The 54,264-nt window shown below is 64.8% G+C and carries 63 protein-coding genes, 2 tRNA genes and 1 riboswitch (2 of these 66 running past the window's edge); of the genes, 36 read left to right on the plus strand and 29 right to left on the minus strand.

Annotated features, from left to right (window positions below; genetic code table 11):
• The 3 genes in view from treZ to glgX are tightly spaced (each overlapping or abutting the next) and all read right to left on the minus strand, a layout consistent with a single transcriptional unit that may run on beyond the window.
• Positions 1–23: the 5' end (the start) of a malto-oligosyltrehalose trehalohydrolase gene (gene treZ / locus ABIB56_RS06940; RefSeq protein WP_354568363.1), read on the minus strand. Its footprint begins 1,705 nt before the window's first position; the window shows 23 of its 1,728 coding nt (coding positions 1–23); its start codon is at positions 21–23; the stop codon falls past the left edge of the window.
• Positions 20–2,356, minus strand: coding sequence for a malto-oligosyltrehalose synthase (gene treY, locus ABIB56_RS06945; RefSeq protein ID WP_354568365.1), 2,337 nt, complete (start codon positions 2,354–2,356; stop codon positions 20–22). The genes treZ and treY overlap by 4 nt, the downstream gene beginning before the upstream one ends.
• A complete protein-coding gene (gene glgX, locus ABIB56_RS06950) occupies positions 2,356–4,554 on the minus strand; it encodes a glycogen debranching protein GlgX (RefSeq protein ID WP_354568366.1) in 2,199 nt (732 codons plus the stop codon). Before glgX ends, treY begins: the two co-directional genes overlap by 1 nt.
• A 110-nt stretch (positions 4,555–4,664) precedes the next feature.
• Between glgX and ABIB56_RS06955 the strand changes: the two genes are divergently transcribed.
• The 3 genes from ABIB56_RS06955 to ABIB56_RS06965 all read left to right on the plus strand — a co-directional run bounded on the left by ABIB56_RS06955 (position 4,665) and on the right by ABIB56_RS06965 (position 7,663).
• Positions 4,665–5,120, plus strand: a complete 456-nt coding sequence (locus ABIB56_RS06955) for a nitroreductase family deazaflavin-dependent oxidoreductase (protein WP_354568367.1) — start codon at positions 4,665–4,667, stop codon at positions 5,118–5,120.
• A 345-nt stretch (positions 5,121–5,465) separates the two neighbouring features.
• On the plus strand, positions 5,466–7,202 hold the full coding sequence (locus ABIB56_RS06960; protein WP_354568368.1) for an MDR family MFS transporter: 1,737 nt from the start codon (positions 5,466–5,468) through the stop codon (positions 7,200–7,202).
• Positions 7,203–7,210: 8 nt separating this feature from the next.
• Positions 7,211–7,663 (plus strand): MarR family winged helix-turn-helix transcriptional regulator, encoded by a 453-nt coding sequence (locus tag ABIB56_RS06965; RefSeq protein WP_354568369.1) that lies wholly within the window; start codon positions 7,211–7,213, stop codon positions 7,661–7,663.
• Between the two features lie 103 nt (positions 7,664–7,766).
• Here the strand turns inward: ABIB56_RS06965 and ABIB56_RS06970 are convergent, their stop codons facing one another.
• Complete coding sequence (locus ABIB56_RS06970; protein ID WP_354568371.1) at positions 7,767–8,690, minus strand: LLM class F420-dependent oxidoreductase; 924 nt, start codon at positions 8,688–8,690, stop codon at positions 7,767–7,769.
• Positions 8,691–8,706: 16 nt separating this feature from the next.
• Positions 8,707–8,818, plus strand: a riboswitch (TPP riboswitch).
• 58 nt (positions 8,819–8,876) lie between these two features.
• Here ABIB56_RS06970 and ABIB56_RS06975 point away from each other — a divergent pair.
• The 8 genes from ABIB56_RS06975 to ABIB56_RS07010 all read left to right on the plus strand — a co-directional run bounded on the left by ABIB56_RS06975 (position 8,877) and on the right by ABIB56_RS07010 (position 14,357).
• Positions 8,877–9,500: an ECF transporter S component gene (locus ABIB56_RS06975; RefSeq protein WP_354568372.1), complete on the plus strand. Its 624-nt coding sequence runs from the start codon at positions 8,877–8,879 to the stop codon at positions 9,498–9,500.
• Between the two features lie 74 nt (positions 9,501–9,574).
• On the plus strand, positions 9,575–10,987 hold the full coding sequence (locus ABIB56_RS06980; RefSeq protein ID WP_354568373.1) for an ABC transporter ATP-binding protein: 1,413 nt from the start codon (positions 9,575–9,577) through the stop codon (positions 10,985–10,987).
• On the plus strand, positions 10,984–11,766 hold the full coding sequence (locus ABIB56_RS06985; RefSeq protein WP_354568374.1) for an energy-coupling factor transporter transmembrane component T family protein: 783 nt from the start codon (positions 10,984–10,986) through the stop codon (positions 11,764–11,766). The genes ABIB56_RS06980 and ABIB56_RS06985 overlap by 4 nt, the downstream gene beginning before the upstream one ends.
• On the plus strand, positions 11,676–12,284 hold the full coding sequence (locus ABIB56_RS06990; protein ID WP_354568375.1) for a nucleoside/nucleotide kinase family protein: 609 nt from the start codon (positions 11,676–11,678) through the stop codon (positions 12,282–12,284). Before ABIB56_RS06985 ends, ABIB56_RS06990 begins: the two co-directional genes overlap by 91 nt.
• 35 nt (positions 12,285–12,319) lie before the next feature.
• Positions 12,320–13,183 carry a sulfurtransferase gene (locus ABIB56_RS06995; protein WP_354568376.1) on the plus strand — a complete coding sequence of 288 codons (864 nt, stop codon included), beginning with the start codon at positions 12,320–12,322 and terminating at the stop codon, positions 13,181–13,183.
• Positions 13,180–13,407 (plus strand): hypothetical protein, encoded by a 228-nt coding sequence (locus tag ABIB56_RS07000; protein ID WP_354568377.1) that lies wholly within the window; start codon positions 13,180–13,182, stop codon positions 13,405–13,407. Before ABIB56_RS06995 ends, ABIB56_RS07000 begins: the two co-directional genes overlap by 4 nt.
• A gap of 44 nt (positions 13,408–13,451) precedes the next feature.
• Complete coding sequence (locus ABIB56_RS07005) at positions 13,452–13,829, plus strand: VOC family protein (RefSeq protein WP_354568378.1); 378 nt, start codon at positions 13,452–13,454, stop codon at positions 13,827–13,829.
• A 99-nt stretch (positions 13,830–13,928) separates the two neighbouring features.
• Positions 13,929–14,357, plus strand: coding sequence for a hypothetical protein (locus ABIB56_RS07010; RefSeq protein ID WP_354568379.1), 429 nt, complete (start codon positions 13,929–13,931; stop codon positions 14,355–14,357).
• A 190-nt stretch (positions 14,358–14,547) separates the two neighbouring features.
• Here the strand turns inward: ABIB56_RS07010 and ABIB56_RS07015 are convergent, their stop codons facing one another.
• The 6 genes from ABIB56_RS07015 to ABIB56_RS07040 all read right to left on the minus strand — a co-directional run bounded on the left by ABIB56_RS07015 (position 14,548) and on the right by ABIB56_RS07040 (position 17,257).
• Positions 14,548–14,898 carry a metallopeptidase family protein gene (locus ABIB56_RS07015; RefSeq protein ID WP_354568381.1) on the minus strand — a complete coding sequence of 117 codons (351 nt, stop codon included), beginning with the start codon at positions 14,896–14,898 and terminating at the stop codon, positions 14,548–14,550.
• Complete coding sequence (locus tag ABIB56_RS07020) at positions 14,898–15,374, minus strand: DUF2017 domain-containing protein (protein ID WP_354568382.1); 477 nt, start codon at positions 15,372–15,374, stop codon at positions 14,898–14,900. The genes ABIB56_RS07015 and ABIB56_RS07020 overlap by 1 nt, the downstream gene beginning before the upstream one ends.
• A complete protein-coding gene (gene clpS, locus ABIB56_RS07025) occupies positions 15,371–15,673 on the minus strand; it encodes an ATP-dependent Clp protease adapter ClpS (RefSeq protein WP_502917577.1) in 303 nt (100 codons plus the stop codon). The genes ABIB56_RS07020 and clpS overlap by 4 nt, the downstream gene beginning before the upstream one ends.
• A gap of 39 nt (positions 15,674–15,712) precedes the next feature.
• Positions 15,713–15,788: transfer RNA gene (locus ABIB56_RS07030), tRNA-His, on the minus strand.
• 71 nt (positions 15,789–15,859) lie between these two features.
• A complete protein-coding gene (orn, locus tag ABIB56_RS07035; RefSeq protein WP_354568384.1) occupies positions 15,860–16,483 on the minus strand; it encodes an oligoribonuclease in 624 nt (207 codons plus the stop codon).
• A gap of 9 nt (positions 16,484–16,492) precedes the next feature.
• Positions 16,493–17,257, minus strand: a complete 765-nt coding sequence (locus ABIB56_RS07040; RefSeq protein WP_354568385.1) for an SGNH/GDSL hydrolase family protein — start codon at positions 17,255–17,257, stop codon at positions 16,493–16,495.
• A 125-nt stretch (positions 17,258–17,382) separates the two neighbouring features.
• Between ABIB56_RS07040 and ABIB56_RS07045 the strand changes: the two genes are divergently transcribed.
• The 5 genes from ABIB56_RS07045 to ABIB56_RS07065 all read left to right on the plus strand — a co-directional run bounded on the left by ABIB56_RS07045 (position 17,383) and on the right by ABIB56_RS07065 (position 19,330).
• Positions 17,383–17,604 carry an SCO4848 family membrane protein gene (locus ABIB56_RS07045; RefSeq protein ID WP_354568386.1) on the plus strand — a complete coding sequence of 74 codons (222 nt, stop codon included), beginning with the start codon at positions 17,383–17,385 and terminating at the stop codon, positions 17,602–17,604.
• Positions 17,605–17,613: 9 nt separating this feature from the next.
• Positions 17,614–17,892 (plus strand): oligoribonuclease, encoded by a 279-nt coding sequence (locus tag ABIB56_RS07050; RefSeq protein WP_354568387.1) that lies wholly within the window; start codon positions 17,614–17,616, stop codon positions 17,890–17,892.
• 35 nt (positions 17,893–17,927) lie between these two features.
• Positions 17,928–18,188 (plus strand): thioredoxin family protein, encoded by a 261-nt coding sequence (locus ABIB56_RS07055; protein WP_354568389.1) that lies wholly within the window; start codon positions 17,928–17,930, stop codon positions 18,186–18,188.
• Positions 18,189–18,217: 29 nt separating this feature from the next.
• Positions 18,218–18,290 (plus strand) — tRNA-Arg (locus ABIB56_RS07060).
• A 263-nt stretch (positions 18,291–18,553) separates the two neighbouring features.
• Positions 18,554–19,330, plus strand: a complete 777-nt coding sequence (locus tag ABIB56_RS07065) for an alpha/beta fold hydrolase (RefSeq protein ID WP_354568390.1) — start codon at positions 18,554–18,556, stop codon at positions 19,328–19,330.
• A 13-nt stretch (positions 19,331–19,343) separates the two neighbouring features.
• On the opposite strand, the gene ABIB56_RS07070 is transcribed toward ABIB56_RS07065, so the two are convergent.
• The 3 genes from ABIB56_RS07070 to mgrA all read right to left on the minus strand — a co-directional run bounded on the left by ABIB56_RS07070 (position 19,344) and on the right by mgrA (position 21,866).
• Positions 19,344–20,366, minus strand: a complete 1,023-nt coding sequence (locus tag ABIB56_RS07070) for a hypothetical protein (protein ID WP_354568391.1) — start codon at positions 20,364–20,366, stop codon at positions 19,344–19,346.
• Between the two features lie 74 nt (positions 20,367–20,440).
• Positions 20,441–20,719 (minus strand): hypothetical protein, encoded by a 279-nt coding sequence (locus ABIB56_RS07075; RefSeq protein ID WP_354568392.1) that lies wholly within the window; start codon positions 20,717–20,719, stop codon positions 20,441–20,443.
• Positions 20,720–20,858: 139 nt separating this feature from the next.
• Complete coding sequence (mgrA, locus tag ABIB56_RS07080) at positions 20,859–21,866, minus strand: L-glyceraldehyde 3-phosphate reductase (protein ID WP_354568393.1); 1,008 nt, start codon at positions 21,864–21,866, stop codon at positions 20,859–20,861.
• A 118-nt stretch (positions 21,867–21,984) separates the two neighbouring features.
• Between mgrA and msrA the strand changes: the two genes are divergently transcribed.
• The 6 genes from msrA to ABIB56_RS07110 all read left to right on the plus strand — a co-directional run bounded on the left by msrA (position 21,985) and on the right by ABIB56_RS07110 (position 26,281).
• Positions 21,985–22,512 carry a peptide-methionine (S)-S-oxide reductase MsrA gene (msrA, locus tag ABIB56_RS07085; RefSeq protein WP_354568394.1) on the plus strand — a complete coding sequence of 176 codons (528 nt, stop codon included), beginning with the start codon at positions 21,985–21,987 and terminating at the stop codon, positions 22,510–22,512.
• A gap of 144 nt (positions 22,513–22,656) precedes the next feature.
• On the plus strand, positions 22,657–22,878 hold the full coding sequence (locus ABIB56_RS07090) for a methyltransferase (RefSeq protein ID WP_354568396.1): 222 nt from the start codon (positions 22,657–22,659) through the stop codon (positions 22,876–22,878).
• Between the two features lie 88 nt (positions 22,879–22,966).
• Positions 22,967–23,491 carry a single-stranded DNA-binding protein gene (locus ABIB56_RS07095; RefSeq protein WP_354568397.1) on the plus strand — a complete coding sequence of 175 codons (525 nt, stop codon included), beginning with the start codon at positions 22,967–22,969 and terminating at the stop codon, positions 23,489–23,491.
• Positions 23,492–23,574: 83 nt separating this feature from the next.
• On the plus strand, positions 23,575–24,066 hold the full coding sequence (locus ABIB56_RS07100; protein ID WP_354568398.1) for a DUF6993 domain-containing protein: 492 nt from the start codon (positions 23,575–23,577) through the stop codon (positions 24,064–24,066).
• A 58-nt stretch (positions 24,067–24,124) separates the two neighbouring features.
• Complete coding sequence (gene ettA / locus ABIB56_RS07105; RefSeq protein WP_354568400.1) at positions 24,125–25,807, plus strand: energy-dependent translational throttle protein EttA; 1,683 nt, start codon at positions 24,125–24,127, stop codon at positions 25,805–25,807.
• A gap of 3 nt (positions 25,808–25,810) precedes the next feature.
• Positions 25,811–26,281 carry an acyl-CoA thioesterase gene (locus ABIB56_RS07110; RefSeq protein WP_354568401.1) on the plus strand — a complete coding sequence of 157 codons (471 nt, stop codon included), beginning with the start codon at positions 25,811–25,813 and terminating at the stop codon, positions 26,279–26,281.
• A gap of 87 nt (positions 26,282–26,368) precedes the next feature.
• On the opposite strand, the gene ABIB56_RS07115 is transcribed toward ABIB56_RS07110, so the two are convergent.
• The 4 genes from ABIB56_RS07115 to ABIB56_RS07130 form a co-directional block, all read right to left on the minus strand.
• Complete coding sequence (locus ABIB56_RS07115; protein WP_354568403.1) at positions 26,369–26,635, minus strand: hypothetical protein; 267 nt, start codon at positions 26,633–26,635, stop codon at positions 26,369–26,371.
• 1 nt (position 26,636) lies between these two features.
• Positions 26,637–26,858, minus strand: a complete 222-nt coding sequence (locus ABIB56_RS07120) for a hypothetical protein (protein ID WP_354568404.1) — start codon at positions 26,856–26,858, stop codon at positions 26,637–26,639.
• Positions 26,858–27,319, minus strand: coding sequence for a QcrA and Rieske domain-containing protein (locus ABIB56_RS07125; protein ID WP_354568405.1), 462 nt, complete (start codon positions 27,317–27,319; stop codon positions 26,858–26,860). Before ABIB56_RS07125 ends, ABIB56_RS07120 begins: the two co-directional genes overlap by 1 nt.
• 168 nt (positions 27,320–27,487) lie before the next feature.
• Positions 27,488–28,357, minus strand: a complete 870-nt coding sequence (locus ABIB56_RS07130) for an acyl-CoA thioesterase (RefSeq protein WP_354568407.1) — start codon at positions 28,355–28,357, stop codon at positions 27,488–27,490.
• 67 nt (positions 28,358–28,424) lie between these two features.
• Between ABIB56_RS07130 and ABIB56_RS07135 the strand changes: the two genes are divergently transcribed.
• Positions 28,425–29,102: a DUF8185 domain-containing protein gene (locus ABIB56_RS07135; RefSeq protein WP_354568408.1), complete on the plus strand. Its 678-nt coding sequence runs from the start codon at positions 28,425–28,427 to the stop codon at positions 29,100–29,102.
• 19 nt (positions 29,103–29,121) lie between these two features.
• On the opposite strand, the gene ABIB56_RS07140 is transcribed toward ABIB56_RS07135, so the two are convergent.
• Positions 29,122–29,538 carry a nitroreductase family deazaflavin-dependent oxidoreductase gene (locus tag ABIB56_RS07140; RefSeq protein WP_354568410.1) on the minus strand — a complete coding sequence of 139 codons (417 nt, stop codon included), beginning with the start codon at positions 29,536–29,538 and terminating at the stop codon, positions 29,122–29,124.
• 214 nt (positions 29,539–29,752) lie between these two features.
• On the minus strand, positions 29,753–31,405 hold the full coding sequence (locus ABIB56_RS07145; protein WP_354568412.1) for an FAD-binding dehydrogenase: 1,653 nt from the start codon (positions 31,403–31,405) through the stop codon (positions 29,753–29,755).
• 297 nt (positions 31,406–31,702) lie between these two features.
• Between ABIB56_RS07145 and ABIB56_RS07150 the strand changes: the two genes are divergently transcribed.
• The 8 genes from ABIB56_RS07150 (at position 31,703) to ABIB56_RS07185 (ending at position 40,410) form a co-directional block, all read left to right on the plus strand.
• Positions 31,703–32,929: a branched-chain amino acid ABC transporter substrate-binding protein gene (locus ABIB56_RS07150; protein ID WP_354568413.1), complete on the plus strand. Its 1,227-nt coding sequence runs from the start codon at positions 31,703–31,705 to the stop codon at positions 32,927–32,929.
• A gap of 124 nt (positions 32,930–33,053) precedes the next feature.
• Complete coding sequence (locus ABIB56_RS07155; protein WP_354568415.1) at positions 33,054–34,052, plus strand: branched-chain amino acid ABC transporter permease; 999 nt, start codon at positions 33,054–33,056, stop codon at positions 34,050–34,052.
• The gene (locus ABIB56_RS07160; RefSeq protein ID WP_354568416.1) at positions 34,049–35,233 is read left to right on the plus strand and encodes a branched-chain amino acid ABC transporter permease; all 1,185 of its coding nucleotides are present in this window, start codon (positions 34,049–34,051) and stop codon (positions 35,231–35,233) included. The genes ABIB56_RS07155 and ABIB56_RS07160 overlap by 4 nt, the downstream gene beginning before the upstream one ends.
• A gap of 125 nt (positions 35,234–35,358) precedes the next feature.
• Positions 35,359–36,123, plus strand: coding sequence for an ABC transporter ATP-binding protein (locus tag ABIB56_RS07165; protein WP_354568505.1), 765 nt, complete (start codon positions 35,359–35,361; stop codon positions 36,121–36,123).
• Positions 36,110–36,823, plus strand: coding sequence for an ABC transporter ATP-binding protein (locus ABIB56_RS07170; RefSeq protein ID WP_502917578.1), 714 nt, complete (start codon positions 36,110–36,112; stop codon positions 36,821–36,823). The genes ABIB56_RS07165 and ABIB56_RS07170 overlap by 14 nt, the downstream gene beginning before the upstream one ends.
• Before the next feature lie 217 nt (positions 36,824–37,040).
• Positions 37,041–38,174, plus strand: coding sequence for a pyruvate dehydrogenase (acetyl-transferring) E1 component subunit alpha (gene pdhA / locus ABIB56_RS07175; protein ID WP_354568508.1), 1,134 nt, complete (start codon positions 37,041–37,043; stop codon positions 38,172–38,174).
• Positions 38,171–39,178, plus strand: a complete 1,008-nt coding sequence (locus ABIB56_RS07180) for an alpha-ketoacid dehydrogenase subunit beta (RefSeq protein WP_354568418.1) — start codon at positions 38,171–38,173, stop codon at positions 39,176–39,178. Before pdhA ends, ABIB56_RS07180 begins: the two co-directional genes overlap by 4 nt.
• Positions 39,179–39,180: 2 nt before the next feature.
• Positions 39,181–40,410: a dihydrolipoamide acetyltransferase family protein gene (locus ABIB56_RS07185; protein ID WP_354568420.1), complete on the plus strand. Its 1,230-nt coding sequence runs from the start codon at positions 39,181–39,183 to the stop codon at positions 40,408–40,410.
• 137 nt (positions 40,411–40,547) lie between these two features.
• Here the strand turns inward: ABIB56_RS07185 and ABIB56_RS07190 are convergent, their stop codons facing one another.
• A complete protein-coding gene (locus ABIB56_RS07190) occupies positions 40,548–41,117 on the minus strand; it encodes a TetR/AcrR family transcriptional regulator (RefSeq protein ID WP_354568422.1) in 570 nt (189 codons plus the stop codon).
• Between the two features lie 98 nt (positions 41,118–41,215).
• On the opposite strand from ABIB56_RS07190, the gene ABIB56_RS07195 reads away from it, so the two are divergent.
• From ABIB56_RS07195 to ABIB56_RS07215, 5 genes are all read left to right on the plus strand, one after another.
• The gene (locus ABIB56_RS07195; RefSeq protein ID WP_354568424.1) at positions 41,216–42,814 is read left to right on the plus strand and encodes a carboxyl transferase domain-containing protein; all 1,599 of its coding nucleotides are present in this window, start codon (positions 41,216–41,218) and stop codon (positions 42,812–42,814) included.
• Positions 42,811–44,784, plus strand: a complete 1,974-nt coding sequence (locus ABIB56_RS07200; RefSeq protein ID WP_354568425.1) for an acetyl/propionyl/methylcrotonyl-CoA carboxylase subunit alpha — start codon at positions 42,811–42,813, stop codon at positions 44,782–44,784. The genes ABIB56_RS07195 and ABIB56_RS07200 overlap by 4 nt, the downstream gene beginning before the upstream one ends.
• Before the next feature lie 2 nt (positions 44,785–44,786).
• A complete protein-coding gene (locus ABIB56_RS07205) occupies positions 44,787–45,947 on the plus strand; it encodes an acyl-CoA dehydrogenase family protein (RefSeq protein ID WP_502917579.1) in 1,161 nt (386 codons plus the stop codon).
• Between the two features lie 84 nt (positions 45,948–46,031).
• Complete coding sequence (locus ABIB56_RS07210) at positions 46,032–46,511, plus strand: MaoC family dehydratase (RefSeq protein ID WP_354568426.1); 480 nt, start codon at positions 46,032–46,034, stop codon at positions 46,509–46,511.
• Positions 46,508–47,317 carry an HpcH/HpaI aldolase/citrate lyase family protein gene (locus tag ABIB56_RS07215; protein WP_354568427.1) on the plus strand — a complete coding sequence of 270 codons (810 nt, stop codon included), beginning with the start codon at positions 46,508–46,510 and terminating at the stop codon, positions 47,315–47,317. The genes ABIB56_RS07210 and ABIB56_RS07215 overlap by 4 nt, the downstream gene beginning before the upstream one ends.
• A 46-nt stretch (positions 47,318–47,363) precedes the next feature.
• Here ABIB56_RS07215 and ABIB56_RS07220 read toward each other — a convergent pair whose 3' ends face one another.
• The 9 genes from ABIB56_RS07220 to pepN form a co-directional block, all read right to left on the minus strand.
• The gene (locus ABIB56_RS07220) at positions 47,364–47,597 is read right to left on the minus strand and encodes a hypothetical protein (RefSeq protein ID WP_354568429.1); all 234 of its coding nucleotides are present in this window, start codon (positions 47,595–47,597) and stop codon (positions 47,364–47,366) included.
• A gap of 171 nt (positions 47,598–47,768) precedes the next feature.
• Positions 47,769–48,329 (minus strand): RNA polymerase sigma factor, encoded by a 561-nt coding sequence (locus tag ABIB56_RS07225; RefSeq protein WP_354568431.1) that lies wholly within the window; start codon positions 48,327–48,329, stop codon positions 47,769–47,771.
• Entirely contained in the window at positions 48,329–48,586 is a 258-nt protein-coding gene (locus tag ABIB56_RS07230; protein WP_354568432.1) for a sigma factor, read from the minus strand. Before ABIB56_RS07230 ends, ABIB56_RS07225 begins: the two co-directional genes overlap by 1 nt.
• A complete protein-coding gene (locus tag ABIB56_RS07235) occupies positions 48,583–48,945 on the minus strand; it encodes a YciI family protein (protein ID WP_354568434.1) in 363 nt (120 codons plus the stop codon). The genes ABIB56_RS07230 and ABIB56_RS07235 overlap by 4 nt, the downstream gene beginning before the upstream one ends.
• A gap of 123 nt (positions 48,946–49,068) precedes the next feature.
• Positions 49,069–49,560, minus strand: a complete 492-nt coding sequence (locus tag ABIB56_RS07240; RefSeq protein ID WP_354568436.1) for a globin — start codon at positions 49,558–49,560, stop codon at positions 49,069–49,071.
• Positions 49,557–50,552: a mechanosensitive ion channel family protein gene (locus ABIB56_RS07245; RefSeq protein WP_354568438.1), complete on the minus strand. Its 996-nt coding sequence runs from the start codon at positions 50,550–50,552 to the stop codon at positions 49,557–49,559. The genes ABIB56_RS07240 and ABIB56_RS07245 overlap by 4 nt, the downstream gene beginning before the upstream one ends.
• Before the next feature lie 81 nt (positions 50,553–50,633).
• On the minus strand, positions 50,634–51,485 hold the full coding sequence (locus ABIB56_RS07250) for an ABC transporter permease subunit (protein WP_354568439.1): 852 nt from the start codon (positions 51,483–51,485) through the stop codon (positions 50,634–50,636).
• A complete protein-coding gene (locus ABIB56_RS07255; protein ID WP_354568440.1) occupies positions 51,482–52,411 on the minus strand; it encodes an ABC transporter ATP-binding protein in 930 nt (309 codons plus the stop codon). The genes ABIB56_RS07250 and ABIB56_RS07255 overlap by 4 nt, the downstream gene beginning before the upstream one ends.
• A 102-nt stretch (positions 52,412–52,513) precedes the next feature.
• Positions 52,514–54,264, minus strand: the 3' portion of a protein-coding gene (pepN, locus tag ABIB56_RS07260) for an aminopeptidase N (protein WP_354568442.1). Its footprint extends 796 nt past the window's final position; 1,751 of the gene's 2,547 nt are visible here — the last part of the coding sequence; its start codon lies off the right edge, out of view — the gene reads right to left on this strand; its stop codon occupies positions 52,514–52,516.

Consider the following 54,264-nt stretch of genomic DNA (forward strand, 5'->3'; position numbering starts at 1 on the left):
GGCGCCCACAGTTCGAAACTCACGAGTCGAGCCCTTCGGTCGGAACGAGCAGCGCGACGGGATACTTCTTCAGCAGGTCACCGATCTGCAACTCTCCACCCTCGAACCGGCGATCGCTGATCAGGTCGGTGACCGGCCGGCCGGCGAGCGCGATCGAGGTGTCGCCCCAGCCGCCTGCCCGCTCAAGGCCGAGAGGCAGTCGTGTGGCGACGGTCATCGCCTGGCCGCGGTCGAAGGCGACCACGTGCTTCGCGCCCGACCCGAAGGCCGTGATCGGGGCGTAGCGACTGAAGAACTCCGGATGATCCCGCCGCAGCCGCAGCGCGCGCGTGGTCACGAGCAGCTTCGCCGCACCCGTCTCATCGATCGGCGGGTGGGCGCCGGCATCCACGGCGGCCAGGTACAGCCGACGGATGTCGAAGTCGACAGCGCGCCGGTTGTCCGGGTCGACGAGTGAGGTCTCCCAGAGCTCGCTGCCCTGATAGACGTCGGGCACGCCGGGGGCGGTGAGCTGGATGAGTTTCGCCGAGAGCGAGTTGCTCCAGCCGGCGTCGCGAATGTCGTCGAGCACCTCGCCGAGAACCGCCATCACGGCGTCGTCATCGAAGGCGGAATCGATGAGGGCGTGCATCCGCTGCTCGAATTCTTCGCGCGGTGCTGCCCAGCCGGTGGAATTGCCCGCTTCACGCGCGGCCTTCTCCGCGTAGGCGTGCAGGCGCTCACGGCTGGCAGGCCACGAGCCGACGACAGCCTCCCAGAGCAGGGCCTCGAGCGGTCCGTCGCCGAGTGGTGCGGCCTCACGTAAACGGCCGAAGGCGGTCTCCCACTCCTCCGGCATCTCTGACAGCACGCTGATGCGGGCGCGCACGTCTTCTCCGCGCTTGGTGTCGTGGGTGGAGAGCGTGGTGAGTGAGGCAGGGAAACTGGCCTGCCGCAGCTGCTGGCGGCGGTGGAACTCCCTGACCCCGATGGAGAACTCTGACGGATCGGCACCCACTTCGGTGAGCGACCCGAGGCGGGTATAGCGATAGAAAGCGGTGTCCTCGACGCCCTTGGCCATCACCATGCCCGAGGTCTGCTGGAAGCGGATGGCCGCGGGATGAGTGGGATCGCTGAGCGTCGGAATCAGTCCGTCGATCGTCTCACCGAGCTCTGGCCGGTGCACCTTCGCGAGGCTGGCAGCCTCGTGCAGGTGTTCGAGCCCGAGTGGCAGGTAGGAGCGGTAGACGGGGAAGCAGGCGAGTAGCTCAGCGAGGGCATCAGCGGTCCGCGAGATCTCCGCACCCTCGTCGGCGACGACCTGTTCGACGGAACTGCCGAGGTCCCTCTCCAGGCGAAGCACCTCCGCGCGCAGGATACCGTCCGCGATCGCGCGCTTCGTGTCGTGGATGAGATGGGTCCAGGAGACCGCCACATCGCTGTTCCTCAGCGAGGAGTCGAGCCGGTCGAGGGCCTCCTTGCCCGCTGGGTCGACGAACACCCTGTCGACGTCGGCGAGGGCGTCGTAGCCGGTGGTTCCGGCCGATGCCCAGGAGGTCGGCAACTGCTCGTCGCCCTCGAGGATCTTCTCCACGAGCACGTAGGTCTCGCCGGTCGCCGCGGCGAGGGCGTCGAGGTAGCCTGCCGGGTCGGCGAGGCCGTCCGGATGGTCGACGCGCAGTCCGTCGGCGAGCCCAGTGGTGATCCAGCGCACGATCTCGGCGTGCGACTCGTCGAAGACCCATGGGGTCTCGACTCGGATGCCGGCCAGGCTGTTCACCGCGAAGAACCTGCGGTAGTTGAGCTCAGCATCCGCTCGTCGCCAGTTCATCAACTCGTAGTTCTGGCGGGCGTGCACCTCCTGTGGTGACGCTCCATCGTCGGCCGTACCCGGGGCGATCGGATAGCGGTTATCGAAATAGTGCAGCTCGTCGCCGACGATGACCAGGTCGTCGAGCGAGTCGGAGCCGAGCACGGGAATCCGCACCTTCCCACCCCCGAACTCCCAGTCCACGTCGAAAGCCTTCGCGTACCGCGAGTCGCGGCCGTTCAGGAGCAGGTCCCACCACCACGGGTTCTGCTTCGGGGTCGCGACGCCGACATGGTTCGGCACGATGTCGATGAGCACGCCGAGGCCGAGCCTGCGGGCTTCGGCGGAGGCGGCATCCAGTCCAGCCGATCCGCCACGGGCCGGGTCGATGAGCGAGTGGTCGGTCACGTCGTAGCCGTGGTCGGAGCCCTCCTCGGCCTTCAGGATCGGCGACAGGTAGAGCCAGTCGGCGCCAAGGCCATGCAGATAGTCGGCGATGTTCGCCGCCGAGAACAGGTCGAACTCCGGGGTGACCTGCAATCGGTAGGTGGAGCGGGGGACGCGCATCAGCCCACCTCTGGTCGCACCGACGGCGTCGCTGCCTGTCCGGCCAGTGAGCTCAGCGACGCGGCGACGGAATGGTCGACGTCCGCCTCTGGAGCGTTCCAGGCGCGAAGCACGACGAGAGACTTCGCCTCGACAGGCACCACCTCGCCGGCCTTGCGCGGTGCGGAATCCGCCTCGGCTCCCGCAGTGTCGACGACGATCTCCCAGGCGCTGGAATACTCGGCACTCGGCAGCGTGAAGTCGACGCTGTCGTCGTGGGCGTTGAAGAAAATCGCGAAGTTGACATCGGTGATGCTCTGCCCTCGACTGTCGCGACCCTGGATGCCGTTGCCGTTGAGGAAGACGCCGATCGAGCGGCCGAAGCTCGAATCCCAGTTCTCCGGTTCCATCTCCACGCCGGTCGGCGTCAGCCAGACGATATCGGGGAGCGGCTCACCCTCGCCGCGCCTGACCGGTCGACCGTCGAAGAAACGCTTGCGGCGAAACGTTGGGTGCTCCTTGCGCAGGCGGGTGATGGCCGCGACGAAGTCGCTCAGCGGCACGTCTGCGCTGTCCCAGTGCACCCAGGAGATCTCGGAGTCCTGCGCGTAGGTGTTGTTGTTGCCCTGTTGGGTGCGGCCGAGTTCGTCGCCGTGCAGGATCATCGGCACACCCTGCGACAGCAGCAGCGTCGCGAGGAAGTTGCGCTGCTGGCGCGCTCGCAGCGTGAGGATCGCCGGGTCCTTCGTCGGGCCCTCTGCACCGCTGTTCCACGAGCGGTTGCTCGACTCGCCGTCGTTGCCGTTCTCACCGTTCGCGTCGTTGTGCTTCTCGTTGTAGGAGACGAGGTCGGCGATGGTGAAGCCGTCGTGCGCGGTCACGAAATTGATGGATGCCACGGGGCGACGTCCATCGTCTTCGTACAGGTCAGCCGATCCGGTGATCCGTGAGGCGAATTCGCCGAGGGTCGAGGGCTCTCCGCGCCAGAAGTCGCGGACGGTGTCGCGGTACTTCCCGTTCCACTCCGTCCATTGCGGCGGAAAGTTGCCCACCTGGTAGCCGCCGGGGCCGACGTCCCACGGCTCGGCGATGAGTTTCACCTGGGAGACGATCGGGTCCTGCTGCACGAGTTCGAAGAAGGTGGAGAGCTTGTCGACGTCGTAGAACTCGCGGGCGAGCGTCGAAGCCAGGTCGAAGCGGAAGCCGTCGATATGCATCTCGGTGACCCAGTAACGCAGGCTGTCCATGATGAGTTGCAGCGAATGCGGGTGGCGCACGTTGAATGAGTTTCCCGTGCCGGTGTAGTCCATGTAGAACTGTTTGTCGTCTTCGACCAGGCGATAGTAGGCCTGGTTGTCGATCCCCTTGAAGGAGATCGTCGGGCCGAGATGGTTGCCCTCCGCCGTGTGGTTGTAGACCACGTCGAGGATGACTTCGATGCCCGCATCGTGCATCGAGCGCACCATACCTTTGAACTCCTGCACCTGCTGGCCGCGGTCACCGGCCGAGGAGTAGCTGTTCTGCGGCGCGAAGAAGCCGATGGTGTTGTAGCCCCAGTAATTGCGGAGGCCCTTCTCGAGCAGGGTGTTGTCCTGCACGAACTGGTGCACCGGCATGAGCTCGATCGCGGTGATGCCGAGCTTCTTGAGGTGCTCGATGATGGCGGGGTGTGCCACGCCGGCGAAGGTTCCGCGCTGCTCTTCTGAAACATCCGGGTGCAGCTCGGTGAGGCCCTTGACATGCGCCTCGTAGATCACCGTGTCGTTGTAGGAGATGCGCGGATGCCGGTCTCCGGCCCAGTCGAAGAAGGGGTTGATGACGATGCCCATCATCATGTGCTTCGCCGAGTCGGCGTCGTTGCGCGAGAGCGGATCGCCGAAGTTGTACGAGAACAGCGCGGGATCCCAGTCGATGTCACCGCAGGTCGCCTTGGCGTAGGGATCGAGCAGCAGCTTGTGGGGATTAGAGCGCTTGCCGCTCTTCGGGTCGTACTCTCCGTAGACGCGATAGCCGTAACGCTGACCGGGCTGCACTGATGGCAGGTAGGCGTGCCAGACGTAGGCGTCGACCTCCACCAGTTCGACCCTGGTCTCGGTTCCATCGTCGTCGAACAGGCAGAGTTCGATCTTCTCTGCGATCTCGCTGAACAGTGCGAAGTTCGTGCCGCTTCCATCGAAGGTCGCCCCGAGCGGGTACGCGGACCCTGGCCAGGTTTCCATTTTTCTCCCTGCGTGATTGGTGTCTCACCGTAACCCGAACAGTGGTCGGTCGACGACTTCGGGGTGTGCGGCGAGGCCGTGTGTGTCCGCGCGCGGAGTAGCCTCGACTGGTGAGTGTAGAAGCAGGAACCGACCCCCTCAACCCCATTGACAACGAAACGCCGTGGGTTGCTCGGCAGATCGCCGAATATGTCGCCACGGATGGCGAGAAACCGACCTTCCGCGGTGGCGCACCACTGCTCCTGCTCACCACCAAAGGGCGCAAGTCCGGCGTCTGGCGTCGTACCTGCCTCATCTACGCGGAGGATGCTGGCCGCGTGCTGCTTGTCGCCTCGCTTGGCGGCGCTCCGAAGCATCCGGTCTGGTATCTCAACCTTCAGGCGAATCCCGAGGTATACCTCCAGGTGGGCGCCCGCAGGTTCCGTGCCATCGCGCGCACGGCGACCGCTGACGAGAAGCCGCCGCTCTGGGACAGAGTCGTCGGCGTCTATTCCGACTACGCCGACTACCAGCTCAAGACGGATCGACAGATTCCCGTGGTGATTCTCGACCCGGTCGACGACTGAGCCTGCCACAACCGCGCAGGAACCCCGGTAAATGACATCGGCGTGCGCGGCGGGCATCCGTCGTTGACCCCGCGACTTGGCGGCAACTGTGGTCTGGTGGCATCCAGACCACAGTTGGTGCCAAGTCAGCCTCCTCCTGGCGGTCCTGCAGACGGGGTATCCCCAGCGAGGCGTCGCCGCCCGGCTGTGGCGGCATCCGCTGGCATAGGTCGAAGCTTCTGAATATTTCTGCACAGACTGCAAGAAATTAGTTGACTCCGGTCCAGCATCCGAATATAGTTGACGTAAATCAACGATCTACGTGGCTCATAGCCCTCCATCGTTATGTCACCAGGAGTCTCCTTCATGTCACAGACCATCGACGCTGCTCAGACAGCGTCACCCGTTATAAAAATGACGCCTCGCCAGGTGCTCGAGGCCCTCTCCGGCCTGCTCCTCGGTATGTTCGTGGCGATTCTCGCAAGCACCGTCGTCTCGACCTCGCTTCCGCGGATCATCTCCGACCTCAAGGGCGACCAGACCGCCTACACCTGGGTGGTCACGGCGACCCTGCTCGCCACCGCGGTCACGACGCCGATGTGGGGCAAGCTGGCTGACCTCTTCAACCGCAAGCTGCTCATCCAGCTGGCCCTCGGGATCTTCGTGGTCGGTTCTGCCCTCGCCGGGTTCTCGCAGGACACCAACACGCTCATCGCGTTCCGTGTCGTGCAGGGCATCGGCGCCGGTGGGCTCACCGCGCTCAGCCAGGTCATCATGGCCGACATCATCAGCCCTCGTGAGCGTGGCCGTTACATGGGCCTCTTCGGCGGCATCATGGCCGTCGGCACCGTCGGCGGACCGCTCATCGGTGGCTTGCTCACCGACTCACTCGGATGGCGCTGGAACTTCTACGTCGGCGTTCCGTTCGCGATCGTCGCGATCCTGCTGCTGCAGCGCACGCTGCACCTGCCAAAGAAGCCGCACCGCAAGGTCTCCATCGACTACCTCGGTGCGATCTTCCTCGCCGCAGGCGTCTCTCTGCTGCTCGTCTGGGTTTCGCTCGCCGGCCAGAAGGGCCAGTTCGCCTGGGATTCCGCGACGAGCTTCTGGATGGTCGGTGGGGCTGCCGCGCTCCTGATCGCCACGGTGATCACGGAGATGAAGGCCAAGGAGCCGATCATCCCGCTCCAGCTGTTCACGAACCGCACCTTCACCTTCGCGGTCATCGCGTCGATCGCTGTCGGTGTCGCGATGTTCGGCACCTCGGTCTTCCTCAGCCAGTACATGCAGCTCGCTCGTGGGGCCAGCCCGACGCAGTCCGGTCTGCTCACCCTGCCGATGATCATCGGCCTGATGGGTTCCTCGGTGATCGTCGGACAGCTGATCAGCCGGTCTGGCAAGTGGAAGACCTACATGGTCACCGGGTCGATCCTGCTGACCGCGGGCCTGTTCCTGATGTCGACCATCAGCTACGACACCAACTACGTGCTGCTCTCGGTATACATGCTCGTTCTCGGCGCCGGCGTCGGAATGGTCATGCAGAACCTGGTACTCGTCGTGCAGAACGTGGTCGCGCCGCAGCAGCTCGGTGTAGCCAGTTCCTCGGTCACCTTTTTCCGCAGCATTGGTGGAACCATCGGCGTCTCCGTCATGGGATCGGCGCTCGGCTCGAAGGTCGTCGAACTGCTTGGCGATCGTTCCGGCGACCTCCAGGCTGCGATTGTCAAGCTGGGTGCGGGTGGCGCGAAGGTGGCCGAAGCGCTGCAGAGCGGCACCATCCCCAAGGTCTCCGCACTTCCGACCGGTGTTCGCACGATCATCGAATCGGTTTACGGCGACGCGGTCGCGCACGTCTTCCTCATCGCTGCCCCGCTCGCCATCCTCACGATCATCGCGATAGCGCTCATCCCGAACAACAGGCTCGGCACCCAGACCGCTCTCGAGCGGATGGTGGAGCCGGAACCGGGCGAGTCGGCGGCGGTCCTCGAGGCGGAGAGCACCCTCGCCGAGGTCTCGGAGGCCATGGTGGCAGGCGCACCGGCCGCTTCGGCCGCGGATGAACTGCGTGACTCGAAGGAAACCGGTCGGTCATCCCGACTATGATCACCGCCATGAGCACCAGCGATCGTCACGTTGCAGACGAGGCGATCGCTGGTGTCGAGCAGCAGTTCGCGGTGATGTTCACCAGGGTAAAGTCGAGCATGAAGGAACGCGCCGTCAGGGTGCATCCCGAGATGCAGCCGCTCGCCTACAACATGCTCAGCAGTCTCGTTCGATCAGGGCCGACGCACGCGAGTGAACTCGCGGAGTTGCTCGGCCTCGACAAGAGCATCGTCAGCAGGCAGGCCAACTTTCTGGAGGAACTCGGCTTTCTCGAGCGGCAGCCGGATCCTGAGGATCGCAGGGCGACATACTTCGCTGCCACACCTGCCGCGATCGAGCGCATCGCCGAAGTGCGCCTGGCTGACCAGGCGACGCTCTACGAAAGCCTGCGTGACTGGCAGGTGCCCGACCTCAAGAAGCTCGGCGAGTTGCTCGCGCGGATCAACGAGCTCGGCCGCTGAACGTCTTCTGCCATTTGTCGCCAAGCGTGGTGTGACGGCGTTCAGCCCACAGTTGGTGACAAATGGCTGATGCGAGTCGCGCGCTCGCGCTGCCGCGCGGTGCTCAGTCGAGTTGCGGCAGAACCTCGCGGGCGATGAAGTCGAGGTGGTCGAGGTCGTGGAAGTCCATGATCTGCAGGTACACGCGCGACGCGCCTGCTTCCCTCAGCATGCTGAGCCTGTCGACGAGTTCTGCTGTGGTTCCGGCGATGCCGTGCTCGCGAAGGTCAGTTGCGTCGCGACCGATCGCCTCCGCGCGGCGGATGACTTCGGCATCCGTGGCCCCGGCGACCGTCGTGTAGGCGACAGAGTAGACGAGCTCGTCTGGATCGCGACCGATGTCGACGCAGGCCGCACGCACGCGGTCGAACCCGCTCGAGACGCTGTCGAAAGCCTTGAACCCGTAGTTGAACTCGCTGGCATAACGGGCGGCTAGCGCCGGCGTGCGCTTTGGGCCACCACCGCCCACGATGATCGGCACGGTTGTGGACACGGGCTTGGGCAGCGCGGGCGAATTCTGCAGCGAGTAGTGCTCGCCGGAGAAGGAGAAGCGTTCGCCCGTCGGCGTGTTCCACAGCCCGGTCACGATCACCAGTTGCTCCTCAAGCAGGTCGAAGCGCTTCTCCGGGAATGGGATGCCGTAGGCGCGATGCTCCGCCTCGAACCAACCGGTGCCGAGCCCGAGCTCCGCACGTCCGTTAGACATCTGGTCCACCTGCGCCACCTGGATAGCGAGGATGCCAGGGTACCGGTAGGTGACTGAGGAGACGAGGGTTCCGAGCTTGATCCTCTCGGTCTCTCTGGCGAGGCCGGCAAGGGTGGTCCAGGCATCCGTCGGACCGGGCAGGCCATCGCCGTCACCCATCGCCAGGTAGTGGTCACTGCGGAAGAACGCATCGAAGCCGAGCTTCTCCGACGCCCGTGCCATGGCGAGCTGGTCGTGGTAGGTGGCGCCCTGCTGGGGTTCGACGAAGATGCGGAAGTCCATCAAACAAGCCTATAGTTGGATCTGAACACGGGAGTCCGGTGAGCCGGGCTGAGAGGAAGCTTCTCCAAGCTTCGACCGTCGAACCTGATCTGGATCATGCCAGCGCAGGGAGGCAGATTTACTCTCCGGGTCGTGGCTTCCGCCGCTATCCCAACCCGTGCCCTCTTTCACCGAAAGGGCACGACAGTGCATTCAACAGTTTCCGCACAGGCAGTAACCACACCCCGCCGCGTCTTCCGCTGGCGGGTGGTCGATATCGTCGTCGCCAGCGTGATTGGCGTGGCCAGCGGCGTCATCTTCTGGGCCTGGGGCCTCGCCTGGACGCCGATCAGCGCCGCGCTCGCCTTCGCCCCCGGGCTCTCCGGCCTGCTCGCCGGTGGATGGTTGTTCGCCGGTGTGCTCGGCGGCATCGTCATCCGCAAGCCGGGCGCTGCCCTGTACACCGAGGTCATCGCCGCGGTCGTCTCAATGCTCGTTGGCACGCAGTGGGGTTTCTCTACCCTCATCTGGGGAATCGTCGAAGGGCTGGGTGCAGAGATCGTGCTCGCGCTCTTCCTCTACTCGAGCTGGCGGCTCGGGGTCGTCCTGCTCTCCGGAGCCGGAGCCGGTGTGGCCGTCGGCCTGCTCGACACGAGTTTCACCGACTACGCGGCCCTCGACTTCGGATTCAAAGCCGTCTACTTCATCTGCGCCGTCATCTCCGGCGTGGTCATTGCAGGGTTGCTCTCCTGGCTTGCAGCCCGCGGCCTCGCCCGGTCCGGCGCGCTCAGCCGCTTCGCCTCCGGTCGTGAGGCTCTGCCACGAGCGTGAACGGGTCGGCGCTCGGCGCTCGGGTGACAGCACGCGGCTGGGGATGGCGTCATGCCTCTCGCAGACAGCCCGCCGTGCGAGACGTGGACTTCGACATCTCGCCCGGCGAGCGTGTGCTGCTGCTCGGTCGCTCCGGGGCGGGGAAGTCGACCCTCATCCACGCGCTCGCAGGGGTGCTCGGCGGCGACGACGAAGGAGACGGCACCGGCGAGCTGCTGATCGACGGGCATCGTCCGGAGTCCGCGCGCGGCGAGGTCGGCCTGGTACTGCAGGATCCCGATTCCCAGGTGGTTCTCGCCAGGGTCGGCGACGATGTCGCTTTCGCCTGTGAAAACCTCGGTGTCGCGCGTGACGAGATCTGGCGGCGGGTGCCGGCAGCGCTCGCCGAGGTCGGCCTCGACCTGCCGCTCAACCACCCGACCTCGAACCTCTCCGGCGGCCAGAAGCAGCGGCTGGCACTCGCGGGTGTCGTGGCCATGCGGCCACGCCTGTTACTGCTCGACGAGCCGACGGCCAACCTCGACCCGGAGGGTGTCACCGAGGTGCGGGATGCCGTGGCGAGAACGCTCCAGGCGTCGGGTGCCACGCTCGTCGTCATCGAGCATCGGGTGTCCGTGTGGCTCGACGTGGTCGACAGGGTCATCGTGCTCGACCCGGATGGCGGTCTGCTGGCCGACGGCTCGCCCGCGGAGGTTCTGCAGCGTAACGGGCGCGAGCTTGCCGCCGCGGGTGTGTGGGTCCCCGGCTTCCCTCCGGCGCTGCCGCGACGTGAGCCGATCGACCCGGGGGATCGGATGCCTCTGCTCGCGGCATCCGATCTGTCCGTCGGTCGCGTGGAATTCGGGCGCCGCACGCCCAGCGTCGTCAATTTGCAGATCGATCTGGACGTGGCTGTGGGGGACTCGATAGCTATCACCGGGGAGAATGGCGCGGGCAAATCCACCCTTGCCCTCACTCTCGCCGGACTGCTCCCACCGGCGGGAGGTGAGCTTTCAGCCCGACCGGCGCTCGCCGACGGCCTCGGGACTGCGCCGCACCGCTGGCGTTCGAGACAGCTGCTCACCAGGGTCGGAATGGTCTTCCAGGATCCGGAGCACCAGTTTCTCGTTGCTGACGTACGTGCGGAACTCGCTGTCGGGCCGAGGGCCCTGAAGCTTTCGGAGACTCAGGTGACGCAGCGCGTCGATGAGCTGCTCGACCGCTTGCATCTGGATGCGCTCGCCACCGCGAATCCCTTTACTCTTTCGGGAGGTGAGAAGCGTCGGCTGTCCGTGGCTACGGTGCTCGCCACGCGCCCACGGCTGCTCGTGCTCGACGAACCGACTTTCGGGCAGGATTCACGCACCTGGGAAGAACTCGTCGCCCTCCTCGCCGAGCTGCTGCGCTCCGGCACCGCCATGCTCGCTGTCACCCACGACACTGATTTTGTCGAGGCCCTTGCCGAGCGCACGCTCAGGCTCGAGACTCCGATCGGTGCTCTCGCATGACGCTCGTCGTGCCCGACATTCGCGCGAGCACGATCGCGCGCATCAACCCGGTGGCGAAACTGATCGCCGCACTTGTGATCGCCGTGGCGCTGCTGCTCTCCATCGACTGGGTGTCGGCGCTCGTCGCACTCGTCCTCGAGGCGCTGCTTCTGCCGTTTGCAGGTTTGGCGGCGAGGCAGTTCTGGCTGCGCACGGCAACCCTCTGGGTGGCGGCCCCGCTCGCCTGCCTCACGACGGTGCTCTACGGCAAGGACTCCGGCGCGACGCTGTGGGACACCGGCCTGGTGTCGATTACCGACGGCTCGCTCTCGCTGGGGTTGGCGATCGGTCTTCGTATCCTCGCCATCGGTCTTCCTGGCATCGTGCTGTTCGCCACCACGGATCCCACCGACCTCGCCGACGGTCTCGGGCAGGTACTTCGACTTCCCGCGCGATTCGTGCTCGGCGGCCTCGCCGGCCTGCGTCTCGTCGGGCTGTTCATCGAAGACTGGCGTTATCTCGCCCTCGCCAGGCGTGCGCGTGGTGTGGGGGACAGCAACGTGATCGCGAGAATCGCCAGGCAGGGTTTCTCGCTGCTGGTCCTGTCGGTACGCCGTGGCAGCAAGCTGGCCACGGCGATGGAGGCGAAGGGCTTCGGATCCGATCGGCCTCGCACCTGGGCCCGGCCCTCGTCGTTTGGCTACCGCGAATGGTGGTTCCTCGCGCTCGCCATTCTCATTCCCGTGATCGCGGTTGTCTCAGCGCTGCTGTCGGGCACGTGGAAATTCGTTCTCTCGTGAACGGTGACGTTCTCGCTAGAATCCGATTGTCGCCCCGACCGGTCGTGCTGGTCGACGGCGGCTCCGGCTCGGGTAAAACCACCCTTGCCCCTGGCCTCGCGCACGCGCTCGACGCCCAGCTCGTTCGGCTCGACGACATCTATCCCGGCTGGGACGGTCTCGAGGCAGCAAGCGCTCACGTGAAGGAATTCGTGCTCTCGAGCGACCCGCGCTGGCAGCGTTGGGACTGGACAGCGGATGCCCCGGCCGAGTGGCACTTACTGGATGCGAACCGACCACTCGTCATTGAGGGCTGCGGAAGCCTCAGCCGGGCCAACCGCCAACTCGCGACCTTCGGGATCTGGGTCGAGCTCGATGCCGAGTCGCGCAAGATCCGCGCCCTCGAACGCGACGGCGATGCGTATGCGCCGTACTGGGATCGCTGGGCGCGGCAGGAGGCCGCATTCGCCGAGCGAGAGCATCCCCAGCTCCTCGCGGACCTGATAATCGACGGCGACGTGCTCCCTGAATTCGGCTAGCGGCCGCGCTCCGTGAATTCGGCTAGCGTCGAAGCATGGCTTCCCCCTTCGTCACCGTCACCGAACTGGCCGCCGCTCTCGATTCCGCAGCTCCTCCCGTCGTTCTCGATGCCAGCCTCGTGCTTCATCCGCCGAAGTTCGACGGAGATTATCGTCGGGACTCCGGGCTGCCTCGCTGGCTCGATGGGCATATCCCCGGCTCCCAGTTCGTCGACGTCTCGAGGCAGTTCTCCGATCGCGCCGCAGCCCTGCGCTACACGCATCCGGAACCACAGGCGATCGCGGACGAACTCGCCGCCATCGGCGTGGGGCAGCGAGACCGTGTCGTCGTCTACGACAGCACCGGAGGGCTCTTCGCGGCGCGCCTCTGGTACCTGCTCAGCTGGATCGGCGTCGAGGTGCGGGTGCTCGACGGCGGCTTTGGCGCCTGGGTGGCCGCGGGGCATCCTGTCGCCTCCGGTACAGTCGCAGCGTCGGCTCCCGTGGCTCCGTGGCAGGCTTTCGCCGTGCGCGAGGCGTGGGTCACGAAGCACGAGCTGGTGGCCCGCTCGGAGACGGATGCCCGCCCGCTCGTCTGCGGACTGCCGGCAGGTAGCTTCACCGGCACTGACCCCTCGCGGTATTCGCGACGCGGCCGGATCCCCGGTAGCGTCAACGTTTCGAGTCGTGACCTGTTCGCCGCCGACGGCACGGTCAGGGGAGAGAACGAGCTGCGTGAGGCCTATCTGACGCAGGGCGTGTCCGGCGATGAGGAGGTGCTGCTCTACTGCGGTGGTGGCATCTCGGCCTCCGGCAACGCCATCACCCTCGCCGAGCTCGGTGTCACGGCGGTGCGCGTCTACGACGGCTCGCTCGAGGAGTGGTCGGCTGACGAGACACTGCCACTGTCGGTAGGTTGACCGCGGCCGGCAGGCCAGAATTCGGTGAGTTGCTCGGCGAGAACTCGGCCTTGATCGTGGCCTCCTCGCGCGGCCGGCACACGCGTCGACGGATCCAACGCATTGGCGTTGAACACGTCACCGGCACGGGCATCCGGAAAGACAGTCTCGACCTTGCTGCCGCCCGCGCGTCGTTCGACGACCTGAGTTGCAAGATCCATGCCCCACTCGAGCGGGTGGCGTGATCGTTGGATGATGAGACCATGCGAAAAGGGAAAAGCGAACCGTTGTGAAGATGATGCTCGAACTCGTACCCCTGCCCGTCTCCGACATCGAACGGAGCAAGGCGTTCTACACCGAAGTCATCGGCTTCGAGCTCGACCACGACGTGCAGCCCGGCAATGGCATGCGCATCGTGCAACTCACCCCTCCCGGTTCAGCGTGCTCGATCGTCATCGGCACAGGCATGGGAGGCGACCCTTCCGACGGCACCGTGAACGGACTACATCTGGTGGTAGGTGACATCGCCTCAGCGCGAGAGGAACTTCTGGGTCGAGGCGCGGGTGTTAGTCCCATTCAGGACATGGGAGGCGTGCAATTCGCCTACTTCAGCGACCCCGACGGTAACTCGTGGGCGCTGCAGCAGATCGGCGCCACCACACCGTAAAGACTCGAGCCGACGCCGCACAGATGTCACAGTCTCCCTAGCAGCAACCGGGGAAGTCGGTTTTTGTGCAAGCCAGCCGCATCCGCCTAACATGGGCCCATGGCAGAGACAAAGACCACGAATTCGGGCTTTTCACCAGAAGAGCGCGCCGCGATGAAGCAGCGCGCACAAGAGCTCAAGGCCTCGACGCTGCGGGAAGAGGGGGAGAATGCCCTGGTCGAGGCAGTCAAGAAACTGGAGGGCCTCGATCGGCAGCTCGCGGAAAAGGTGGTCGAGTTGGTTCAGGCTGCGGCACCGCAACTGAACCCGAAGACCTACTACGGCTTCCCCGCCTGGGCACAAGATGGCAAAGTCGTACTTTTCTTCAAGCCAGCTTCGAAGTTCAAAACCCGCTACGCGAAGATCGAGTTCGACGATGCGGCAGCGATCGACGACGGCACAATGTTCGCGTGCTCTTATGGCCTCATCGAGGTCACGGACGCCGACGCGAAGGCCATAACCGCTCTGATAAAGAAGTCGGTCCGCTAGCCGTACCCGACCAGTAGGTCCACGGATCACACGGGTTCTCGTCGGCCCATGCCGCGCGATAGTCCGAGTGGGGTTAGGCGTGCGGCATGGACAAAATGTTACGACGGCGGTTCGGCTTCCTCAGGGTCGGTACACCACTGGCACTCAAACACACCTGTCTCCGGACACACCGGGGCGATTCGGTTGTTGGCTAGCCCCAGCCGAGGTCGTGCAGTTCGTCGTCGTCGATTCCGTAGAAGTGGGCGATCTCGTGCACCAGCGTCACGTGGATCTGGGCTTTGAGTTCCTCGAGGTCGGCGGAGATCGCCAGCAGCGGTTCCCGGTACAGCACGATACGGTCGGGCAGCTCCCCGAAGCCGTAGTTGCCACGCCTTGTGAGGTCGACGCCGTCGTAGAGGCCGAGCAGGTCGAGCGAGCCGTCCTCCGGGCGATCCTCGGTCACGAAGACCAGATTCTCCAGGCCCTCGACCATGTCATCCGGCAGCAGGTCGAGTTCGTCGACGACGAGTTTCTCGAACTCGGCACTATCGATGCCGTCCATCAGCCCATCACCTCCACGAGTGAACCCTGCACGAAGCCCAGCCAGTCGTAGAGATCGCGTAATAGGGGATCGTCAGCGCCGACATCCTCGTCCTTCTCGATGCCGAGTCGCGCAGCGACAGTCAGCCGGATGTCGGTGAGCGCTCTCACCCAGGCCTGCGCCTGCTGCGCATCGATGAGCACCCTGGTTGCGGATGTCGCGGCAGCGGCTTCGGCGACGGACGCCGCCAGCACACCCGCATTCGCCACCTTGCGCTCGGCGAGGCCGTCGGCGGTGAACCGTCGGAACTCGTCCGACGCTTCGACATCGCCCGGATAGGCATCCGGCAGCAGTCGGAGCACCGCGGGATCCTGTTCGTTGCCGGAGCGCGCCTCCACGAGTTCGGCGACCTGGCCGGCCAATGAGGCCAGCATGCTCGCCTCGACGGGTTCGAATTCGGCGCGGAACGACGTCCCTTTGCGCCGGAACGCCTTCATGCGTCGGCCCTACTCAGGGTGGCCCAGAGACCGAAATCGTGCATTGCTTCGACGTGCCGTTCCATCTCCTCGCGGCTACCGGTTGCGACGACCGCACGTCCCTCGGTGTGTACCTGCAGCATCCGTTTCTCCGCCTCGGCCTTGGAGAAACCGAAGTAGCTGCGGAACACCCACGACACGTAATTCATGAGATTGACCGGGTCGTTCCAGACGATCGTGATCCATGGTGATTCGCGCACTGTCGATTCGACGATCTCCGGGCGTTCGAGAACTTCGGGCACTGTTCCAGCCTCACACAAATGGAAAGGCCCCGCGCGATGCGGGGCCTTTCACTTCGTTGGGGTGACCGACGGGGCTCGAACCCGCGACATCCGGCTCCACAAGCCAGCGCTCTACCAACTGAGCTACGACCACCATGCGTGCCGTCCACGATATTTCGCGACCGACACAACTCCGCAATCTTATTACACAATCGCGCAAGTGCCCTACGACAGGTGTGGCAGAAACTTGTCGACGACGGATGCCGAGATCGCCTGTACCTCGTCGGTGGTCGGTCCTGGGTCGGCTACGAAGGCCGCCTTGCGGTAGTAGTCGAGCTCGCGGATGGACTCGAGGATGTCAGCCAGCGCGCGGTGCCCGCCATCCTTGGCAGGAGCGTTGAAGTAGACCCGCGGGAACCAGCGGCGGGAGAGTTCCTTGATCGAGGAGACGTCGACGTTGCGGTAGTGCAGGTGCTTGTCGACGCGCGGCATGTACTTGGCGAGGAAGGTGCGATCGGTTCCGATCGTGTTGCCCGCGAGCGGTGCGTGCTGCTCTGCCGGCACGAACTTGAGGATGTACTCGTGAACGGCGAACTCGGCGTCGGCGAGGCTGACGCCGTCGGGGATCAGTTCGAGCAGTCCCGACTTGGTGTGCATCTCGGTGACGAAATCGTTCATGTTCTCGAGTGCGGCCTGGTCGGGCTTGATCACGATGTCGAAACCGGGGTCGATGAGGTTCAGGTCGAAGTCGGTGATCACGACGGCGACCTCGACGAGTTCGTCGACGTCGACGTCGAGTCCCGTCATTTCGCAGTCGATCCAGACGAGGTGGTCGGCGCTAGAAGGCATTCCCAAATTCTATCGTCGTGCGGCGACAGGCTCTGGCGACGGCTGTTTCGCGGGCATCCCGTCGCCCAGCGACACCCCTCTCATGCGCCGGCCGAGCCAGGGCAGCGCGTAACGTCTCGCCCACACCGTCAGCGGAAGATGATGCGATGCGGTTGGCGGGTTCCACGGGAATTCTTCGTCGTCGTCGAGGCCCAGGGCTCGCGCTGCGCGGCCCGCCAGTATGCGGTGACCCGCGGTCGTCAGGTGAACCCGATCCTCCGCCCACATCGATCGATTGCGGAGCTCGTGCATGCCCCAGAGATCGAGTGTGTAGGCGGAGTGATTGCGGGCGATGCTCCACAGGTTCGCGTTGAATACAGCGGCCCGCCCGCGCAGCGGCTTGAGGAAGAAGGCGAACTGCGGATCGAAGCAGGTCGCGAGCAGCACATCGATCCCGCGTTTGCGCAGTTCCACCACCCCACCCTCGATCCTGGCCGCCAGAGCATCGGGGTCCGCAACAGCAGTCATGAGGTCGTTCCCGCCGATCATCACGGAGACGAGGTCGGCGTCGAGTGCAATCGCCGCGGGGATCTGCCTCTCCAACACATCAGTCACCCGTCGGCCGCGTACCGCGAGGTTGGCGAATTCGATTCCGCCTGTGGCGCTGTCGAGGATGGCGGCGAGTCGGTCCGCCCATCCCATCCAGCGCTCCCGGTCACCGGCGACCGCGTCACACAGACCCTCGGTAATGGAGTCGCCAACTGCCACGTACCTGGTCCAGCCTGCGGTAGCCACACGCACAGCATCCCGGCAATGATGCGGCTGCGGGCGCTCGGCGCGGGGCTTTTTCGACTGTCAACCAAGAGTTAATCGGTCGTTTCAGAACACGCTCGCCAAACGACAGCCGTAAAATTAACGGGATGAACATTACCGTCGGCGTGCTCCTCCTCGTGAATGCTGCATTCTCCGTGCTCACCTGGCCCACTTTCTATCGACGTGTCGCCAAGGATCCGAGGGCCAGGGATGCGGCAGGCGCAGCCACGAAATTCCTCACGGTGCACCTCGTGCTTCTGGTGATCGCAATGGTGATTGCCGCGGCATCCGTCGTGGCGGCGATCGCATCGCTCAGCGGCGCGTGGTAGTAATGCTTCATGACTGATGCAGAACCGACACTTGCCCACGGCGACGAATACCTCGTGATCTACGAGGGCGGCCCCAATGACGGTCAGACCGACATCCGCATCAGCACCGATGGTGGCTTCGACGCCGAGATCACCGTGCTCACCGCTGTCGGCGGCAAAGAGACCCTGATCGACTACAACAAATCGAGCTTCACCGAGGTCGGCGGCCAGTACCACGTGGTTTACCGCTATGACGCGAAAGACAGCGAGCCCGTAGACGACCCGGAAGACCGCGGCGACCGCCAGTAGGGAATCATCCTCACCGTTTCACCGTTGGGATCAGGATGCAGTTAGTTTTCTTCGCCTCCTCCTTCTGTGAGCCGTGCATCCAGACCAGGGCCGTGCTCGACCAGGCCTCGAAGCTCGTGCCGGCGCTGAAGATCGCGGAACTCGATGTGGCGCGGGAGACCGCGGAGGCCGAGAAGGCGGGTATCCGCTCGACGCCGACAGTGGTCGTACTCGACGGTGAAGGGTCGGAGGTTTTTCGTGCGGAAGGCGTGCCGAGCCTCGATCAGGTGCTGGTAGCGCTCGCCAAGGCGGTATGAGCCCCTGCGGTATCGTTGGAATGCTTCCCGCCTCTGTAGCTCAGTGGATAGAGCAGCGGCCTTCTAATCCGCTTGTCGTAGGTTCGATTCCTACCAGGGGCACACGTCCCGAAAGTTGCACCAGTTGCACCCGTGAGACTGCGGCGCAGAGCTTCGCTCTGCGGGTTCGTTCCTACCAGGGGCACCACGCCAGAACGCCCAGTGTCACGAAAGTCGCCAAATTGCCCTTTCCAGCTGTGGGCGGGGGCAACTTGGCAACTTTCGACGCTGGGCGCGTATCCGCTGCGGAATGAGAACTACAGAGTCGTCGCGGCGCCCACGAAGTATCAGCAACACGGCCTTTGCGGCCCATGAAAGAGTTGAGTATGCAATCCCGAAACCTCGGATATTCCGAGTACGGTGCCGACCGGCAGGAGACGCTGTTCCTGCTCCACGGCGGTGGCGTCACCGGGCTCATGTGGCGCACCCAGGTCGCGGCTCTCACAGATTTTCACCTGGTCGTCGTCGATCTGCCCGGCCACGCATCCAGCAGCCACCTCGAATTCCTCAGCCTGGATGACGCTGCCGATCGCGTCGCAGAACTCATTGATGCCGTGGCTCACGGCGGCCGCACGCACGTGATCGGACTGTCGCTCGGCGGAGACATCGGCGTGCGGATGCTGGCCCGGCATCCCGGCGTCGTGCGATCCGCAATGCTCACCGGTCTCGCGGCCGAACCCATTAGTCCCTTGATGCAGGCGATCGGCCGCCTGGGCGGCCTATCGATGAAATCACGTGCCTATGCCCGCATGAGCGCGCGCACCATCGAGGTGCCACCGGAGCTGCTCGAGGAATACCTCGCCCAGTCACGCAACTTCCGGCGCAGCGACTACCAGCGTTTCACCCGTGAGATCTTCGCGGGAGTATCGCTCGACGGCTTATCGACAATGGATGTGCCGGTGCTCGTCGTCGCTGGGGAACGGGAGAGCCCGACCGCGCGTCGCTCAGCCGCGATCGTCGCCGCGGCGATTCCTGGCGCCGTCGCAGCCCTCGCACCCGGTGTCGGCCATGTCTGGAATGTCGAAAATCCTGAACTCTTCAACGAGACGGTGACCATGTGGGTCAACGATCATCACATCTCGCCGGAGCTGATCCGGCTCTAGCCGGAACGATCGGTCAGTCCCGCGAGCGGTGCTGGTCGTCGACGGGGTCGGTGCCCTTGCCAGCTGCGATGGCGGATGCGGGGGAGAAGATCGAGTCGTCGACGAGGTGATCCGATCGGTCTGCGTCTAAACCGTCGGAGTTGCCCCGAGCGTCAGAGAACTGGACTTTGCCGGAAGTCTCGACTTCGTCGGTGGTCTCGGACTCGGCCGGTTCGACCAGTTCGGGAATGTCGTCATCCGCTGCCGTGGATGCTGTCGGGCGCGCGGATGCAGAAGCGGGGGCGACTTCGGTGGTCTCGCTGGCCGAGCGGTCGGTGTCCGCTTTGGTGTCGGGGGTCACGGATGCCGTGGCGGGAATCACCGCGGCGGGAATCACCGCGGCGGGGATCACTGCGGCGGGGATCACTGCGGGGGCGGCGACCGCGGCGGCGGCTGGCCGTGCCCATCGGGACGTCTTGACCGTCTCCACGGGACCTGTCTCGGTCACCTGTTGCGCGGCCCAGGCCTGCTGCTGGTGCACCAGTTCCTGCTCACTGACCGACGAATCATAGGCCCAGGAGTCGAGATCGTTCTTGAAGAGCTTCTTTGCCCTGGTGGGGCGAGCCTGCCATTCGATCATCCGATCGCGGAAGACGAGGAGGGTCTGTTCGGCCTGGAAGCTGAACGAGACGGCATTCTTCTTCATCTCGGCGATCTCGTGACGTGCCCAGTCGGCGGCCAGCGCGGTCCCGGGTACCGGCAAGAGGCGCAGACGGATGTCGGCATCGCCGATGAGGTGATCGATGTGCTGCTGCTCCGGGGCTGGCAGCGTGTTCCACACGGCGGCCTTACGACCGGCACTGATCAGGGCGGTGACCGCGGATGCTTTGACCTCACGGTCGCTGAGCGCGATGACACGCTTGGCGAATCCACGGCCGATCGCGGCAGCAACCAGTCCTGCGACGACGATCGCGATGAAGGGAATGACGGCGCCGGAAATGACACGCCATCCGCCATCGGAGTTCAGCCAGTCAACGAAGTTGTTCCACCATTCCATGCACGAACCTTAACCCCGTTATGCCGGCGAAGGGCGACTGTGCGTGGCGAGTCTCGAACACGGCCAGGCGCCCCTTAACTGGGGCGAAAGCACTCGATTGCGTCGTCGATGCTCCAGAACTCGCCCATGACGATAAATCGTCGCTGCAGCACCAGCAGTCGCTTGGCGCGATAGCGGAGCCCCTCGCGAACCCTGAACTGTTCGATGTAGCCCAGCACATCGCCGTCGGGGCGCGTCACGCGCCACAGTTCGTCGTGCAACTGCACCAGGGCCAAATCCGGTTGGCGTCGACCCGGTCGGCGCTGCCCCGGTCGAATGAGGGGCAGGTCGCCCACGAAAGCAAGTGTTGTCATGCGGATTCCTCGGCCTGTCTAATCAAGACGCGGCGCCTGTCGAAGGCGTGCTATCTGTTCGGGACTGCAGCCGGCCCAGCTGTCGATGTACCGCCAGATTAGGGGCGGCCACCGACATCCGTCATGACAACATCGGGCGTCAGCGCGTGCCGGTGCCGTCTACCGCATAGGGCTCGATCGCGGCGATCTCGTCGGAGCTGAGAGCGGTCCCGTCGAAAGCGGCGATGTTGTTCTCGAGCTGCGCAACGCTCGAAGCGCCGATGAGAGCGGAGCTGACCTGCGGCTGGCGCAGCACCCAGTTGAGAGCGAGTTGGGCCAGGCTCTGGCCGCGTCCCTTGGCGATCTCATTGAGGCCCCTGGCGCGCTCGAGATAAGTTTCGCTGATGTTGTCGGCATTCATCCAGCGGCCCTCTGCGGCGCGGGAATCGGCAGGAATACCAGCGAGGTAGCGGTCGGTGAGCAACCCCTGCGCGAGCGGGGAGAAAACGATGCTTCCCATACCCAGTTCGTCGAGCACGGGGAGCAGCCCTTCGGTCTCAATATGCCGATCGAACATGTTGTACCGCGGCTGGTGGATCAGCACCGGGATGTTGTGGGCGGAGAGAGCCTTGTGTGCCGCGATCGTCTGCTCGGTGTTGTAGTTCGAGATTCCGACGTACAGAGCCTTGCCAGAAGTTACGGCGGTGGCGAGCGCACCCATCGTCTCCTCGATCGGGGTGTCGGGGTCCGGGCGGTGCGAGTAGAAGATGTCGACGTAATCGAGACCCATGCGTGACAGGCTCTGGTCGAGGGATGACAGCATGTTCTTGCGCGATCCCCACTCACCGTAGGGGCCGTCCCACATCTCGTAACCGGCCTTGGTTGAGATGATGAGTTCGTCGCGGTACGGGCGGAAATCATCAGCGAAGATGCGTCCGAAGTTGGTCTCGGCGGAGCCTGCGGGCGGACCGTAGTTGTTGGCGAGATCGAAATGGGTGACCCCGAGATCGAAAGCGCGGCGAAGTATCGCGCGCTGCGTGTCGACGGCCCGGTCAAAACCGAAGTTATTCCAGAGGCCGAGGGATACCGCCGGAAGCTTCAGCCCGCTTCGCCCCACCCTCGTGTATTCGATGGACTGGTAACGATCGGCGTCAGCGGTATAGGTCATGGTCCAAGCCTAGAGGGGCCTGTGAGCGGGGAATGGCGGGAAGGCATCGACTGTTATCCACTGTTATTCACGCTGGCAGGCCAGCTATCTTCCCACAAGCAGAAAGTAGGCTCTCAGCATGCAAACATTCGTTCTCGCAGGTGGCTGTTTCTGGTGTCTCGACGCTGTCTATCGCACCCTTCGTGGTGTGAGCGACGTGGTTTCGGGTTACACCGGTGGTACGACGAAGAACCCCAGCTACGACGCCGTCTGCACCGGCATGACCGGCCACGCCGAGGCGGTCGCGGTCACCTTCGACCCAGAAATCATCCCGGCCGACGTGATTCTCGACGTGTTCTTCTCGCTGCACGACCCTCGCCAACTCAACAGGCAGGGCAACGATGTCGGCACCCAATACCGCAGCGCGATGTTCCCTGCGGATGACGAGCAGAAGGTTCAATTCGAGACCGCTCGCGACCGCGCATCAGAGTATTGGGATGGCGGCCTCGTCACCACCATCGAGCCTCTCGCCGAGTGGTACCCGGCAGAGGACTACCACCAGGACTTCTTCGCGAAGAACCCTGGACAGGGTTACTGCATGGCCGTCGCCGTGCCGAAGGTAAACAAGATCCGCAAGTCGTTTGCGGAGTACGTGCTCGCTTCTTGACACTCCGTGAAACGTGATGATCGGCCCTCCGTACCAGCTCCGGAGGGCCGATCTGTGTATGTGATCGAAATAGACGCCAAGCGGGCTGCCGCGTCTTAAACTGGGGCGGTCGGCGCAGCCGGCAGTCAGAAAGGAAGCTCGACGATGAGCAATGACAACCAGCAGACAACGATTGAGAAGACCTGGGTGGCATATGGACCAGCCGGAGTCGTCGGATCGGTGCATCAGGTCGAAGGCGGCTTTACCTTCCGTCTTCTGACCGACGAGGCCCCGCGGGCAGAGTATCCCACCCTCGAAGTGGCGAAGAGTGCACTGCACGCAGCCCTTCTCCCCGGGGCCGAGTGGCCGGAATTCCGCGAGCACTAGTCCCTCACAGCACCACGAGGGAAGGCCGTCTCCCCGGTTGGGAGGCGGCCTTCCCCGCGTCGTGGCCGGCGGATCCACACTCTCCTGTATGACTGACACCATTACTCTCACCGGCCTCGTGGCCACACCGCCCCGGCACCTCGTCACTGGCGAAGGACTGCCCATTACCAGCTTCCGGCTGGCCTCTACCCAGCGTCGCTTCGACCGCTCGCAGAATCGTTGGGTGGATGGCGAAACCAACTGGTACACCATCACCGGTTTCCGCCAGCTCGCTATCAACATCACCGGTTCGCTCCAGAAGGGCGAACGCGTGGTCGTGACCGGTCGGCTCCGCATCCGCGATTGGGCGGCCGGGGAGAAAGCCGGCACCACCATCGAAGTGGATGCGGATGCCATCGGACATGACCTCAGCTGGGGTACTTCCACTTTCGTCCGCAGCATCTCGGCGGCCATCATCGACCCTGCGGCGAGCTCAGAAGCGACGACAGCGGAGCCTTCCGATGAAGCGACAGCCGCGGAGCCTTCCGATGAAGCGACAGCCGCCCCGTCGGAGGTTAGTCCGGAGGTGCTGGCGGACAGTGTCGCCGCGGAGAGCGTTGCGGTGCCGTTCTAACGCACGGCCTCAGCGCCCAGGAGGAATCGCCACCGTAGACTCTTTGCGTCTGACCGCTCCCGCGGCCGAGGAAAGAGTTTCCGATGGGCAGGTCTCGCCTTCTGGCCGCCGCCCGTGTGCCTGTTGTCGCAGTGGCCGTGTTGGTTGCGGTGGTCACGCTCGCTGGATGCACCCGGTCGGCGCCCAATCCGAAGCCGACGAAGTCCGGCACCGCGTCCTCTGCGCCGACGCCCACTCCGACGGCGGATCCGACCTTCGCTCCCGACGCTTCGGCGAAAGACAACAAGGTTTTCTTTGACCTGACGAACAACAAGCTCTTCGCGGCGAACGGCTCGGCCAACGGTCGCACGATCATCGACAACCTGGCGAGCGCCGGCTTCGACAAGGCAGCCATGCAGGTGACGCCCGACAAGACATCCATCAATGGAGGTGTCGACTCCATCCTGTTCTCGGTGAAGGTCGGCGACAGTTGCCTACTCGGCCAGCACGGCAGTGGCGGCTACAGCAGCTCTGTCGAGCCTGCGCTCGTGAGCGGCGGGTGCCTGGTGGGCAAGACCCGCGCCATCGACTGGTAACCCGCTCGAGTCGCCAGCGCGGTTCAGTCCGCCGGGCAGGCCAGCCTAAACTTGGGTTATGGCCGAATTCATTTACTCGATGGTCCGCGCCCGCAAAGCGGTCGGCGACAAGCTCATCCTCGACGACGTCACCATGTCGTTCCTCCCCGGAGCGAAGATCGGCGTCGTTGGTCCGAACGGTGCTGGTAAGTCGACGATTCTCAAGATCATGGCCGGGCTCGATACCCCCAGCAATGGCGAAGCCAGGCTGAGCCCCGGGTTCACCGTCGGCATCCTGATGCAGGAGCCAGAGCTCGATGAGAACAAGACTGTGCTCGAGAACGTGCAGGAAGGCGTCGGCCCGATCAAGGCCAAGGTCGACCGTTTCAACGAAGTGTCCCTCGCAATGGCCGACCCCGATGCCGACTTCGACGCACTCATGGCAGAGATGGGCTCGCTGCAGGAAGACATCGACGCCGCCGACGCCTGGGACCTCGATTCCCAGCTCGAACAGGCGATGGATGCCCTGCGCACCCCGCCGGGAGACGCGACCGTTTCGAACCTCTCCGGAGGGGAGAAGCGCCGTGTGGCGCTGACCAAGCTCCTGCTGCAGAAGCCGGATTTGCTGCTTCTCGACGAGCCCACCAACCACCTCGACGCCGAGAGCGTGCTCTGGCTCGAGCAGCATCTCGCCCAGTACCACGGTGCCGTTCTCGCCGTCACTCACGATCGATACTTCCTCGACCATGTTGCCGAGTGGATCGCCGAGGTCGATCGCGGTCACCTCTATCCCTACGAGGGCAACTACTCGACCTACCTGGAGAAGAAGGGCGCCCGCCTCGAAGTCCAGGGAAAGAAAGACGCGAAGCTCGCCAAGCGGCTGTCCTCCGAACTCGAATGGGTGCGCAGCAATGCCAAGGGGCGCCAGGTCAAGTCGAAGGCGCGTCTCGCCCGGTACGAGGAGATGGCCAACGAGGCGGAGAAGACCAGGAAGCTCGACTTCGAGGAGCTGGTCATCCCGATCGGCCCGCGTTTGGGTGCCCAGGTCATCGACGCCAAGAAGCTCGAGAAGGGTTTCGACGGCCGGGTGCTCATCAACGGGTTGAGCTTCACCCTTCCCCGCAACGGCATCGTCGGTGTCATCGGCCCGAACGGCGTGGGAAAGACCACCCTCTTCAAAACCGTGGTCGGCCTCGAACCGCTGGATGGCGGAGACCTCAAGGTCGGCGAGACTGTCGACATCTCCTACGTCGACCAGGACCGCGGTGGCATCGATCCGAACAAGACGCTGTGGGAGGTCGTGTCCGACGGGCAGGACTACATCCAGGTCGGCAAGACCGAGATTCCGTCGCGCGGTTACGTGAGCCAGTTCGGCTTCAAGGGCCCTGACCAGCAGAAGAAGGCCGGCGTGCTCTCCGGTGGCGAGCGCAACCGTCTCAACCTCGCTCTCACCCTCAAGCAGGGCGGAAATCTCCTCCTCCTCGACGAGCCGACCAACGACCTGGACGTCGAGACCCTTGGGAGCCTCGAGAACGCCCTGCTGGAATTCCCCGGCTGTGCTGTGGTCATCACTCACGATCGGTGGTTCCTCGACCGCATCGCGACCCACATCCTCGCCTATGAGGGCACCGACGAGAATCCAGGCAACTGGCACTGGTTCGAGGGCAACTTCGAAGCCTACGAGGAGAACAAGATCGAGCGACTCGGTGCGGATGCGGCGAAGCCGAAGCGTTCCACCTATCGCAAGCTCACCAGGGACTAACCGTTGACGCGCCTGCACATCCAGATCCCGCTGCGCTGGTCGGATTTCGATGCCTACGCGCACGTCAACAACGCCGAGATGCTGCGCATCCTCGAGGAGGCGCGCATTCAGGCTTTCTGGCGACCGGATAGCGGCGAAGGCACCGACACCGCCGTTATGGATGCCCGGCCCGGCGCGGAGATGATCGCACTCATCGCGCGCCAGGAGGTCGAATACCTCGCCCCGATCCCGTATATGCGGGCTCCGGTGGACATCGAGATGTGGATCGGTCGGATGGGTGGCGCGAGCCTCGAGATCGGCTACGAGGTGTATTCACCGGAGGGCGTCACGCCCCGCGTCCTCTTCACCAGGGCGGCGACCACGCTGGTGATGGTGACCGCGGCGACAGGTAAGCCGGCGCGGATACCGGAGACTCAGCGTGGGGCCTGGTCTCCCTATCTCGAAGATCCTGTCGTTTTCGCCAAACGCGGTTAGCGTGCCCTCTGCCGGCATTCGTATGGATGACGAATCGGGTGAGCCAGGAGGCGTCGTACTCGTCGCGCGCAATCTGTTCGCGGCGCTTCACCCAGCGAACGACCCGGACCAGATGGCCTTCGCACCCGACTCTCCGACGCGCACGACGGTGACGACGGATCCGACCGCTGTGACGGCAACGGCTGCCGCCAGCACGACGGTGATAAGCACACGGGCTGCCTTGCTGGCGACACGGGGCTTCGCATTCGCCAGGGAGAAGAAGCGGAACCAGACCCACTGCACGAGGGCGACGATGAAGGTGGCGATCGCCCAGGGCAGCAGGGTGTTGCCGAGAGCCTCATGAGCGGCGATCAAGTCAGTGTGTCCGACCCGCTCTTCGAGCCATTTTCCAGCTGATATCGTGATCGGTACCGAAATGAGTGCGCCGAGCGCGATGATCGGCGTGACGATTCCCGTCGGCGACGGGCGCAGGCCAGGCGGCGACGAGCGCCGTGCGGAGCGCCGCCAGCGGCACGACGATGACGACGAAATGTACGAGCAGCACATGAAGCGGCAGCCCGTTGAATTCGTAGTCCATCAGGCGGTGACCACCGCGTCACCGGAGACCTTCACCGCGATCTTCTCGAGCGGATTCACTGCCGGTCCGTGCAGCACCTTGCCGGTCGCAGCCTCGAACTTCGACCCGTGGCAGGCGCAGTCGAATTCTTTCGCAGCGGCATCCACGACACAGCCCTGGTGCGTGCAGATCGCGCTGAAGCAGACCACCTTGCCCTCTGTCGGCTGGGCGAGCAGCACGGGTGCGTCGCCGATCTTCGCCGCGGCGGTGCCACCGACAGGGATGTCAGCGAGCTTGACGACCTCGGTCCCCGCGTCGACCTTCGGCGTGTTCGCGCTGCCCCCTCCAGAGGAATCAGAAGCACCCGAGTTGCCGGCACCGGCAGGGCTGCAGGCAGCCAGTACCAGTGCGCCCGCGCCCATGACGGTGACGCTTCCGGCGGTGATGAGTGAGCGGCGGGTGAGCGTTGACGGGGCATTCATGGGTGGTTCCTCCAGGCTGGGTCGAGGTGATCGACGTCAAAAGCTTGTCACTCCTCACAACGAGGCGAGGTGACATCCGGTCCACATCGGCTGGGAATAAACCATGAACCCTGCCACAACGTCGTTATCCAGAAGCTCAGCGGCAACCGCGCTGAACTCCAATTGCGGTCAGGGTTTCGGCACCCTGACCATGCCCTCCTGGGCGACGCTCGCCAGCAGCACGCCATCGCGGCTGAAGATCCTGCCGAGGGACAGTCCGCGCCCGCCGGTTGCGGTAGGGGACTCTTCGACGTAGAGCAGCCATTCGTCGGCACGTCCGAAGCGATGGAACCACATGGCGTGGTCGAGGCTCGCCGCCTTGAGCCCCGGGGTGGCCCAGGCGACACCGTGACGGCGAAAGATTGGTTCGAGGATCGAGTAGTCGCTCGCGTAGGCAAGAGCCGCGCGATGCAGGTTGGGATCGTCGGGCAGGGTGCCGATCGCCTTCAGCCAGACCGCCTGGTGGGCGACATGCGGTCCGTCGACGGAGAGAAAGATCGGCGCCGGCACGTGACGCATGTCGAACGGGCGTCCGGTGGCCCAGGATTGCGCGATCGGATTGTCCACCCCGCGTAGGGCCTCAGCGGCGTTCGGCAGGTCTTCCGGCTGCGGTAGGTCTGTCGGCATCTCGACCTGGTGCTCGAGGCCCTCATCGACATCCTGGAACGACGCGATCATCGACAGGATGGGCAGGCCATCCTGGTAGGCCTGGGTGCGCCTGGTAGAGAACGAACGACCGTCGTGGATGCGGTCGACCGAGAAGGTGATCGGAAGCTCGACATTGCCCGGCCGCAGAAAGTAGCCGTGCATGGAGTGCACGAAGCGGGCGTCAACGATGGTGCGCTGCGCGGCAACGAGGGACTGGGCGAGAACCTGCCCACCGAACACCCGGCCGAGCGCCGACCACTGGCTCTGCCCGATGAAGATGTCTTCGTTGGTTCTCGCGTGCGTGTCGTTGAGATCGAGGGCTGCGAGCAACTCGGCGAGGGGGTCGGACATGGTTTCTCCCGTCATCCTGACGCCTCACAGCGGCGATGCGTGGCGTTCCTAGTAGTTTAGAGAGCAGATGAGCCAGACATTTTCCCTAGTTGACTCCCTCTCCCTCGGCGACCTGCAGGTATACCTCAGCCGCGCCGGTCGGGTAGAGGACGGTTCCGTGCGCCTGATCGCCGGGTCTGGTGTTCTCGCCGTCTACGTGGCGGTGCTGCATCCGGCCGGGCTGTTGGACGAGAGCCCGACAGTGCTGGGCCTGCGCACCTTCGCGCTGACCGACAGGGATGCCTTCGACGTTGTCGTACCTGTACGCTCCCTGCTGGAGCGACTCGCCCGCCTCCAGTCCGACATCGTCGATCCGACGGCCGCTGTCACCGTCAGCCTGCCGATGCAGGTGAATACTGTCACCTGGGCCGCGATCTCCCCACCGAAGGGTGGATGGACCGCGCTCGACGGTGTGGACGGATCCGGTCTCGAGGCCGTCGCCAAGGCCGGTATCGACGAGGTGGCCACCGCCATCCCCACGGGAACCGGCGAGCAGATCGTGCAGCGCGTGCGTTCCGAGGTCTGGGGCCGCCCGATCGACGGCCTGGAACACGTTCCGGCCGGAGCCGCATTCGCAGCCCTCAGCCTCGGCTTCCTCGGCGGAACGGATGCCGTGCGCATTTTCGAGACCGGCCCGTGGACGAGGCTCACCACCCCGCGCGGCCACGTGCTGGTGAAGCGCCGAGCCTGGTCGTTGCAGCGCTAGCAAACTGCCTGCCTCGGCGCTACTCGCGGTGGAAAGCCACGATCGGGATCACCCGGTCGGTCTTCTCCTGGTAGGCCGCGAATCCGGGGTTCGAACGGCTGAATTCGGCATAGAGACGATCACGTTCCGGTCCCGCGACGACGGTGGCGGTGGCGTCGAATCGTTCGACACCGTCGTCGGTCGCCAACTCGAGGCTCGCCTTCGGGTTCGCCCGCAGGTTGTGATACCAGTCCGGGTTCGTGGGTGCGCCGGCCTTCGACGCGATCACGTAAACGGTCTCACCGTCTGGGAAGTACATGACCGGGGATGTGCGGGACTGTCCGGATTTCGCTCCCGTGGAAGTGATCAGCACCAGGTGCGCACCGGCGAACGGGCCACCCACTTTTCCGTCGTTCTCCCTGAATTCCGCGATGATTCTGTCGTTGAAGTCGTTCATGGCCACCCCTCGGTCGCAGCTGCTCGGAGCTGTCTCATCGAGCCTAGACGCGCTTTCAGTTCGACGCACGGGCGTCCTTAGTGCCAAATGAAGGCATCAATGGCCTGATTCCGGATGTCGGCGCCGGAAAGCCGGGCCGACCACGCGCCGGTGCCTTCATTTGGCACAGGCGGAAGGGTTGGATGTGGGCGGCAACTCGGGGCTCGCTGTGCGGTTAGACGGACTTGGCGACCGCGCGACCCGCGACCCGGCCGGAGAACAGGCAGCCGCCGAGGAAGGTGCCTTCGAGCGATCGGTAGCCGTGCACGCCGCCTCCGCCGAAACCACTCGCCTCGCCCGCCGCGTAGAGCCCCGGAATCGGTTCACCGGATGCCGCCAGCACGCGTCCGTCGAGATCCGTCTCGATTCCGCCGAGGCTCTTCCGGGTGAGGATGTGCAGCTTGACGGCGATGAGAGGTGCGGCCTTCGGATCGAGGATGCGATGCGGGCTCGCGACCCGGATGAGCCTGTCGCCGCGGTACTTGCGGGCCTGGCGCAGAGCGGTGATCTGGGCATCCTTCGCGAAGGGATTCTCCAGCTCGCGGTCGCGTGCCTCGACCTCCAGGCGAACGCGCACTGTGTCGATAGCGATCTCGGGCGAGAGTTTCTGCATTCCGGCGAGCAGCTCGTCGAGAGTGTTGGCGACGACGAAGTCGGCACCTCGAGCCTTGAAAGCCTCGACCGGGCCCGGCGCACCCTTCCTCACCCGTTGCAGCAGCAATCCGATGTCCTTGCCGGTCAGGTCGGGATTCTGCTCGCTGCCTGAGAGGGCGAACTCCTTCTCGATGATCTTCTGCGTGAGCACGAACCAGCTGTGCTCATAACCTGTCGAGACGATGTGTTCGAGGGTGCCGAGGGTGTCGAAGCCGGGGAAGAGCGGCACGGGTAGGCGCTTGCCTGTGGCATCCAGCCAGACCGACGAAGGGCCTGGCAGGATCCGGATGCCGTGCCGCTCCCACACCGGCGCGTAGTTCTCGATCCCCTCCACGTAGTGCCACATTCGGTCGCCGTTGATCAGCCTGGCACCGGCCCGCTCGCTGATGCCGAGCATCCGTCCGTCCACGTGCGCGGGAACCCCCGACAGCAGTTTCTCCGGAGCTTTACCCATGCGGGAGGGCCACTGCTCACGCACGAGATCGTGGTTGCCGCCGATTCCGCCACTCGTAACCACCACGGCTGAGGCTCTCAGCTCGAAATCTCCGGAGATCGTGCGGTTGCTCGGTGCGCCACGCTCGGCGTCGTCGGGGGAGAGCATGGCCCCGCGAGCGCCGACGACCGCACCGTTTTCGACGATGAGTTCGTCGACCCGATGGCGGAAGGCGAGGGTTACGAGGCCGGCGTCCACTCCGGCGCGGACGCGACGGATGAAGGGTGCGAGGATGCCTGGGCCGGTGCCCCAGACGATGTGGAAGCGGGGCACTGAGTTGCCGTGACCGGTCGCGGTGTATCCGCCGCGCTCCGCCCACCCCACGACGGGAAAGAAGCGCACCCCCTGCTGGTGCAACCATGCCCGCTTCTCGCCGGCCGCGAAATCGAGGTAGGCCTCCGCCCACCGGCGCGGCCAGGCATCCTCGTCGCGGTCGAAGCCTGCTGAGGCGAACCAGTCCTGGTGCGCGAGTTCTGCGCTGTCGCGAACGCCCATGCGGCGCTGCTCAGGGGAGTCGATGAGAAAGAGACCTCCGAAGGACCACCACGCTTGGCCGCCGAAACTCGCCTCAGGCTCCTGCTCGAGGATCGTGACGCGCTTGCCGGCATCCACGAGTTCCGCGGCAGCCACGAGCCCCGCGAGACCCGCTCCCACGATGAGTGCATCCGCCTGCTGTGTCATCCATCGACCCCTTCGTCTGACGTGTCTTCATGATTGCGGAAAATCACCGAGCCTGCCGCGGTTTATTGCTGCCAGGCCATGAGGTTGTGATGATTTCGACAGCAGATGGCAGTTTTGGCTGCGAAATGCGCTAGTCGGCCAATCCGTCGGGTCGCCGTGTTTAACCTAGGTAACGACTCTCAAAGTTTCGCCAATCGGCTGTGAACCGCGCTGTAGTATCGGGACACCATTCGCAATGAGCCAGGTCGCAGGTCTGCGGTCTCGCCGCGTTACAGCATGGAAGGCAGAATCGAATTGATGTATTCCCAACGAATCGCGGCCAGCGTGGCCGTTGTCGCAGCCCTAGGACTCTTGGTCTCCGGCTGTGCGAACCAGGCGACGACCGGCGGCAGCACCGGCTCAAGCAGCACCAAGGTCGACATTCCTGCGATCACCAAGGTCGACGTTCCCGCCAACGCGGTGCTCCCGGCCGGTGACGGCAAGGGCAAGTGTCAGGCCACAACCACCATCGGTTATGTCGGTGCGGAGACCGGTGCGAACGCCGCTCTCGGTATCAACATCTACAACGGTGTGCAGCTGGCAGTCGACCAGCACAACAAGGCCAACCCCGACTGCCAGGTGCAGTTCACCAAGTTCGACACCGAGGGTGACCCGCAGAAAGCCACAGGCCCGGTAACCCAGGTGGTCAACACCGAGGCCATCGTCGGCGTCGTCGGCCTACCGTTCTCTGGTGAGTCGAAGGCCACCGGCAATATCTTCGAGCAGAAGGGTCTCGTGCACATCACCCCGTCCGCGACCAACCCCGACCTCACGAAGAACGGTTGGAAGACCTTCTTCCGCGCTCTCGGTAACGACAGCGTTCAGGGGCCAGCTGCCGCGAAGTTCGCGACGGACAAGCTGAAGGCCAAGAAGGTCTACCTGGTGCAGGATGACTCCGACTACGGCATCGGCCTCGGCACCGCGACGAGCAAGGGCCTCGGCTCGGCGCTCGCCGGCACCGACAAGGTGACCACCGGCCAGAAGGACTTCTCGGCCGTCATCTCGAAGATCATCAACGCCAAGGCCGACGCGGTCTACTACGCGGGTTACTACGCCGAGGGTGCACCCTTCGACCAGCAGCTCGTGAACAAGGGCTTCAAGGGCACCTTCATCGGCCCTGATGGCGCGAAGGACGACCAGTTCATCAAGCAGGCCGGCGACGCGTCGTCGAACGCCTTCTTCACCTGCCCGTGTATCCCCGGCGAACTGATCCCGGACTTCGAGAAGGCGTACAAGGCGGCGTTCAGCGCCGAGCCCGGTACCTACTCGATCGAGGGTTACGACTCCGCGACGGTGCTGCTCTCAGGCATCGACAAGGGCAAGACCTCGCGTGCGGACCTGCTCAGCTACGTCAAGTCCTACGACGCCGACGGCCTGAGCAAGCACTACAAGTGGGACGCCACCGGCGAACTCGCGACCCCCGCGGTCTACGGCTACAAGGTGCAAGACGGAAAGATCCTTCCGATCGGTGTGATTGGCAAGTAGTCATCGTCACGCGGGTGCCGTCGGCTTCGGAAACCAGGCCGACGGCATCCGCTTTCCATCACCGGCAATCACCTGAGCCCGACAGGCGCAGAACCATCCAAACGAGGACGCCCACTTGATCCCCATGCTTCTTTCCCAACTGCCGATGGACGACAGCTGGATCAGTTTCGACATACCGGCGTTCATCCAGAACTTCTGGAGTTCGACCTTCGACGGACTCACTTTCGGCGCGATCTACGGGCTGGTCGCGCTCGGCTACACCCTCGTCTACGGGGTTCTGAACCTGATCAACTTCGCCCACTCTGAAGTCTTCATCATCGGCTGTTACGGCGTCTTCTTCACCCTGAGCGCCCTGGGTTTCGGAGCCTCTGCCCCCAACCTGTCGGTGATCGCGATCATCGGCGACCTGTTGATAGCGCTCGTGGTCGCCATGCTCGCCTCCGCGGCCATGGCCTACGTCCTGGAACGAGTGGCCTACCGGCCGCTCCGCAAACGCAATCCACCGCGGCTGGTGTTCCTGATCACCGCGATCGGTGCCTCATTCACCATCCAGTACACGATCTTCCTCGTGCGCGGTCCCAACGCAGAGCCCGCCGTCACGATGTTCACGCCGACACCGATCTTCGATGTGTTCGGCACTATCGTCGACAACCAGCAGATCATCATCGTGGTCGCGGCAGTGATCATGATGGTCGGCGTGGATCAGTTCATCAGGCGCTCCCGCACCGGCCGCGGTATCCGGGCCGTGGCCCAGGATCCTGACACCGCGACGCTGATGGGTGTGAACCGGGATCGCATCATCCTGATCACCTTCATCATCGGCGGGCTCCTGGCCGGTGCTGCTGCGCTCTTCTACGTCATGAAGATCCCGTCCGGTGTGCAGTACAACGGCGGTTTCGTCCTCGGTATCAAGGCATTCGCCGCCGCTGTTCTCGGCGGTATCGGAAACGTTCGTGGAGCACTGCTCGGTGGCCTGCTGCTCGGCCTGATCGGCAACTACGGGCAGATCCTGCTTGGCAACTCGCAGTGGGCGGATGTCGTCGCCTTCGTCGTACTCGTTCTGGTTCTGCTGGTCAGGCCATCGGGTATTCTCGGTCAATCCATGGGAAGGAGCCGCGCATGAGCACCACGGACGGACCGACACTCATGCCGGACGCACAGGCAGCGCAGGATGCCGTCAATCGTGAGTCCGGGTCGAAAAAGCCTGGCCGATTCCACCGTCTGGGGGATCGCTGGAACGCACTCCGGCGACCGCAGCAGTGGGCGTTCCTGCTGGTCATCGTCGCCCTCGCCTACCTGCTTCCGGTCTTCAACGTCCCGATTCTCACGACCGAGCCGAGCACCGACTGGTCGATCACCTGTTTCACGATGGCGATCTATGCTCTGGTGGCGGTCGGCCTCAACGTGGTGGTCGGTTACGCCGGCCTGCTCGACCTCGGGTACGTGGCATTCTTCGCCGTCGGCTCCTATGTCACGGCGATGCTCACCAGTCCCGATTCGCCGTTCCTGCACATCCCCTATCTGTGGACGATCCCGGTCGCGATGGCGGTCACGATGTTCTTCGGCGTGGTGCTCGGCGTACCGACGCTGCGGCTCCGCGGCGACTATCTCGCCATCGTCACTCTCGGTTTCGGTGAGATCGTGCGAATCCTGGCCACGATCATCCCCGCCATGAAGGGCCAGGTCGGCTTCCAAAACGTGGGTCGTCCGCCCGGAACGGCTGCGGATGGCACGCCGATCTTCTCCAACTCCAACGGAACTCCGTGGTACTGGCTGGCACTGACGATCACCATCATCATTCTGCTGCTGGTCGGCAACCTGGAGCGGAGCCGCGTTGGTCGCGCCTGGGTCGCCATTCGCGAGGATGAGGATGCCGCCGAGATCATGGGCGTGCCGGTCTTCAAATACAAGGTCTGGGCCTTCGCCATCGGAGCCGCCGTCGGCGGTCTCTCCGGTTCGCTGTTCTCTGGTCAGATCGGATTCGTCAACAACCAGAAGTTCGATGTGCCGACCTCGATCCTGTTCCTGGCCGCGGTGGTGCTCGGCGGTGCGGGCAACAAGGTCGGAGCGATTATCGGTGGCGCCATCGTCGCCTACGTCCCGTTCCGCTTCACGGCGATCGCACCCTACAAATACCTGATCTTCGGCGTCGTTCTGGTGATCCTGATGCTTTGGCGTGCCAGAGGACTGTTGCCCGCGCGGCAGAAGCTGCTGGCCTACGGCAAGTCGACTTACGAGCGCGTCACGAATCGTGAATCCGAACCACCCGCCACAGGCCTCGCCCCGGAAGGGGAGCGGAAGTGAGCGCGGAAACGCCGGCCGCGGCATCCGGCTCCGAGGTTGCTCTCGACGAGCTGGGCATCGACAAGGACACCGCAGAAGGTGCGGCGCCCGAGCGAAACATCGCTGTGGGCGTCGGCGAGAACATCATGGAGATCCGGAATCTCACCGTCAAGTTCGGCGGCCTCACGGCTCTGGACGACGTGTCGTTCGACATCAGGCGCGGTGAGATCCTCGGTCTCATCGGCCCGAACGGCGCGGGCAAGACCACCTGTTTCAACGCCATGACCGGCGTCTACAAGCCGAGCGGTGGCCAGGTGACGCTCGACGGACAGTCCGTGCTCGGGCGAACCCGCCACAGGATCACCAGACTGGGGCTTGCCAGAACCTTCCAGAACATCAGGCTCTTCGGCGAGATGACGGCACTGGAGAACGTGGTCGTCGGCCTCGATGCCAGACACAAGACGAGTGTCGTCGGCGCCCTGCTGCGACTGCCCCGTCATCGTCGCGAAGAGAGGTCCTCGATCGAGCGTGGCATGGCCCTCCTCGAATTCGTCGGAATCGCGGATGACGCGGCCGTGCTCGCCCGTCACCTCTCCTACGGCCACCAGCGTCGCCTCGAGATCGCGCGTGCGCTGGCCACTGACCCCAAGGTGCTCTGCCTCGACGAACCCGCTGCGGGATTCAACCCGGCGGAGAAAGAAGATCTGATGACGCTCATCCGCGCTATCAGGGACGACGGGTACACCGTGCTGCTGATTGAGCACGACATGAAACTCGTGATGGGCCTCACCGATCGCATCATCGTGCTCGAGTTCGGCAAGAAGCTCGCCGACGGCATCCCCGTCGATATCCGCAACGACCCGCGAGTCGTCGCCGCCTACCTGGGGGAGCCTGAAGATGACGTTGCTTGAACTGAAGAACGTCAGCGTGCGCTACGGGCGCATCGAGGCGATCCATGACATGTCCTTCGCGGTCGACGAGGGTGAGATCGTCAGCCTGATCGGCGCGAACGGTGCGGGTAAGACCACCACCATGAAGACGATCTCGGGGCTGCTCAACCCGAGCTCCGGCAGCATCCATTTCGACGGTGAAGACATCACCACCATGAAGGCGCACATCCGTGTCGTCCACGGCATCTCGCAGGCGCCAGAAGGTCGCGGGGTGTTTCCTGGTATGACGGTATTGGAGAACCTCGACATGGGCGCTTTCGGCCGTAAGGACCGCAGCAGCATGAAGGTGGACTTCGAGAGGGTATTCACGCTGTTCCCGAGGCTGGCGGAACGCAGGTCACAGGTGGGCGGAACGATGTCGGGCGGTGAGCAGCAGATGCTCGCCATCGGTCGCGCACTCATGTCGCAGCCGCGACTGCTACTGCTGGACGAGCCCTCGATGGGACTCGCTCCGCAGTTCATCAAGCAGATCTTCACGATCATCTCGGAGATCAATGAGCAGGGTACGACGGTGCTGCTCGTCGAGCAGAACGCCAACCAGGCCCTCGCACGAGCCGACCGGGCTTTCGTGCTCGAAACCGGAACGATCACCCACAGTGGCACCGGCAGGGAACTGCTGGCGAATCCCGCGATCAAAGAGGCATACCTCGGCGTCGGTTGATCGAGAGCCGTGGTGCGCGGCGGGTTGTGTTCGCCGCATCGGGTGACTAGCGTCAAGGTATCTCCGGGTAACGATGCCCGGGCCGGCCAGCGGTTTACCAACCGCGGCTGTGAGTGATCGCCTCGCCGCCGACGTACCTGTTGAAAGCGGAGCAGATCGGGAGATCATGTTGCGCGCAACTGTTGCTGACCACACGCTGGACCACCAGCTGGGGGGCATGAGCGATGAACTCGTGCAACTCCTCACCCCGCAGGGAGAGCGGGTGAGCAACCATCTCTACGATCCATGGATCGCGGATCTCACGCCGGGGCAGTTGCTCGGGCTGTATGAAGATCTCGTCGTCGTCCGCCGCATCGACACCGAGGCCACCGCACTGCAACGACAGGGTGAACTGGGCCTCTGGCCGCCGCTGCTCGGTCAGGAGGCTGCCCAGGTCGGCTCGGCCAGGACGCTCCGCGCCGACGATTTCGTCTTCTCCAGCTACCGCGAGAACGCGGTGGCCTACTGTCGGGGCGTCGAACTCATCGACCTCGTCCGTGTCTGGCGCGGCACGGCAGCTTCCGGGTGGAACCCCTACGACGTGGGCATGGCCACCCCCGCGGTGATCATCGGCGCCCAGACGCTTCACGCCACCGGCTATGCGATCGGTTGCGCCAAAGACGGCGTCGACTCGGTGGCTGTCGCGTACTTCGGTGACGGCGCCACCAGCCAGGGGGATGTCAACGAGGCGATGGTCTTCGCCGCCAGCTTCCATGCCCCGGTGATCTTCTTCTGCCAGAACAACCAGTGGGCGATCTCCGAGCCGGTTGGCCTGCAGTCCGGGCTGCCACTCGCCTCGCGGGCGCCGGGGTTCGGCATCCCGAGCCTGCGGGTCGACGGCAACGATGTACTCGCGGTCACAGCGGCGATGCGCTGCGCGCTGGACAGGGCGCGCACGGGCGGCGGGCCGACCTTCATCGAGGCCGTGACCTACCGGATGGGGCCGCACACGACATCCGATGACCCGAGTCGCTACGTCGACCCGGCTGAGCGGGAGAAGTGGGCCGCCAAGGACCCGATTGCCCGAGTGGAGGCTTTTCTCGAGAGCGAGGGTATTCTCACCGACGAGGCCAGGGCATCGGTCGCGGCGAAGGCGGATGACGTGGCCACCCATTTTCGTGCGGGCTGTCTCTCGCTCGAGGACCCCGAGGCGCTGAGCGTCTTCGACAACGTCTACAGCACACCGCACTCGGGACTCGCGCGCCAGAAGAGCCAGTACGCCGCGTACCTGGCCGGCTTCGAGGCTCCTGCTGACGCTTCCGCTGATCTCGACGCTCACGCTTCCATCGATGTCGAGGGAGGCGAGCGATGACCGAACTCACCCTCTCCCGCGCCATCGGCACGGGCCTTCGCCGTGCACTGGCTGACGATCCGAAGGTCGTTCTGCTCGGGGAGGACATCGGCAAGCTGGGCGGCGTGTTCCGGGTGACCGACGGTCTGCAGGAGGAATTCGGGCGCGACAGGGTGATGGACACGCCTCTCGCTGAGGCTGGCATCCTCGGGACCGCGGTGGGGCTGGCCTTCCGCGGCTATCGTCCGGTCGTGGAGATCCAGTTCGACGGCTTCATCTATCCGGCCTTCGACCAGATCGTGGCCCAGGTGGCGAAGATGCACTACCGCACTGCGGGCGCGGTGACGATGCCGATCACGATCCGGGTACCGTTCGGCGGCGGGATCGGGGCGGTCGAACATCACTCGGAGTCGCCGGAGGCCTACTTCACGCACACGTCCGGTCTCCGGGTGATCGCCTGCTCGAACCCCCAGGATGCTCACACGCTGATCCGCCAGGCGATCGCCTGCGACGACCCTGTGCTGTTCTTCGAGCCCAAGCGGCGCTACTGGATGAAAGGCGAGGTCGAGGAGGAATTCGGGCCACAGACACTGTCGATGGAGTCTGCGCGGGTCGTGTGCGAGGGGACGGATGTGACCCTGGTGGCCTACGGTCCGCTGGTCGCAACCGCGATGGATGCCGCGACCGCAGCATCCGACGACGGCATCTCCATCGAGGTGATCGACCTGCGTTCCCTCTCGCCTGTCGATTTCGACACCGTCGAGGCGTCGGTGCGCAAGACCGGACGCCTGGTCGTCACCCACGAAGCACAACAGTTCGGCGGACTGGGCGCAGAGATCGCTGCGAGCATCACCGATCGCTGCTTCTACTTTCTCGAGGCCGCTCCCGCGCGGGTCACCGGTTTCGACGTGCCCTACCCGCCGGCCAAGCTCGAAGAGCACTTCCTACCAGACCTCGACCGGATGTTGGACGCTGTCGACCGCGTACTCGGTCGCGCGAATTCCCTCACCGGCTGGAAGGCGTGACCATGACGACTAAGGAATTTCGACTTCCCGATCTCGGCGAGGGACTCACGGAGTCCGAACTCGTCGCCTGGCATGTTGCCGTCGGCGACCTCGTCAGTCTCAACCAGACGATCGCAGAGGTGGAGTCCGCCAAGGCGGTGGTGCAACTGCCTTCGCCCTGTGCCGGCGTCGTCACACGGCTCGTCGGTGAGCCCGGCGCGACGATGGCTGTCGGGACGGTGATCGCCGCATTCGAAGTGGAGGATGCTCCCGCTCCCGCGCGCAACCCGGTCCTGGTGGGGTACGGGGCCCCGGTCGAGCGTACCGACCGGCCGCAGCGCCGCGCGCGGAGCGGGGTGGCGGCGTCGTCTGGAGTGACTTCGACGGGCTCAGTCGCCGAACGACCACGGTCCACTCCGCCGGTGCGTCGGCTCGCCCACGACCTCGGCGTGGAACTCGAGTTGCTGAGGGGGAGCGGCGAAGACGGCGTGATCACCCGCGAAGACGTGCAGGCTGCGGCATCCGTGGTCTCGGTTTCGCCCGTCGCGCAGGTGGGGGAGACCAGAACCCCGATCTCCGGGGTGCGGAAGCGCACCGCCGAGGCGATGGTGTCGAGTGCGTTCACGGCGCCGCACGTGACGGAATTCCTGACGGTGGATGTCACGCCCACCGTCGAGCTCGTGGAATCCCTGCAGGCCGGAAGGGAGTTTCGCGAGCACCGGCTGACCATGCTGACGGTTGTCGCAAAGGCGGTGTGCCTCGCAGCGGCGCGTACTCCGTCAGTCAACTCGCGCTGGGACGAGGCGAATCGGGAGATCGTGCAGTTCGATCACCTGAATCTCGGTATCGCGGTGGCGACGTCCCGGGGGCTTCTCGTGCCGAATATTCCGAATGCGGAATCTTTTGCCCTCGGCGAGCTGGCTGATGCGATCACGGGACTCGCCGAAACGGCACGCGCCGGTACGATTACGCCAGCGCAGCTGTCGGGCGGAACTTTCACCATTTCGAATATCGGGGTTTTCGGTGTCGGTGCCGGGACCCCGATCATCAACCCGGGTGAGGCGGCGATCCTCGCCACCGGCGCAGTTCGTCGGATGCCGTGGGAATACCGCGGTGAGATCGCGCTCCGGCAGGTGATGACGCTGAGTCTCTCCTTCGACCACCGGCTGGTCGATGGTGAGCAGGGTTCGCGGTTTCTTACCGACGTCGGAGGGATTCTGGGCGAGCCCGGGCGTGTGCTCGCGATGGTCTGAGTTCCCTGAATCGCTGGAAACGGGGTCATTGCGGCCGGACCGGGCCGTCGCGTTGACCCGTCTTGGCCGCAATGACCCCGTTCGCCGTGTTTGGCTGACCGGCATTCTGGGGACGAGCAACGCCGCGCGGCGGGGTGTCAGCTGTTGAGGGCGGCCAGCGCCATCCTCTCCAGAATCGCGCGCAGGTCGCGGGAGTTGCCGGTGTGCGGCGTCGAGTTGATCAGCCCGAAGGTGGCATGGGCGCGAGTGCGCAGGGCGAGTGCGAGGGCGTCCGGATGGATGCGTTCCAGCGCGGCTACCCAGAGCTCGACGTATCCGCGCTGGAGGGCACGAACCCGGTGGCGGTCGGGGTCGGCGAGGCTGTCGAGATCCCGATCCTGCACGCGGATGACGTCGGGATTGGCGAGGGCGAAGTTGACGTGGAAGGCGACAAGGGCTTCGAGAGTGGTGGCGGCATCCGTCTGGCTGTCGACCACCCGCTGGCCACCGTCACGCAACCCTTCGCTTACGCCGACGAGGAGCGCCGCCAGCACCGCCTGCTTACCGCTGAAGTGACGATAGACGGCCGGGCCGCTCACGCCGGCGGCAGCACCGAGATCCTCGATCGACACCCTGTCGAAACCGCGCTCGGAGAAGAGTCTGGCTGCGGCTTCGAGCAGCGCGCTGCGGCGGTCGGCCTTGGCCCGGCTGCGAACGGTGTCGGTCATCCTCCCACTGTAGACAATTCAGTGAGTACCCATTAACCTAAATTGAGTTAGTGGTTACTAACTGGCTTGTCGATCTGGGTTGTCAATGGAGACGCGCGATGGAAACACTGGAGAGCCGTGTCGACTCGGGCGACGCCTCCTTCCTGGCCAATGACAGCGCCCAGCGTGCCCTGGTGACGGAGCTCAGAGAACGCGTGGCCATAGCAGCCCTCGGCGGCTCGGAGAAGTCACGGCAGCGCCACATCGCGCGCGGAAAACTGCTGCCACGAGAACGCATCGACCAACTGCTCGACGAGGGGAGCCCGTTCCTCGAGATCTCGCCCCTGGCTGCCAACGGTCTCTATGGCGATGAGGCGCCGGGCGCCGGGGTGATCGCCGGGATCGGCCTGGTCGAAGGCCGTCATGTGCTGGTGATCTCCAATGACGCCACCGTCAAAGGTGGCACCTACTTTCCACTCACGGTCAAGAAACATCTGCGCGCGCAGGAGATCGCCTTCGAGAACCGGCTGCCGTGCATCTATCTCGTGGACTCCGGTGGCGCCTACCTGCCGATGCAGGACGAGGTCTTTCCCGACAGGGACCACTTCGGCCGGATCTTCTACAACCAGGCACGGATGTCGGCGGCGAAGATCCCGCAGATCGCCTCGGTGATGGGATCCTGCACTGCCGGCGGCGCCTACGTGCCGGCGATGAGCGACGAGACGGTGATCGTGCGCGGCCAGGGCACGATCTTTCTCGGCGGACCCCCTCTCGTGAAGGCAGCCATCGGTGAGATCGTCACGGCGGAAGAACTCGGTGGTGGCGACGTGCACGCACGCATCTCCGGCGTGACCGATCACCTCGCGGATGACGACCAGCACGCCCTGCAGATCGTGCGCGACATCGTCTCGACCTTTCCCCGGCCGAACACCCAGGCCTGGGATGTGGTCGAGAGCCGTCCGCCGATCGCCGAGGAGAGCGAACTCTACGGCGTGGTTCCGACCGATGTGCAGTCGCCCTACGAGGTGCGCGAAGTGATTGCGAGACTTGTCGACGGCAGCGAGTTCCATGAATTCAAGAAGGAGTACGGCGCGACACTGGTGACCGGTTTCGCACACCTGCACGGGCATCCGATCGGCATCGTCGCGAACAGCGGCGTGCTGTTCAGCGAGTCTGCGTTGAAGGGGGCGCACTTCATCGAGCTGTGCGACCAGCGCGGTGTCCCGATCGTCTTCCTGCAGAACATCTCCGGTTTCATGGTGGGTCGGGACGCCGAGGCCGGTGGCATCGCGAAGAACGGCGCGAAGATGGTCACCGCCGTCGCGACCGCCAGAGTACCGAAACTCACCGTCGTGATCGGCGGATCCTTCGGTGCAGGTAACTACTCGATGGCGGGGCGCGCGTATTCGCCGCGCTTCCTCTGGATGTGGCCAGCCAGCCGTGTTTCCGTGATGGGCGGACCGCAGGCGGCGTCGGTGTTGGCGACGGTACGTCGTGAACAACTCGGCGACGAGTGGTCGGCCGAAGACCAGGCCGCTTTCGAGACCCCGATCCGTGAGCAGTACGAGGCGCAGGGGAGTCCGTACTACTCGACGGCCAGGCTCTGGGATGACGGCATCATCGATCCCGCAGACACCAGGACGGTGCTCGGTCTCGCGCTCGATGTGTGCGCGGCCGTGCCGCTGGAGGACAGCGCCTTCGGCCTGTTCCGCATGTGAGGGGCGCCACGTTCGGCACCGTCCTCATCGCCAACCGTGGGGAGATCGCCTGCCGTATTCTCGGCACGCTGCGTCAGCTCGGCATCCGATCCGTGGCCGTCTACACGGATGCCGATCGCCGGGCGAAGCACGTCGCGATGGCGGATGCCGCGGTGCTGGTCGAGAGCTACCTCGACTCAGCGGCGATTCTGCGGGCGGCTCGGCTGGGCGGCGCGGAAGCGATCCACCCCGGCTACGGATTCCTCTCGGAGAACGCCGGCTTCGCGCGGGAATGCGCAGCCGCCGGCATCGTGTTCATCGGGCCCGGCGTTGACGCGCTCGAGACGATGGGCGACAAGATTCGCGCCAAGAAGCACGTGGCCGAGCACGGAGTGCCGGTCATCCCCGGTATCGCCGAGCCGGCACTGACCGATGAGCAGCTGATGGCGGCGGCGGCTGAGGTCGGCTACCCGCTGCTGATCAAACCGTCGGCCGGCGGTGGTGGCAAGGGGATGACAACGGTCGTCGAACAGAGTGAGCTTGCCGAGGGGCTCGCCGCATCCCGCCGTGTCGCGCTGGCCGGCTTCGGCGACGACACGCTCTTTCTCGAGCGGCTGGTTTCGACACCGCGTCACATCGAGGTGCAGGTGCTCGCAGACTCCCACGGCACGGTGCTCCACCTCGGGGAGCGGGAGTGTTCGCTGCAGCGTCGTCACCAGAAGATCGTCGAGGAGGCACCCTCGGTGCTTCTCGATGCGGCCACGCGCGCGCGGATCGGCGAGGCGGCCTGCGAGGTCGCCCGCAGCGTCGGCTACATCGGAGCTGGCACCGTCGAATTCCTGGTCTCCAACGACAGGCCAGACGAGTTCTTCTTCATGGAGATGAACACCCGACTGCAGGTGGAGCATCCGGTGACCGAGATGGTCACCGGCATCGACCTCGTCGAGTGGCAAGTGCGGATCGCCGCGGGCGAGAAGCTCTCCCTCGGCCAGGACGACATCGTGCTCAACGGTCATGCGATCGAGGCGCGGCTCTACGCCGAGAACCCGTCCCGCGGGTTCCTGCCGTCCTCCGGTACTGTGATCGCCGTCGAGGAACCGACGGGAGTCGGCATCCGCGTCGACAGCTCACTCATCCATGGCCTGCCGGTCAGTGCGAGCTACGACCCGATGCTCGGCAAGCTCATCGCCTGGGGTGCGGATCGTGCGCAGGCGCTGGCACGCCTCGACGCCGCCCTCGCCACCACCACCCTGCTCGGGGTGCACACGAATCTCGAGTTTCTGCAGGCCCTGCTCGCCGACGCCGAGGTGCGGGCCGGCCGCCTCGACACCGGGCTGATCGAGCGAATGCTGGGCGGCATCCGGTTCCGAGGCGTCGACGATACCGCTCTCGTGGCTGCCGCACTTTACCTGCACAGCCAGCGCTCCGGGCCCGGTTCACCGTGGAACCAGCCGAGCGGATGGCGCGTGGGAGAGCATCGCGCAACCCGCTACAACTTCGCCACCAGCGCGACCGAATCCACCGATGTTTTCGTGACCGGCACGCCCGGCGACGCGCTCATCCGGGTCGGCGGTGGATTAGAGCGGCACGCCAGATTCGAGGCAAACCTCGAGCTCGACGGCGTGCTTCACCCGCTGGCGATCGCGCAGTCCGGCGACAGCATCTGGGTGTCCGAGCGCGGAATCGCCTGCGAACTGATGGTGCGTGACAGGGCGAAACAGCTCGCCGATCACCGCGCCACCATCTCCCGGCCGGTCGGTGCTGCCGATCCGGAGGTGCGCGCCCCGATGCCGGGCACTGTCGTGGCCGTCAGTGTCTCCACGGGAGACACCGTGGAGACCGGGCAGGTTCTTCTCACCGTCGAGGCCATGAAGATGGAGCACACAATGCTCGCTTCGCTGGCCGGCGTCGTCACCATCACCATCCACCCTGGCGACCTGGTCAGACTCGACCAGGTCGTCGCGCGAATCGATCCCCACGAAGGAGCGTAATCATGAGCAGTGAGCTCACCGACGACCAGCAGCAGGTCAGCGACACGGTACGAGAGTTCGCCGACACCGTCGTCGCGCCCGTCGCCGCGAAACACGACGCGGAGCACAGTTTTCCCTACGAGGTGGTTGCCCAGATGGCGGACCTCGGACTGTTCGGCCTGCCCTTTCCGAAAGAACTCGGCGGCCAGGGCAAGGATTACTTCTCACTCTGCCTCGCCGTCGAACAGCTCGGCCGCGTCGACCAGAGCGTCGGCGTCACGCTCGAGGCCGGCGTCGGGCTCGGCGCGATGCCGGTGTTCCGCCGTGGTACGGAGGCTCAGAAAGAAGAGTGGATGCCGCAGCTCGCGAGCGGCAGAGCGCTCGCCGGTTTCGGCCTAACCGAGGCCGATGCCGGGTCCGACGCCGCGGGCACCAGGACGACCGCCGAGCTCGACGGCGGCGAATGGTTGATCAACGGCACCAAGCAGTTCATCACCAACTCGGGCACCGACATCACCAGGCTGGTCACGATCACCGCCATCACCGGCGCTTCCAGCCGCGAGGACGGCACCATCAAGAAGGAGCTTTCCGCCATCCTGGTGCCGACACCGATCGCCGGCTTCACCGTCGAGCCCGGCTACGACAAGGTGGGTTGGCATGCATCCGATACCCACCCGCTGACCCTCACCGATGTGCGGGTGCCGGAGGAGAATCTGCTCGGCCAGCGAGGCCGGGGTTACGCTAACTTCGTGCAGACCCTCGACGAGGGACGGATCGCTGTCGCCGCCCTCGCCACCGGCGCGGCCCAGGGCTGCCTCGACGAGTCTGTGCGCTACGCGAAGAGCCGCAACGTCTTCGGTCGCAGCATCGGGTCGAACCAGTCCATCTCGTTCAAGATCGCGCGAATGCAGGCCCGCGCCCATACCGCCCGTCTCGCCTACTACGACGCGGCCGCCCTCATGATGGCCGGAAAGTCTTTCAAGGCCCAGGCGTCCATCGCCAAGATGGTCGCGGGGGAGGCGGCGATGGACAACGCCCGAGACGCCACTCAGATCTTTGGCGGCTACGGCTTCCTCAACGAAAATCCGGTTGCCAGGCAGTTCCGCGATTCGAAGATCCTCGAGATCGGTGAAGGAACCACAGAGGTGCAGCTCATGGTCATCGCCCGCGAACTCGGGTTCTGAAGCCTGCGAGTATGAATGGAGTCTTCTCGTGATCGACGTCGTCACACGGATACCATCGGAACCGATCTACCCAGGGAGCACACTGTGACCGAACCGGAAGAGAAGACCATCGAGCAACGGGGGCTCTACTACGAGGAGTTCGAGCTGGGTACCCGCTACCTGCACCGACCGGGCCGCACGGTCACGGAGGCCGACAACGTCGCCTTCACGACGATGACCATGAACACCCAGGCCCTTCACCTGGATGCCGCATGGGCCGCGACCCAGCCGTTCGGCCAGCGCCTGGTCAACTCGATGTTCACCCTCGCCACGCTCGTCGGCAGCTCGGTCGCGCAACTGACCCAGGGCACACTCGTCGCCAACCTCGGATTCTCGGAGGTGACCTTTCCGGCCCCGCTTTTTCACGGCGACACCCTGTACTCCGAGACGGTCGTCGAGGAGAAACGACTCTCCGCGTCGCGACGTGGCCAGGGCATCGTCACCCTGCGGCACACCGCGCGCAATCAGGACGGTGTGATCGTGGCGACCGCCGTTCGTTCGACACTGGTCTGGTGCGTGCCATGACCTTCGACCTCGGGCCGGCTATACTGTTTTGCCCGGCCGATCGCCCTGAGCGCTACGCGAAGGCGGCGGAGCGGGCGGATGCTGCGATCCTCGACCTCGAGGACGCCGTCGCCCCCGGCGACAAGGCCGCTGCCCGCGAGGCGCTGCTCGCGAACCCGCTGGACCCGGCTCGCACCGTCGTGCGGGTGAATCCGGCGGACACCGAGGAGTTCGCCCGAGACCTCGCCGCGATCGCCCGCACCGAGTATCGCCTGCTCATGCTCGCGAAAACGACGAGTGCCGCCCAGCTGCAACTGCTGGCCGACTACGACGTGATTGCGCTGTGCGAGACTGCCGCGGGTGTGCTGGCGGCGCCGTCGATCGCCGCGGTGGAGAACGTGGTCGCACTCATGTGGGGTGCGGAGGATCTGGTGGCATCCCTCGGCGGTACGTCCAGCCGTGTCGATGACGGTCGGTACCGTGACGTCGCGGTGCATGCCCGGTCGAGCGTGCTGCTGGCGGCCGGGGCATCCGGCACGGCCGCCATCGATTCCGTGCATCTCGACATCGCCGATACCGCGGGGCTGGAGAACGAGGCGCGGGATGCCGCAGCCGTCGGCTTCGTGGCGACGGCCTGCGTTCACCCAAGCCAGGTGGCGGTCATCCGCTCGGCCTACGCTCCGACGCCGGACGAGTTGGACGCCGCCCGCGAGTTGCTCGCTGCCGCTGTCGGCCAACGGGGCGTCTTCCGTTACGACGGCCGGATGATCGACGGCCCGGTCTTGCGTCACGCGGAGCGGGTCGTACGGCGCGTCGCCTCTTCCTAGCTGCGCCCGCTATCGATCTGTCCTGTTGATGGGTGCTCGGCGGCTATTAGTAGCGGCGTCGTTCCCAGGCCCAGGCGCGGAAGAAGAGGATCGCCACGGCCAGAATCGCCGCTCCCGCTTCGAACCATAGGCCGACGAGGATCCCGGCGGGGTTTCGCGTGAACAGAATGAGGACTATTGCCACGAACAGGCCGAACCCGGCGAGCACGATATCGACGATCCACAGTCGGCGAAGGAAGGGATTCGCCGTATCTGTGCTGGTCGTGAGTTCCGTCGTCATCGCTGCTCCTTTGCACAGGCATCCATGCTTGTCATGAGTGAACTTCAGTCTTTCGCACAATCGGTGGGAACGCCAGTGCCATGGCTGTGGCATCGAGTTGCGTCGTGTCGTTGTTCCGCTGAGCAACGAACAACGACACGGCGCAACTCGATCCCGGGATGGGAGAGTAAATCAGGTGCTCGCGATGCGGCCCAGCAGGAACTCGCGCTCGATATCATTCGTGGCCAGGTCGAGCGCCTGCCGGTAGGCGATGACGGCTTCTGTGGTACGGCCGAGCCGCTGTAGGAGGTCCGCTTTGACCGCTAGCAGATAGCGGTATCCCGCGAAGCGGGTATCGTGCTCCAGCGCTTCGACCTCGTCCAATGCCTCTGCCGGCCCCGACACCATCGCTACCGCCACTGCGCGGTTTAGCGCCACGACCGGCGACGGCCAGACGCGCAGCAGTACGTCGTACAGCGTCACGATCTGGGGCCAGTCCGTCTGCTCGTAGGTCGGAGCCTCGGCATGCAACGAGGCGATGGCCGCCTGCAGCACATAGCGCCCGGGGCGCCCGCCGCGGAGTCCGTCCATGATCAGTTCGTGCGCTTCGGCGATCATCGGACGATCCCAGAGGGATCGGTCCTGGTCTTGCAGCCGCAGCAGGCGACCGTCGCCGTCGATCCTGGTCGCACGCCGTGCATCGATGACCAGAAGCAGGGCGAGCAGCCCCCACATCTCCCGCTCATCGGGCATCAGCTCGACCTGAGCACCTGTTCGCGCCGGATCGCATCCACCACGCGACGTCTGGCCGTGGTAGTCAGCCACGCCTCCGGGTTGGCGGGGATCCCGTGGCGGAGCCAGGACACCATGGCCTCGGCATAGGCCTCCTGCACGCATTCCTCCGCCAGGTCCAGGTTCCGTGCAGCGCGCGCCGTCGCGGCGAGCACCAGAGCCCAGCCGCGACGGTGAGCGTCTTCGACCGCAGCCTCAACGGCTGCCTTAGTCGTCATGCCGTAGCAGGCCGATCCACGATGAAGCCGCCCTCGACCGGGCGCACCTCGACTCCGCCACCCTGCTGGGTGGCCGGGTTGCGTCCTGCGATCTCCAGCGCCGCATCCAGGTCTGGCGCTTCGATAACAAAGAACCCGGCTATGACCTCTTTGGCATCGATGAACGGGCCATCGGTCACCACGTCGCCGCGAATCGAGGTGGCGGTCGTGTCGGCGGGTTCCAGCGCGAATGCTGCGACCATGGATCCGGCGGCCACCACTTCGTCGGCATACCGGCCGTGGGCGTCACGTTGCTCAGCCGTCACCTCGTCGGTGCCGGCAGCGTTCGTGGTGTAGATCAGGACTGCATATTGAGCCATCGGACTCTCCATTCAGATAGTGGTTATCGTGCCTTTCATAACTACGTCGAACGGTCGAGAAGAAATCGACAGCGCTGAATCGGATTATCTTCGATCGGCTGTCGAGGTGTCGATACCTGAGGGCTATTCCTCGAAGGTGTTGACCATCGCGTGGGCGGCGCGGTCGAGGTATCCCCAGAGCGTCGCGTCGTCGAGTGGGGACAGCTCCAGGGCGTCCACAGCCGAGCGCATGTGGGAGAGCCAGCGGTCGCGGGCATCCGGATTCACCCTGAACGGCAGGTGACGCATACGCAGTCGTGGGTGTCCACGCTGCTCGGAATAGGTTGCAGGGCCTCCCCAGTACTGTTCCAGGAACCCGGTGAGTCGCTGGATCGCACCCTCCAGGTCGTCGGGCGGATACATCGGCAACAGCACAGGATCGGACTCGATGCCCGCATAGAAGTGACGCACGAGTTTCTCGAAGGTTGGCCTGCCGCCGACCTTCTCATAGAAGTTGCCGGTGGCGGCTTCGCCGTGCTCGCTGACCCTGAGAGTGACCGGGTTGACCTGGCCGCCGGGAGATTCGCCGCCGGGAGGTTGGCTGTCGGGTGATCGGCCGCCCGGACGCTCGGTCATTTTCGGACCTTCGGAGGCTGGGTGGGGGCCGCCGGGGCAAGCGGCACCGGCTTGGTACGCGGAGGCTGGGCACCTTTCACACTGGCTGCGCCCTCGAAACCGCTGAGCACGATGCTGTTGAGCGAGGGGAGGCGCACACCCATCTCATCGAGGCTGCGCTTGAGGCGCATGCGCAGTTCGCGGGCGACGTCGTCTTTCGACGAAGAGCGCGTCTTCACGACTAAACGAATGATCAGGGCTTCGGCCGAGATCGACTCGAGTCCCCAGATCTCCGGTTTTTCGAGAATGCGACTGCGCCACTTCGTGTTCTGCGCCATGTCGTTGGCTGTGGCGAGCATCCGTGCCTGCACCTCGTCGACATCCGTGTCGTATGGCACAGCGAGGTCGATGATCACGCGGGCCCAGCCCTGGGACATGTTGCCCACCCGCAGGATCTCGCCGTTGCGCACGAACCACAAGGTGCCGTTGACGTCGCGCACCTGGGTGACGCGTACGCCGACCGATTCGACGACCCCGGTCGCGGGGCCAAGGTCGACGACATCGCCGACGCCCAACTGGTCTTCCATCACCATGAACAGGCCGTTGAGTACGTCTTTGATGATGTTCTGCGCGCCGAAACCGAGGGCGGCGCCGAGCACCCCGGTGAGCGCCACGAAGGAGCCGAGTTCGAAGTGCAGCGAGCCGAGGACGAGCGTGATCGCCGCGAGGATGATCACCCAGGTAACGATATTGCGCAGCACCGCTCCGATCGTGCGAGTGCGCTGCACGACCCGCACTGCGGCCAGCGGCGAGGCGACGAGTGCCTGGGTATCGTCGACGTTCTGCTTCTTCTTGACGCCAGAAACGATCTGTTTCACCATGTGATCGATCACGACGATGAGAATCCACCGCAGTACCACGGCGCCGATGATCACGAAGATGATCTGGAACAGGGAGGGGTGGGTGCGGAAGAAGGTGAAGATGGTGTCCCAAAAAGCGGTCCAGCCGTTCATCCGTGTGCTCCCTTCATCGCTGTTCAGTGTATTCGGAGCAGGCTGAAGGAACGGTCAGCGCGGTGGTGGCGAAAGCCGGAACTAGGCGTCCCGTCGCTTCAGCAGCACGGATGCCATGGTGAACAGCACCGCGACCCAGGCGACGAGTACGAGCCCGCCCTGCCACGGCTCGAGGGTGATGACACCGGATGCCGGGGCCTGGGCTACGGCATCCGTCACGTAGGTGTACATCCGGCTTCCCGCATTGCTCGGCAGGAAGGTCGAGATGTTCTGCACCCACTCGGCATGCGTCAGGCCGGCCAGGATATTCAGCACAACCGGCACGACCAGAATCAGGCCGAGCGAGGTTGCAATACCACCGGCACTGTTGCGGATGATGCCGCCGATACCGAGGGCGAGCATCGCGATGAGCGCGAGGTAAGCCGCCGCGCCCACCAGAGCCAGCAGATAGGCGGAATCGCCAAAGTCGGGATGCACTCCGACGGCGGGCAGTAGCGGCGCCGTGATGAGCGCGGTCACAGCGATGGAGACGAGCCCGACGACGAAAGTCGTCAGGCCCACGACCAGCACCTTCGCCACCAGGGCGGGTGTGCGCTTGGGAACAGCGGTGAGAGTGGAGCGGATCATGCCGGTGCCGTATTCACCGGTGATCGTGAGTGCCCCGAGCACGGCGCTCACCAGCTGGCCGAATGAAATACCGAGGGTCGCGGCGGTGAGCGCGGTGCTCTGCTGCATCTCATGACTGAGCGCGCCGTCACTCGGCTGTCCTGCGATCGCAACCAGCAGGCCAAGAGCGATGTTGATCACGACGATGATCGCGTAGCACCAGAGCGTCGAGCGCAGGCTGAACAGCTTGATCCACTCGGAACGCAGGAGGCCGCCGAAGGTCAGGCGGGTGGCCGGGGGTGCGCGGTGCGCGGTGAGGGTGCTCATCTGGTTACTCCTTCGGTGACAGTTCCGCCGGCGTGGTATTCGACTTCGTCCTGAGTGAGGGCCATGTAAGCCTCTTCCAGCGAACCGACAGCCGGGGTTAGTTCGTGCAGCACGATGCCGTTGCTCGCGGCGAGTTCTCCGATGCGAGGGGCTGGCAGCCCGTTGACCTCGAGCAGATCGTGCTCACTGCTGGTCACCGTCACCTCGGGGGTGGAAAGTAATTCGGTGAATCGCACGGCGTCGGGGGTGCGCACTCGCACAGCGGTGCCGGTGGACATCGCCACGATGTCGCCGACCGGCGCGTCGGCGATGACCCGGCCGCGGCCGAGCACGATGATCTGGTCGGCCGTCTGGGCCATCTCGCTCATCAGGTGCGAGGAGAGAAAGACTGTGCGGCCTTCCGCGGCCAGGTGTTTGACCAGGTTGCGTACCCAGACGACACCTTCGGGGTCGAGGCCGTTGACCGGCTCGTCGAGGATGAGCGTGGCCGGGTCGCCGAGGAGGGCCGCGGCGATTCCGAGACGCTGTCCCATGCCCAGCGAGAAGCCGCCGACCCGCTTGCGTGCTACCGGTTCGAGACCGGTGAGGGCAATGACCTCGTTGACGCGCTTCCTGCCGATGCCGTGGGTCGCGCCGACGGCGAGCAGGTGGTTGAAGGCGCTGCGGCCGGTGTGCACGGCCTTCGCGTCCAGCAGAACGCCGACCTCGTGCAGTGGTGCGCGGTGGTCGGCATAGCGTTTACCGTTTACCGTCACCGACCCGGACGACGGCCTGTCGAGGCCGACGATCAACCGCATCGTCGTCGACTTGCCTGCACCATTCGGGCCGAGGAACCCGGTGACGAGTCCCGGACGTACCGTGAAGCTCACCCCGTCCACGGCGTTTTTGGCTCCATAGCGCTTGCGGAGCTCGTGTGCTTCGATCACGAAATTATCCTCATGCCACAAGCCTAGGCGGGCAGTTCCACCCACGAATCATCCCTGCGGGGGATATCCGGAACGATCCGGTCCTCTCAGGTCGGCGCGGATCTATTCGTCCCTGGCCTGCACCCGCAGCGCGCGCTCGATGCCGGCGAGGTTCTCGATCACCAGGCGACGAAGCGCGGGTACCGCATCCTGGTTGGTGTCGAGCCAGGCCTTCGTCGCCGTGACGAGAGCCTCCGACGCCAGCGGGGATGGGAACATCAGCTCCACGAAGTATTCGGCGATCTTGAACGAGCGGTTCGCCCACATGTCGTTGATCGCCGCGAAGTACGGCTCGACCAGCGGTTCGAACACGCTTGCGTCGTTGGTGTGCAGGTAGCCGATCGTGGTCTGCCGAACGATGGCATTCGGCAGGTCATCCGAACCGACGAGCGAGTCGAACGCCGCACGCTTGCCCTCGACGGTCGGGATAGTGGCCCTGGCCCTGGCGGCGGCCTGCTGGCCGTTGGACGTGTTGTCTTTCGCGAGGGCGGCGTCGATGTCGGAACCGGATGCCGCGCCCGCAAGCACGAGTCCTTCGAGCAACTCCCAGCCGAGGTCGGTGTCGATCTCGAGACCGGCCAGCGGCGACGAACCGTCGATCAGGCTCTGGAGGGCGGCGACATGCGCGTCGGTCGACGCGATGCCGGCGAAGAATTTCACGAACTGGAACTGCGCGTCCGTGCCGGCGGTCGCGCCCTGTGCGAGTTCCCACAGGGCGTCGCCGACCGCACGGATGGTGTCGGTGCGCTTCGCCGGTGCGACATAGACACGTGCGACGGTGGTCAACTGGCTGAGCGTGGTGCGGATGGTGGTCGACTCGGTCTCGCTCGCGATGTTGCCGAGCACCAGACGCACGTAGTCGCTCGCCTTCGCCTCGGCATCGCGGGTGGCGTCCCAGACGGCACCCCAGACGATGGACCGCGCGAGCGGGTTGTCGATGTCCTTCAGATGCTCGATCGCCACGGCGAGCGACTGCTCGTCCAGGCGGATTTTCGCATAGGCGAGGTCGTCGTCGTTGAGCAGCACAAGAGCAGGTTTGGCGAGGCCGACGAGAGCCGCAACATCCGTGCGCTCGCCATCCACGTCGAGCTCTTCCCGGTGAGTGCGCACGAGCTTGCCGTCCACGAAGTCGTAGAGCCCGACCGCGAGACGGTGCGGGCGGATGGTCGGGTAGTCGGCAGCGGCCGTCTGCACGATGGTGAAGGAGGTGATCGCGCCCGCGGCATCCGTCTCGATGGCCGGGGTCAGCGTGTTGACGCCCGCTGTCTCCAGCCATTTTTTCGACCAGTCGCTGAGGCTGCGGCCGCTGGTCACTTCGAGCTCGGCAAGCAGGTCGGAGAGCTCGGTATTGCCGTGGTGGTGCTTCTGGAAGTACGCGGCGACACCGGCGAAGAAGGCCTCCTCGCCGACCCACGCGACGAGCTGCTTGAGCACAGAACCGCCCTTGGCGTAGGTGATGCCGTCGAAGTTCACCTGCACGTCTTCGAGGTCGTTGATGGTGGCCACGACCGGGTGCGTGGACGGCAACTGGTCCTGGCGGTAGGCCCAGCTCTTCTCCATCGCCTGGAAGGTGGTCCAGGCCTCGGTCCACTCGGTGGCGTTGGCCGTCGCCATGGTCGACGCCCACTCGGCGAAAGACTCGTTCAGCCAGAGATCGTTCCACCACTTCATCGTCACCAGGTCGCCGAACCACATGTGGGCAAGCTCGTGGGTGATGGTGACAACGCGACGTTCCTTGATCGCGTCGGTCACCTTGGAGCGGAAGACGTAGGTCTCGGTGAAGGTGATCGCGCCGGCGTTCTCCATCGCCCCGG

Origin of the sequence: Glaciihabitans sp. UYNi722 (assembly GCF_040549465.1) — a bacterium.
Taxonomy (GTDB): domain Bacteria; phylum Actinomycetota; class Actinomycetes; order Actinomycetales; family Microbacteriaceae; genus Lacisediminihabitans.

Coding starts and splice junctions, on each gene's coding strand:
- ABIB56_RS07055 (WP_354568389.1), top strand. CDS start 17,928: ATGCAGTTAGTTTTCTTCGCCTCCTCCTTCTGTGAGCCGTGCATCCAG.
- ABIB56_RS07145 (WP_354568412.1), bottom strand. CDS start 31,405: ATGACACAGCAGGCGGATGCACTCATCGTGGGAGCGGGTCTCGCGGGG.
- glgX (WP_354568366.1), bottom strand. CDS start 4,554: ATGGAAACCTGGCCAGGGTCCGCGTACCCGCTCGGGGCGACCTTCGAT.
- ABIB56_RS07160 (WP_354568416.1), top strand. CDS start 34,049: ATGAGCACCACGGACGGACCGACACTCATGCCGGACGCACAGGCAGCG.
- ABIB56_RS07155 (WP_354568415.1), top strand. CDS start 33,054: ATGCTTCTTTCCCAACTGCCGATGGACGACAGCTGGATCAGTTTCGAC.
- ABIB56_RS07050 (WP_354568387.1), top strand. CDS start 17,614: ATGACTGATGCAGAACCGACACTTGCCCACGGCGACGAATACCTCGTG.
- ABIB56_RS07120 (WP_354568404.1), bottom strand. CDS start 26,858: ATGGACTACGAATTCAACGGGCTGCCGCTTCATGTGCTGCTCGTACAT.
- ABIB56_RS06990 (WP_354568375.1), top strand. CDS start 11,676: ATGGTGGTTCCTCGCGCTCGCCATTCTCATTCCCGTGATCGCGGTTGT.
- ABIB56_RS07150 (WP_354568413.1), top strand. CDS start 31,703: ATGTATTCCCAACGAATCGCGGCCAGCGTGGCCGTTGTCGCAGCCCTA.
- ABIB56_RS07230 (WP_354568432.1), bottom strand. CDS start 48,586: ATGACGACTAAGGCAGCCGTTGAGGCTGCGGTCGAAGACGCTCACCGT.
- ABIB56_RS07225 (WP_354568431.1), bottom strand. CDS start 48,329: ATGCCCGATGAGCGGGAGATGTGGGGGCTGCTCGCCCTGCTTCTGGTC.
- ABIB56_RS07045 (WP_354568386.1), top strand. CDS start 17,383: ATGAACATTACCGTCGGCGTGCTCCTCCTCGTGAATGCTGCATTCTCC.
- ABIB56_RS07190 (WP_354568422.1), bottom strand. CDS start 41,117: ATGACCGACACCGTTCGCAGCCGGGCCAAGGCCGACCGCCGCAGCGCG.
- ABIB56_RS07125 (WP_354568405.1), bottom strand. CDS start 27,319: ATGAATGCCCCGTCAACGCTCACCCGCCGCTCACTCATCACCGCCGGA.
- ABIB56_RS07095 (WP_354568397.1), top strand. CDS start 22,967: ATGACTGACACCATTACTCTCACCGGCCTCGTGGCCACACCGCCCCGG.
- mgrA (WP_354568393.1), bottom strand. CDS start 21,866: ATGACCTATACCGCTGACGCCGATCGTTACCAGTCCATCGAATACACG.
- ABIB56_RS07235 (WP_354568434.1), bottom strand. CDS start 48,945: ATGGCTCAATATGCAGTCCTGATCTACACCACGAACGCTGCCGGCACC.
- ABIB56_RS07015 (WP_354568381.1), bottom strand. CDS start 14,898: ATGGACGGCATCGATAGTGCCGAGTTCGAGAAACTCGTCGTCGACGAA.
- ABIB56_RS07170 (WP_502917578.1), top strand. CDS start 36,110: ATGACGTTGCTTGAACTGAAGAACGTCAGCGTGCGCTACGGGCGCATC.
- ABIB56_RS07215 (WP_354568427.1), top strand. CDS start 46,508: ATGACCTTCGACCTCGGGCCGGCTATACTGTTTTGCCCGGCCGATCGC.
- pdhA (WP_354568508.1), top strand. CDS start 37,041: ATGAGCGATGAACTCGTGCAACTCCTCACCCCGCAGGGAGAGCGGGTG.
- ABIB56_RS07070 (WP_354568391.1), bottom strand. CDS start 20,366: ATGGAATGGTGGAACAACTTCGTTGACTGGCTGAACTCCGATGGCGGA.
- orn (WP_354568384.1), bottom strand. CDS start 16,483: ATGCCTTCTAGCGCCGACCACCTCGTCTGGATCGACTGCGAAATGACG.
- ABIB56_RS07135 (WP_354568408.1), top strand. CDS start 28,425: ATGAGCCAGACATTTTCCCTAGTTGACTCCCTCTCCCTCGGCGACCTG.
- ABIB56_RS07130 (WP_354568407.1), bottom strand. CDS start 28,357: ATGTCCGACCCCCTCGCCGAGTTGCTCGCAGCCCTCGATCTCAACGAC.
- msrA (WP_354568394.1), top strand. CDS start 21,985: ATGCAAACATTCGTTCTCGCAGGTGGCTGTTTCTGGTGTCTCGACGCT.
- ABIB56_RS07220 (WP_354568429.1), bottom strand. CDS start 47,597: ATGACGACGGAACTCACGACCAGCACAGATACGGCGAATCCCTTCCTT.
- ABIB56_RS07250 (WP_354568439.1), bottom strand. CDS start 51,485: ATGAGCACCCTCACCGCGCACCGCGCACCCCCGGCCACCCGCCTGACC.
- ABIB56_RS07090 (WP_354568396.1), top strand. CDS start 22,657: ATGAGCAATGACAACCAGCAGACAACGATTGAGAAGACCTGGGTGGCA.
- ABIB56_RS07240 (WP_354568436.1), bottom strand. CDS start 49,560: ATGACCGAGCGTCCGGGCGGCCGATCACCCGACAGCCAACCTCCCGGC.
- ABIB56_RS06960 (WP_354568368.1), top strand. CDS start 5,466: ATGTCACAGACCATCGACGCTGCTCAGACAGCGTCACCCGTTATAAAA.
- ABIB56_RS07185 (WP_354568420.1), top strand. CDS start 39,181: ATGACGACTAAGGAATTTCGACTTCCCGATCTCGGCGAGGGACTCACG.
- ABIB56_RS06965 (WP_354568369.1), top strand. CDS start 7,211: ATGAGCACCAGCGATCGTCACGTTGCAGACGAGGCGATCGCTGGTGTC.
- ettA (WP_354568400.1), top strand. CDS start 24,125: ATGGCCGAATTCATTTACTCGATGGTCCGCGCCCGCAAAGCGGTCGGC.
- ABIB56_RS06995 (WP_354568376.1), top strand. CDS start 12,320: ATGGCTTCCCCCTTCGTCACCGTCACCGAACTGGCCGCCGCTCTCGAT.
- treY (WP_354568365.1), bottom strand. CDS start 2,356: ATGCGCGTCCCCCGCTCCACCTACCGATTGCAGGTCACCCCGGAGTTC.
- ABIB56_RS07065 (WP_354568390.1), top strand. CDS start 18,554: ATGCAATCCCGAAACCTCGGATATTCCGAGTACGGTGCCGACCGGCAG.
- ABIB56_RS07020 (WP_354568382.1), bottom strand. CDS start 15,374: ATGAAGGCGTTCCGGCGCAAAGGGACGTCGTTCCGCGCCGAATTCGAA.
- ABIB56_RS07075 (WP_354568392.1), bottom strand. CDS start 20,719: ATGACAACACTTGCTTTCGTGGGCGACCTGCCCCTCATTCGACCGGGG.
- ABIB56_RS07245 (WP_354568438.1), bottom strand. CDS start 50,552: ATGAACGGCTGGACCGCTTTTTGGGACACCATCTTCACCTTCTTCCGC.
- ABIB56_RS07180 (WP_354568418.1), top strand. CDS start 38,171: ATGACCGAACTCACCCTCTCCCGCGCCATCGGCACGGGCCTTCGCCGT.
- ABIB56_RS07140 (WP_354568410.1), bottom strand. CDS start 29,538: ATGAACGACTTCAACGACAGAATCATCGCGGAATTCAGGGAGAACGAC.
- ABIB56_RS07195 (WP_354568424.1), top strand. CDS start 41,216: ATGGAAACACTGGAGAGCCGTGTCGACTCGGGCGACGCCTCCTTCCTG.
- ABIB56_RS07165 (WP_354568505.1), top strand. CDS start 35,359: ATGGAGATCCGGAATCTCACCGTCAAGTTCGGCGGCCTCACGGCTCTG.
- ABIB56_RS07205 (WP_502917579.1), top strand. CDS start 44,787: ATGAGCAGTGAGCTCACCGACGACCAGCAGCAGGTCAGCGACACGGTA.
- ABIB56_RS07100 (WP_354568398.1), top strand. CDS start 23,575: ATGGGCAGGTCTCGCCTTCTGGCCGCCGCCCGTGTGCCTGTTGTCGCA.
- ABIB56_RS06985 (WP_354568374.1), top strand. CDS start 10,984: ATGACGCTCGTCGTGCCCGACATTCGCGCGAGCACGATCGCGCGCATC.
- ABIB56_RS06970 (WP_354568371.1), bottom strand. CDS start 8,690: ATGGACTTCCGCATCTTCGTCGAACCCCAGCAGGGCGCCACCTACCAC.
- ABIB56_RS07010 (WP_354568379.1), top strand. CDS start 13,929: ATGGCAGAGACAAAGACCACGAATTCGGGCTTTTCACCAGAAGAGCGC.